We start from the raw sequence: 57,671 nt of genomic DNA, 5'->3' as shown, positions 1-57,671 counted from the left end.
ACCCCTACGCTTCGATGAACGCGGGCAACTTGTGGATGGTGTTCTCGGGCAACATGACTCCGCAATCGAGACCGATTTTTGAATGGGCGCCCTCGTTTATGAATCCGGGACTGCTCGGGAAAGTTTTCTTTGTGGTTGTCTCGGTCGCAATCATGGCGCAGACCTTCTTTAAGCGTTTGCCGGTGTCGCGCGTGATGACCTTGGCGGCATTGAATGCGTTAGCCTTCTTTATGATTTTGCCGTGCATGCATGAACGCTATGTGCTAGCAGCCGCTGTCGTTGCCATTGCAGGTGTTGCTTGCAAGAATCGTCCTGTTGTTATTTGGGCGGTGCTTTTATCGATGGTTGCTTTCTTGAACATTTCGATGATGACTTCAATTCGCGGAAGTGCTCTTTGGTTCTGGATTGCGATGGCGGGCATTGTGGTGATGTTTACGTATATGGCGCATTCCTTTGCTCCGGCGGCGCTCGACAAGGCCTTGCGGGTTTGTGGCAAGGTCAAGTTGCCCGCGCTTGTGCCTTATGCGCTGCTCGTGTTGATTTATACGATGGATGTGGGTGGCAGCTATTTGCAGCAGGCAAAGACGGCTTACCACCTCAAGAAGGGTGAAAGCTTTGTTTATGACTTGAAATTGCTGCACCAGTCTCAGGGCTACGGCAACACGAATATCGGCAAAACGGTCGACAATAATCCATTGCATTTGAACGGCACACTTTACCTTAACGGAATCGGATCGCATGCTCCGTCGAAACATGTTTACGCGCTTCCGGAAAACGCTTCTCGATTTACCGTAACTTGCGGCGTTGACGATGAATCGGGCAACGGTGTGGTAGAATTTATCGTGCGTGTCGACGACAAGGAAATCTGGCGTAGTGGACGCATGGAAGGCCGCCAGACGGCAACTGCCGACTTGGACATTCGCGGTGGTAAAAAAATTTCTCTTGAAACCGATGAACTGGGCTCCAAGAATTTTGACCACATTGACTGGGTGAATCCGGTTATTCACGTAGATTAATAAAGTCAAGCCATATCTTTACCTAATAGAGTGTCTGGCCGCGTGCCAGGCATTTTTGTATATTCTAGCTAACTTAATGTGAAGGCTTGAAAATGCGATTGTTTGTGATATTGTTGTGCATGCTGTCGGCGGCCCTGTGGGCACGCCCCATTAATGACGGCAATAAATTGTTTAAGAACGGCGACTATGCCGGTGCGCTCGAAAAGTACATGAAGGCCCGTGAAGCGGAGCCTGCAAACCCGCTTTTGTTCTACAATATCGGAACTTGCCAGTACAGGCTCGGCAACTACGACGAGGCCAAAAAGGAACTCGAAAGCGCCGTGCGCATGCCGGATAAGAAGATGGCTGCAAAGGCTGCCTATAATTTGGCGAATACGCATTTCCGCATGGGCGAAAAAGCGGCTGAAGGTAGCGAACGCATTGCCGCATGGCGCGAATCGGTCGCTTACTTGAAGAAGGCCATTGACCTCGACAATACTTTTGAAAATGCGAAGAAGAACGTGGAAATCGTTCAGCGCAAACTGAAAGAAGAACTCGACAAGCAAAAGCAGAATCAGGATCAAAACCAGGACCAGAATAACGACCAGAAGCAGCCGCCTTTGAGTGACAAGGCCAAGGAAGTTTTGGCTCGTGCCCTGCAGCTTTGCAAAGACGGCAAGTACGCCGAAGCAAAGGAAATGCTTGAGAACCTGATTGCCGAAGATGAAACCGCTGGCCAGCTCAGCGGTCATGTACAGCGCATTGATGACGTCATTGAAATCAAGGCGGGTCGCAAGCCCAAGGCAAAGATTGACGCCAGCAACACCGATAACGACTTGGAGGTAATCTAATGAAAAAGATTATGTCTATTGTCGCGGTCTTGTTCCTTGTGGTGGCTGCATTTGCGGCACCGAAGTCTGCTAGCGCTTATTACAGCGATGCGGCATTCCAGTATATCGAAAACCGCTTGCCCTCGGCAGAAATTACTTGTAACGAAGGTCTGCAATATTATCCGAATGACCAGAAACTGCAAATGCTCTTGGACCGTATTCACGAGGCCAAGGACGAGCAGAAGAACGAAAACAAGAAGAACGACAAGAATCAGGATAATAACCAGGATCAGAACCAAGACCAAAACAAGGACCAGAACCAGGATCAAAATCAGGACCAGCAAAACCAAGATCAGAACAAGGATCAGCAAGATCAAGATAAGGACCAACAGGACCAAAATCAAGACCAGCAGAATCAAGATCAAAATGGTGAAAATGGTCAGTCCAGCGATTCAAAGGCCGAAAGCTCTGACAGCAACGAAGGCGGTGCAGGCCAACAGCCCGAGCAGCAGCCTGAAGGTGAATCTAGCGACAGCAATGGCGGCGAAGAACCGCAGGAACAGCCGGTGCAGATGGGTGAAATGAGCCCTGAAGATGCGGCGCAGCTGTTGAAGGATTTCGACGAACAGAACGGCGAACGCAAACCCTGGAAACCTATCCGCGGCCAAGCCAGACCGGCAAAAGACTGGTAAGGGTATCAAGCGAGAACCCACTTGTGGGTTCGCATTTGATACCCGCAAGGTCTTGCGCTCAACGAGCGCAATGACTGGTAAGTTTCATGCATTTGTCCCCGACTATGCCGGGGACTCTTTGTATATTATCCTATATGAGAAATCTTGCCCTTGTTTTTTGTTTTAGCGCCCTGGTGAGTGCGGGCATTGTTGCCTGCGGTGACGATGCGTCGGCGAGTGCGGCTGATACACCTTTGAGCGAAAGCTCGCTCTTGTCTAGTTCTTCGGCGGATGATTCTGCCGGAGCAAAGTCTTCGAGTTCGGAAAAAACGTCTTCGGAATCAAAGCTTTCGTCTAGTACAGAACCGGGTTTTTCGGAGAATGTCGCAAAATCTTCTGAATCGGCTCCGGTGTCTTCTTCATCTGTGGCGTCGGAGGCTTCTTCGTCGAGTGTGGCACAGACCTCTTCTGGTTCTACACCCACATCTTCCGATGATGGCAAGTGCACGAATTGCGATAGCTTTACTGCGGCAGACCCCGAGCTCACCGAAAACGGCGGCAAAGGTTCCGTGACTACCTACGGAAGCATTACGGCGAAAGAAACGAGCTTGGGTGGTGCCTGCAATTACGGGCAGACCAACATTCAATACTATGCGGCAATCCATGTGAATGTTTCTCCGGGCGATGAAAAGGGCCCGTGGAATGGCGGTGCCGCTTGCGGTGGCTGCGTGCATGTGAAGGCGAGAACGCCGGACGGTTGGAAAGAAGTCACGGTGCGCATTACGGACCGTTGCCCCGATGCGAACTGCGGCGTGGATTTGGGCGGCGCTCCTGCCAGCGACATCATGGGAATTCAAGTGGGCCGTTATTCCGGCGAATGGGAATTCGTGAGCTGCGAAGGCGTTGAAGGCGTGTGGGGCGATTCCACCTCGATTTGGGTCAAGGAAGGCGCCAGCGAATTCTGGAGCATCATCCAGGTACGCAACCCGAAAGACATGGTCAAGTCCATCACGATTTACGGCGTTGACACTCGTGATGCCCATGAGCTTGAAATGGTCGTGGGCACTGAAAACTTTTGGACTGTTCCGAAAGCAGTGCTGCAGACCGACAACCGCTATCGTGTGGTGGTCAAGTACCGCACCGGAACCGATGACGAGTGGAAAATTAAAGGCTCCGACCTTGCGGAGCCTGAAGCGAATCTGTATTTGTACGAACACCGCGATTAACGGTATTCAAGTTTAGCGACAAACAGGTGCTTGCAATTGTTGTAGTCGTCGCCCCAGTGGCTTGATGAGCCTGCAAAGACTTGTATTCCGAGGTCGGCGGCGCCTGCGACCACGCGGTCCATGCCGGAGATTCTCCAGATACCGCGGAGAATATCGTCGCATTCTTCACGAGTGAGGTCTGCGCCGGTGATGGTTCCCTTGTGCATGTAAAGGCCGTCGTGAATAAACGGTGCGGAGTTGTAGACGTCGTTGCCCTTCTTGATGTCGGGGACGATCCATTGTGCGAATTTCGGGGCGGATGCGCCGTCAGTCATGAAACCCTTCTTGAAAAGGCATGTCAGCAAGAAGTCACGGGTTTTACCGTCGGCCTTGGTGTAGCGGGAACCCTTGACGTACACGTAGCGGTCAAGCTTGAAGAAATACATTTTGCCATTGCCTTCGAAGACGAGCGGGAAATCGATGGTCACATCGTCCACGGTAATGGAATTGCGGTCTTTTTGCAGGTATTTACGGCTCTGCAGCTTGTCGATATACTTTTTTAAGATTGACATAGACTCCTTTTGGTACATCGCTAGTGATGCACGCTTGTTAAAAGATAAGATAATATTTGCAGATTTAATTTATTGAGAATTATATGCTTGTTTGAAATCTTTTTAAATTATTTGTGAAAAGAGTAAAAGAATGCCGTTGGAGGGCAAACTTGTATGGATTTTGATAAGATTCTATCGCATTATAAGGCGAAAGCCTGCGTGATGTCCGTGGAACTGTACCCGGATGGATCTTATGGGAATATCCGCATTGTGGCTGGGAACATGGCTCATTGCGAAGAAATGGAGTCGACTCAGGGGCGTCCGTTTGTGCCAGATTCGCCGTATGAACTGTGCTTTCCGAAGAACCAAAATTTCGAAGACCACTGTTACCGCTGCGTGCAGTCGGGCAAGCCTCTCCATGCTTATGTGAACCTGTACATGATGGGCCTCTGGCTGAACATGTTCTTGATGCCGTTGGATTCCGACCGCGAAGACGTCGGTTACTGCATTTACTGCTACGATGTGGCGCCCAAGGCAGATTCTTCGGCTATGGCAGACCTTTCCGGAGACACCGCCTCGAACGTTCTCAACGCTTGTATCAAGCTGCGCGGTGCAGAAAATGTCAAGCAGACCTTCCAGGAAGTGGTCGAGGATATCCGTAAATCTTGCGAATCCGATCAATGCTGCATTTTGCTCACCGATGCTGAAAATCGCGAGTGCTCCATTTTTGCAGAATCGACTCGAGAAGGTCTGAAAGTACAACCGATGTCGCGATATGTCGAAGGCTTTTACGCGATTGCAGAAACATGGCCGGAAACGCTTGCCGGCAGTACATGCATTATTGTGAAAGACGAACGCGATATGGAAAAGCTGCGCTTGACGAACCCGATTTGGGGCTCGATGCTTGACCTTTCCGGCGTAAAGACGATTATACTTTTCCCGTTGCGCCATGGCGGCGAATTGCTTGGCTACTTGTGGACGGTTAATTTTAATGTCGACAATACGCTGATTATCAAGGAAACGCTTGAAGTTACAACGTTCCTTATCGCATCTGAAATTTCGAGTTACTTGCTTTTGAACAAGCTTCAAACGCTAAGTACAATCGATTCGCTGACGGGCGTGAAAAATCGTAATGTAATGAACAACCGCATTGACCAAATTGTGGCTGGGCGCAAGCTGACGCCTGATGCCGTTGTTTTTGCAGACTTGAACGGATTGAAGCGTACGAACGACGAACAGGGACATATCTCTGGCGATAAAGTGTTGCGTTCGGCGGCAGAAATTCTGCAATACGTTTTCCCTGAAGAAGACGTGTATCGCGCCGGTGGCGACGAATTTATAGTACTTGTCTCGAGCATCTCGGAAGACGAATTGAATACCCGCATTGCCAAAATACGCACGATGGCAAAACTGTCCGAAAACGTGTATTTCTCTATTGGCGTATGTTGTGGTGAACCTGATGTTCGCAGAGCAATGCATATTGCAGACGAGCGAATGTATGTCGACAAGAAGTCTTTTTACATCGAACACCCTGAATTAAAATACAGATAAGACCGTGAGGCTTCATGAACCAGCCTCGCGAATCTCGCACTTATGCGGCCATTGACCTCAAGTCGTTCTTTGCCTCGGTGGAATGCATTCTCCGGGGTCTTGACCCCTTGAAGGCGAAATTGGTGGTGGCCGACGAAAGCCGTACCGAAAAGACGATTTGCTTGGCGGTGACGCCGGCGCTCAAGGCTTACGGAATTCCGGGGCGTGCGCGGCTTTTTGAGGTGAACCAGAAGGTGCGTGAAGTGCAACGGCGCACGGGCGAAAAGATTGAATTCACCATCGCAAAACCGCAAATGGCGAAGTACGTGGAATATTCCACGAAGGTCTACAATGTTTACCTGAAGTATGTGAGCGCCGAAGATATTCATGCGTATTCGATTGACGAATGCTTTCTGGATTTGACGAAATACCTGAAGTTGTACAAGAAGACTGCACGGGAATTGGTGAAGACGATTATTCAAGATGTCTTTGCGACTACAGGAATTACGGCCACCGGTGGCATCGGCAGCAACTTGTACCTATGCAAGATTGCGATGGATGTGATGGCGAAGCATGTGGATGCGGATGCCGACGGCGTGCGCATTGCAGAACTTGACGAAATGAGTTACCGCAAGCAACTTTGGGCGCACAGGCCGCTCACGAGTTTTTGGCAGGTGGGCCGCGGGATTGCAGAGCGTCTGGAAAATTGTAGACTGAATGCAGGGCGCGGCATTTACACGATGGGTGACATAGCCCGCGTGAGTGTCAAGAATCCTGAAGCGCTTTATAAGCAGTTCGGCGTGAATGCAGAAATCCTGATTGACCACGCCTGGGGTTATGAGCCTTGCACGATTGCAGACATCAAGAAGGCAAAACCGCGAAACAGAAGCACGGGCGAAGGCCAGGTGTTGCAAGATCCGTATCCGTTTGACAAGGCGCGTCTTGTGGTGCGCGAAATGGTCGATACGGTTTCGATGACCTTGATTGCGCACGACCTTGTGACAAACGCGATGGTGCTCACGGTGGGTTACGACCGCGAAAACGTGGACAAGGGAATTTACCACGGCGTAACCGTAACGGACTTTTACGGACGTACGATTCCAAAGCCGGCACACGGCACGGCAAGTATCGGTTATTATACCAGCTCACAATCGGTGATGGCCGATGCGGTCATGAAGCTTTTTGACCGCATTGTAGACCCGAAATTAACAGTGCGTCGTTTGAATTTGGTGGCCGCCGATATTGTAGACGCTAGCCACGAACAGTACGACTTGTTTACCGACGTGAAAAAGCAGGAACGCGAAAAGAAACGCCTGAAGGCGGAGCTCCTCATCAAGAAGCGTTTTGGCAAGAACGCGATTGTGAAGGGAATGGACTTGCAAGAAGGTGCCACTACCATCGAGCGCAACGGACAAATCGGAGGACATCGTGCCTAATTTTGATTATTCTGACATCATCGATTTGCCGTACCCGCGGAACGATTGGAATTTCTTGATTAAACATCCGCGTATGAGCATGGAAGATCGCGCAAAGATTTTCCACCCGTTTGCGGCGTTGCGCGGGCATGCCGAGGCGCTTGATGCGACTGCCGAACGGAAGCTTGAGGCGGTCGCGAACGAGCTCACGCTAGACGAGAATTTTTAAATTAGTGGTATCATGTCACAGCCTGTTCGAAATATTGCAATCCTTGCCCACGTAGACGCCGGAAAGACGACTCTTTCGGAGCGTATTCTTTTTGCGGCGGGCGAGGTTCGCCGGCCGGGCAAGGTAGAAGAAGGCCTTGCCACCATGGATTATATGCCCGAAGAAAAAGAGCGCGGCATTACCATTGAAAGCGGCGTGGCGCATTTCGAATGGAAGAACACCTGGTTCAATTTTATCGATACCCCGGGGCATGTGGATTTTGGTGCCGAAGTCGACACGGCGCTGACTGCCGTCGAGGGCGCGGTGCTTGTGGTGAGTGCCGCGAGCGGAGTGGAAACGCAAACGGTGGCCGCCTTCCGTAAACTGCGTGAAGCGGGCGTGCGGACGATTTTGTTTGTCAATAAACTCGACAATCCCGATTATTCCCTTGACGAAACGCTGATCAATATCGAAGAAGTTCTGGGCGTGCGCCCGGTACTCATGACTCTCCCGGAATACAAGGGCGGACGCATGTCGGGCGTGCTCGATGTGCTCAGCAAGAGCCGCCTGATTCATTCGGATACAGGCGAAGAAATTGTGGATGATTCCTGGCCGCAATCGGGTGAGGTGAGTGATTCCACCGAGAAAATCAAGAAGCATTACGCCGAAGCGGTGGAATTCGCGAGCAACTTTGACGACGAAGTCTTGCAACTTGCGCTTGAAGGAAAGCCGGTTCCGCCCAAGACGCTTTTGCGCGGGCTCAAGGAACTGGCGAAGAATAAAGACTATGCTCTGTGCTATGCTGGCTCGGCTATCGAAGGCTTCGGGGTTCGCAGCCTGACAACGGCGCTATCGTTCTTCTTGCCCGATGTTCCTGAATTTGCGGACAATGAATTAGGCCAAGTCATTCGCTTGCGCCATTTCAAGGGAGTGGGCGAAATTTCGCTGTTCCGTAGTCACACGAATATGGAACGCAAGGAATGGCCTGCGGGTTTTGAATTTTCTCGATTGAAGGCGAACTTGTTGCAGCCTGTCGACGAAATCCGCTCCGGCGATATTTACGCCATGCGCAGCCCTTTTGAAACAGAACTTGGACAGACGATTTCTCTGGATGGCTCGATTCCTACTTGCGAAGAAGAGGAGGCGAAACCTTCGATTCGCGACAAGTACCAGCCGCTCTTGCAAACTCGCGTGGAATGCTTGGGCGCCGAAGATTATCATCATGTGGAAAAGAGCTTGAATGTCCTTGCCCGCATGGACCCGAGTTTCCGCGTACAAAAAGACGATGGCGGATTCTGGTACCTGCATACCGTGGGCGAAGTGCAGCTTGATGTATTGCTCGCCCGACTCAAGCGTGAATTCGGCTGCGAAGTCAAAGCCGGTAGCCCTGAGGTGCGTTGGCAGGAACGATTGTGCCGTAATGTGGGCCCGGTAGAAAATACATTCCAGCTTGGCCCCCACAAGATTTCGATTAAGCTTTCGGCGAGCCCGCTCGATGGCGATGCTCATGACATTCGTTTGTCGGCAGAATTCTTGGAAACGGCGCCGCGCGAAATTTTGGCGGGTGTACGTTCTGCACTTCTGGAATCAACCGAAATCGGTGTGCTCGGCAAGGGCCCCCTTGTAGGCGTTTGTTTTGAAGTCCATGAATTCACTTGGACCGAAGGTGCTTTGCCGCCTATGATCAAGAAGGCTTGCGCCGATGCGGTGACGAAACTCATCAAACCCGCCGATGTGCAACTTTACGAGCCCATTATGGAATTGTCGCTGGAATGCCCGGTGAATTTCGCGGGCCTCGTGACCGGTGATATCCAATCCCGCGACGGCAAGGTGAAAGAAATTGGTGGCGATGGCAAGACGCATTTCTTGAAGGCCGATGTCCCGCTACGCAAGATTTTCGGCTACGCCACAGGCGTTCGCAGCATCAGCAAGGGCACTGCGCTTTATAGCATGAAGTTGCTTGGCTACCGCCCTGCGACAATTTGATATATATTTAGGGTATGAGCGAAAAAATCCCTAATCCAAATACGATTCATCCGATTGCGGGCTACGACAAGGAAATCTACGTTAAGCCCACGATCAAGAACCCGAACATTATAGTCGGGGATTTTACCTACATCGCTGACTCGGAATTCGAAAGCCATGTGACGCACCATTACGACTTTATCGGCGACAAGCTCATCATCGGAAAATTCTGCCAGATTGCCGCGGGCGTAGAATTTGTAATGAACGGGGCGAACCACCAGATGAATGCGGTTTCCACATTCCCGTTCTATACGCTTGAAGGCTGGAACATGAAGCCGCCTGCTCAAAGCGATTTGCCGTACAAGGGCGATACCGTTATCGGAAACGATGTGTGGATTGGTCAAAATGCGACGATCTTGCCGGGCGTACATATTGGCGACGGAGCTATCATCGGCGCAAATAGCGTTGTCGGTAGCAATGTGGAGCCTTACACGGTTGTGGTCGGGAATCCTGCAGAAACAATCCGCTACCGCTTTGACGAAGAACTGACGGAACTTCTTCTGAAATTCAAGTGGTGGGATAAGCCTATTGAAGAAATCAATGAGTTGATTCCAATCCTCACGAACAGCGATTTGGAATTCGTAAAGAACAAAATTCGGGAATTAACAAAAAAGGTGGTTTAAACCACCTTTTTAATTTGCAATCTTTGGCGCGTTACATTCTTGCCGCACGGGCTCTGCGGCGGAAGTGCTCGATAAGCGGGGCCACCGTTTCCTTGAAATCGTCGTGTGTTTCGATGCGCACGAAGTCGATGGACATGCGCTGGAACAGTTCCTTGGTCGCCTTGCCCTGGCGCTTGGCTTCGCGGGCAAATGCTTCGCGGAAGGTAGCGTCGCCAGTATCGATCAAGAGCGTTTCGCCGGTTTCGGGGTCTTCGAGTTCTACGAGGCCTGCGGGCGGGAGTTCCATTTCACGCGGGTCTACGACAGAGACCGCAAGCACGTCGTGGCGCTTACGGAGAATCTTGAAGGCGTTTTCGAAACCTTCGTCGAGGAAGTCGCTCATCACCACGACGACGGCACGACGATTCAGAATCTTGCCGGCGTATTCCAGCGCTACCTGCGTGTTCGTGCCGTGGTGCTGCGGCTTGAAGTAAAGGATTTCGCGGATAAGACGCAGCACGTGCTTGCGGCCTTTTTCCGGCGGAATAAAGAGTTCCACTTGATCGGTGTAAATCAGCAGGCCGACCTTGTCGTTGTTCTTGATGGCGGCGAATGCGAGGAGTGCAGTCAAAGTCGCCATGACTTCGCCCTTCATCTGCTTGCCGGAACCGAATTCGGAACTGCTGGATGCGTCGACCATCAAAAGCATGGTCATTTCGCGTTCTTCGATAAACTTCTTCACATACGGCGTGCCCGTTCGTGCGGTCACGTTCCAGTCGATAGTACGCACATCGTCGCCCGGCATGTACTCGCGGACTTCGCTAAATTCCATACCGTTCCCCTTGAAGGAACTGTGGTATGCGCCGGTCATCACGGTGTCGAGCGTGCCGCGAACGCTAAGTTCAATGCGGCTGACGGTCTTTAAAACTTCTTTATCTAACATCTCAAAGTCTCTTTTTTACGCTAAGAATATACAAAAAATCCCTAAAAAAGGCTATGTACGCTGTTCGGGGGCGTTACGGGGGCCTCCCCACCCTGGTGGCCATGCGCACTAAGCGACAAGTCGCCAAGTGCTGTCCGCCCGTAGTGGGGGTAGGGAGCAACAGCGCCTGCGCGGTGCGAACGAGGGGGAGGCGTCCCCCTTTCATATACAAAAAATGGAAAAATAAGCAACTTGGAGCGGTCATTTGCAAAAAAAATGATTATTTTGTAAGGCGAAAGGCTGAATCACACAACCCTATTTACAGGTAGCTATGTCGGCAAAAGTAACGAGCAGCGACAAGATTGAAGATTTGTTCCCGGAAACCCCCATCCGCAAAATCATCACGCCGATGGAACGACTGATGAAGGTGGAGACGACCGGTGGCATCGTTTTGATTATCATGACGATTGCGGCCCTGATCTGGGCAAATGTCAGCCCTGAATCTTACCATCATGTTTGGCACATGCCTTTTGCGCTCACGATTGGCAGTTGGGTCGGTTCGGCCGATTTGCACTGGCTCATTAACGACGCCATGATGACGATTTTCTTCTTCAACATCGGGCTTGAAGTCAAGGGTGAAATGACCTATGGCGAACTCAGGAACCCGAAGGCGGCGAGCTTGCCGATTATTGCGGCGGCTGGCGGTATGCTTTTCCCGGCCTTGATTTATTTGCTGCTTTGCCCGCATGGCGCCAATAGTGCGGCCCACGGTTGGGGTGTTCCGACAGCGACTGATATTGCTTTTGTGGTGGGCTGCATGGCTATTCTCGGAAAGAAGGTTCCGCATGCTCTCCGCGTGATGATTTTGACGTTGGCTATTGCAGACGATATCGGTGCAATCTTGGTGATTGCAATCGGTTACCCCAGTGGCGACGGCGTGAACTTTATTGCGCTCGGTACGGGATTTGCCCTGCTCGCCTTGATTAACGTGATGTTCCGCATTGGCGTGCGTAACCTGCTGTTGCATGGCGTGATTGGTATTGCCGTGTGGGCGTTCTTTGTGAAGAGTGGCGTGCACCCGACTATTGCGGGCGTGCTGCTCGGACTCTCGGTGCCGGCAAAGCCTGTGCTGGCGAAGGGTAAGCTTGCCCATTTCGCTGGCAGCGTGGGTGGTGCTCTTTCGGGTGAAGCGAAGGACCGCAACGAACAGTACGAAGTGTTTACGCTTTTGAAGCGCGGTGCCCGCGAAAGTATCTCGATGCAGGAACGTTTCTTCAAGCCGCTCGTACCGTGGGTGAACTTCTTTATCATGCCGCTGTTCGCGCTCAGCAACGCGGGTGTCGAAATCAAGCTTGGTGGCGTGGAAGTGCCTGTGATGGGTGCGGTGGCTCTGGCCTTGATTTTGGGCAAGCCGATTGGTATTTTCCTGTTCAGCCTGCTCGCCGTAAAGGTGGGCGTGTCGGTGAAGCCGAGCTACAGCTGGAAGGTTTTGTGGGGTGGTGGTATGCTTGCCGGTATCGGCTTTACCATGGCCTTGTTTGTGGCTAACCTCGCCTTCGAGGTGGGCGACCGTCAGGATTCCGCGAAGCTCGGTATTCTGCTGGGTAGCTTCTGTGCCGCGATTCTTGGCACCATCTACATGAACCTGGTGTCGAAGGCGCATCACGAAGAATCGTAATGCCGCACTTTGTGTACATGCTCCGTTGTGCGGGTGACCGCATTTATACGGGGTATGCTGTGGATGTAGAAGCTCGTTTTGAACAACATAAATCCGGCAAGGGAGCCAAGTTTACCAAGGCGTTCCCGCCGCAGTGCATTCTGCGAAAATTCGAGCTTTCCTCCCACGAAGAGGCGCTCCGCCTAGAGGCGCGCATCAAGAAACTGCCCCGCCCGCAAAAGGAGCTGCTCGCCGCTGGCGACGAAGCCTTGGCTGCGCAATTGATTGAAGGCCTCGGCGAAACCCTTGAAGAAAGTCGCACACGCTTGCGCCGCGAAAAACGGAAAAACATTACCTCTCACGACGATTGATATTGTATATTTCTGCAAGAATGAATCTGTCAAAATAGGGGATGACATGTTTTTTACTGACAGAATAAATACGCTTGAAGCTCTGTTTCGTGTTCGAGCGGCCATCTTTGGGAAAAAGCTCCAGGTTTTTGAGGGGCGCGATGGCGTGATGAGTCTTTTGCAGGAATCGCTCGATGTGCAAACGAACGAAAGGGATTATCAAACTGCTTTGGATCTTGTCAAGCCTTTAATGAAGGTGGCCGAAGATCATCCATTTATTTCTGACGATTCCGTTGAATATATTTCGATTTCTAGCCGAATGGAGCGCGCGCTTTACCGGCATTATTTTGAATCCCAGTCAAATCGATTAGTAAAGAACGTTCATTCTTGTTGCCCGATGGAATTTATTTGGCGACAGGCGGGGCTTTTGGAATTGTATTTGGAAAACTATCCTGATGCAGAGAAGGGAATGTCCAATGCGGCAAAGTGGAATCCGGCCTCGGCAAAATACAGGCTGATGCTTGCAAGGATTCATAGTGATCAAGGCCGTTGGGATAATGTGTTGGAAGATACGGTGGCTGCACTGAAGGTGACCTACAGGGCGAGCGACTTGATTCTCTGTTTTAGATTCTTGCGCAACTACTTCCTTTATAAAAAGATGTATCTGGAAGCTGTATACTGCAGTTTTGCGAGATTGAATTATACGGATTCTGGTAGCGTTCTAGATGAAATCGTTGACGATATTTTGGGCTACGCCACAATGGTCGATGTCGAAAACGATCAATCGAATGACGATAACGTGACAGAGTCTTTAAAGAACTTCGGCATTACACTCGGATTCAATCTGGATGTTGTGGCAGTAGCGAAAAAGAATTGCGAAGAAGCTTTTTTGGCAGGCGATGCGGATTTGGCGAATTATTTTGCCGAGATTTTGTCGGGCCTGAAAACCGTACAAGAAAAAAAGAAAGCGTTCAACTTAAAGCAGCTAGTCGAACACTATAAGAACATCAAGAGTTGATTATTTCACAATCAAGTCCACAACAAGCGCAATTGCCATGCCGATGCTGCAAACGCTAATGAATCGCTGGATAAACTTGTTGCCCTTTTTACGCTGCAAGAAGCTGCCGAAATAGCCACCGACCCAGGCGCCGCCTGCCATGATGATGGCGATGGGCCAGTTGATTTTGCCAGTCACGCCGAGCGCAATGGTACTTACCACCAAGAACACGTTGGTGAGGGAATTTTTGAGAGCGTTAATTTGGATGGGCGCAAGTCCGGTGTAGCGCGTGAGCCCGAAAATCTGCACGAACCCGACGCCCACTTGCACGATGCAACCGTAAACGGCAATGACGAAAAAGCCGAGGGCTCCCTTGAGAGTCAACTTTTCAGGCGGATTTGCAGGCGGCTTTCCCAAGACATTCTTGTTCAGGTTGCTCATCACGACCACAAGGCAAATGACGACAGCGAGAATTGCCTGGAATAGCTTATCGCCAATGTGCACCAAAAAGCATGCGCCAAGAAGAGCACCAAGAATCGTAGGCGTAAGCAATTGCAAGAAAATACGCTTGTTCAGGTAGCCATGACGGGCTAGGTTGAATGCGCTACTGAAATTTCCGATGATGAGTCCGATACGGTTCGTGCCGTTTGCAACGGTTGCGGGCATCCCGAGGAAAATCATAATCGGAAGGCTCAGCGTAGAGCCACCGCCCGCGATGCTGTTGATGAGACTTACAACGGCGCCTAACACGAAGTAGGCGGCGTAAAGTGCAAGTGCTGTAGGCTCGAAATTCATCGCGCCCAAATATAGAATTATCCGAAGAAGGCGTCGGAGAGCTTGGCGCGGAAGGCGTGGATGCGGTCGGCGTTTGCTTCGCGGTGCGGGTAGGTGAAGTTGCTGAGCAGTACGACGGCGGCACCCTTGTCGGGGTCGGCCACAATGCTTGCGCCGGTGAATCCGGTTTTACCGAAGGTGTGCGGCGAAATCTTGGTGCCCATGAACTTGGTGCTGTTCAGTTCCCAGCCGAGGGCGGTGCATGCGTCTTTGGCGGTAGAATACTTGCTTGCAGAGTCAAGCGCAAAGGCGTTTTCACTGACCATTTTCAGAATGCCTGCAGGCATAACGCGTTTGCCATTGTCGGCGACGCCGTCATTTAAGATAGTTTGTACGAAATTCAGTAGGTCGGGTACGCAGCTGAACATGCCGGCGCTGCCCACGGGGAACAGCTTTCGCAGTACCCAGGCGCTTTCGTCGTGAATTTCGCCTTGGATTTCGCGACCCCTGAAACTGCAAATTTCGGTAGGCGAGATTTCTGCCTTCGGGATGGGATTCCAGTCGCGGTCAAGCGGGTCCCAGCCGGAACGTGTCATGCCGAGCGGAATAAAGAATCGCTCGCGACCTTGCTGCTGCAAATCTTTGCCGGTAAGGCGCTGTAATATAATCCCGAGTAACACGCTGGCAGGATTGCCGTAATTAAAGTCGGCTCCGGGAGCCTTTTTGAACTGGTAGGTGTAAAGGGCATCCAAGATGCCTTCGGCAGGCAGCGTGCGTAAAGTCTTCATGGGCACGCGGTAATCGAGGCTGTGCGTCAGCAAGTGGAATACGCGAATGTCTTCGCGGAAATTGGTCTGAAGTTCGGGAATGTAGTCGATAACCTTGGTGTCGACCGATAGCTTGCCTTCGAGAATGTAACTCAGGGCGAGCGTAGAGGTGGGGCATACCTTGGTAAGGCTTGCAATGTCAAAAACTGTATTTTTGGGCGTGTTGAGCGTCAAAACCTCACGGCTTCCGTCGGGCAAAATGAATCCGGCGACCGCTTTGTTGAAAATTCCCTCGGATTCTGCCGTCTTGAGCAGGCCTTCCAATGCTTCTTTTTCGAACTTCATGTGTAGAAATATAGCATAGTGAATTTTTATTCCGAAATATCTTATATTTTGATTGTGTTCTCTAGGACTATAGAAAACGAAAATCGCGTAAGAGCTCTTTACGGGATAATTCTTATTGTGGTGGGGCTTGCCTTTGCCGCAGTCGGCACGTATATCTTCAAAGGTCATATGGAAACCGTTGAGCAAGAAACCTTGCTTGCGGGCAAGATGTCTAATGCCAAAGATGCTGAAACGATTAATGGATTTTTGGCTCGAGGCGAATCGGTTCTGCGTGTGACCACCCGTATTGCCGAAAAAAGTTTGGATCACGGGGCCACGCTGGCGCAGATTGAATCGTTGCTGGTTTCCGAAGCGCAATATTATAAACACTCGAACGATATTGTCTTGTGCAATATGTTCGGATTGCTTCGCGATGAATTTCTGAGTGGCGGACGTTGGACTCCTGCCGTTGGTTATGTGCCCTCGAATAGGCCTTGGTACCAGAACGCTCCTATGGAAAAGGACAAGGTCGCCTTGATTCCGACTCACTTGAATCCGCACAGTGGCGAACAGGTGGTGACCATTAGCTTACGCCTTTCGGATAAGAAAAGTGTTCTTGCCGTTGACCTGTACTTGAGGGACTTGCTGGCAGAAGTCAAAAAAAGTGACTTGTCGAACATGCTTGTCATTATTGATAAGAAGGGCATGGTCATTTCGCATACGGATATCACCCAGAACGGAAAGAACTACCTGTCGTCTGATTTCTGGGGCACGGACGAAGAAAAACTGGCCCACGCGATTTCGTTTGCCGGTGAAGAACCTTTTGTCTTTAACTTAAGAGGCCGCGACTATCGTGTGTTCTCGACGCTGATTCAAGGCGAATGGTACGTGGTCCGCCTTGTTGAAGAACATGGTCTCTGGAAGGCTCTGAACATTGCGACTTTACGCAACGCGATATTCATCTTCTTGATTTATGTGCTGTTTGTGTTGTTGTTCACGGCGGTATTTGCCAAGTATATAAAGCTTATTCGTATGAACCGTTCCAAGACGGCGTTCCTTACGAGTATGAGTCGCGAAATTCGTTCTGCAGTGAATGGTATTCTCGGTATGAATTCCATTGTGCAAAAGGATTTGCAAGATGACAACATGAAGGAATATTCCAACAACATCGAAAGCGCCGGGCAAAGCATTATTTCGCTGGTGAGCGATGTCTTGGATGTCTCTAAAATTGAATCGGGTCGCTTGAGCATTGAGTCAATGGAATACGATGTGTTCACGGTTTTGCAGGAATGCTATAACGAAAACGAACCGAGGGCGAAGGCGAAAGGCTTGACCTTCCATATTGACTGCGATCCTGACATTCCGTCTTCTTTGTGGGGCGATCAAAATCGCATTATCCAGATTATCAACAACTTGCTTTCGAATGCAATCAAGTTTACCGAAGTGGGTGGAGTCTCGTTGTCCGTGGGCTTTGACAACTTGCCCCCGATTGGCTCGCTGCGTACAGATGACTATATCATGCTGAAGATTGCCGTCAAGGATACGGGCGTCGGCATTCGCAAAGAAGACCGCGATTCCATATTCAAAAGGTATATCCCCAAAAACCCAAGAGATGAAAGTGATATCGAGGGCATTGGCCTTGGACTTAGCCTTACGCAGGAGCTTTTGGCAAAGTGTGGCGGCCATATGACGACTAACAGTCGCTATGGCGAAGGTTCTTCGTTCTTGGTAGAAATTCCGCAGTTGGTGCTGAATACGGAACCCATGGGCGACTTCGCGATGCGTTACAGGAATGCCTCTCGCAAGAACAAGGAAGTTGCAGAAGTGTTCCTTGCGCCCGAAGCAAGAATCTTGATTGTCGATGACGTTGAATTGAATGTCAAGATGTTCCGCGGCTTCCTGAATAATTCGCAGGTAAAGATTGATGAAGCCTTGAGTGGTCACCAGTGCTTGCAGCTGGTTGAATCTAGACATTACGACTTGATTTTCTTGGACCACATGATGCCGGTGATGGATGGTGTGGATGTCTTTAGAAAAATGAGGATGATGGACAAGTATCCGAACAAGGATACGCCTGTAGTCGCCCTTGTGTCTGAAGGCGAATCGTTTACCAAGGATTCGTTCCTTGCCGAAGGCTTTGCCGATTACTTGCTCAAGCCGATTAAAGAACGCGACTTGCGCCGTGCCATGAAGTGGTACTTGCCCAAACAGTTGGTGTTGACTCCCGAAGACTTGACTGAACCCGTGGTTCCGGCGGTGAATTTGATGGGCGGAGTGGGCAATGCCTCTAGCAACAAGATTGAAACGACGTACGGAGACGATGAGCTCGAATTGCGCTCGATTACCGCACCGACGCCGCTTGACCGCTTCAAGGCATTTAGCGAATTCTTGGATGTAAAGGCCGGCTTGAACTACTGCGCCGATGACGAAGAAATTTATGTAGAAATGCTGCAGGAATACGTTGGCTCTCCGCTGTGCAGAAACGTGGATACCTGTTACAAGAATTCCGATTGGGACAACTACCGATTCTATATGCACGTGCTTTACGATTCGTCTGTTGCAATTGGCGCAATTTCGATGGCTGAAAAATTCCATAACCTGGAAAATGCTTGCCGCGAATCTCGAATGAAAGTGGTGCAAGATACTCATGAACTCGCGATGGCTCTGCATGCCGAACTGATCGAAAATATCCAGAGGGGGCTTGACGAACGATGAAATGGGTAGTCCTTACATCTATACTTGCGATTACGTTGATTGCGGGCGTCTTGTTCATGTTCGGCCCCGAAACGGGAAAGCAGGAAAATCCGGAAAAAGTTCGTGTCGCCATGATTATGGCGGGGCTCCGTAATGACCATAGCTGGAACGAATCGCATTACGAAGCAATCCAGAAAGCGGAAAGTCTTTTGGATTTGGATGTCGCCTATTACGAGAACGTTCCTCTCGATTCAACGGCGCAGGATGATATGGAAGAGGCCATCAGCAACGGCGCTAAAATTGTCATAGCCAATTCTTTTGGTTATGGCGCGGCAGAAATGGCTGTGGCGAGAAACCATCCGGAAGTCAAGTTCTTTTATGCGACCGGACTGAAGTCGATGACGAATTTGTCGAGCTTCTTTGGCCGCATGTACCAACTCCGTTATCTTACGGGGATTGTGGCCGGACTGAAGACGAAGACGAACGAAATCGGTTATGTGGCAGGCCTCAATATTTCTGAAGTGAATCGCGGAATCAATGCGTTTGCACTTGGTGTTCAGAAGGTTAATCCCGAAGCAAAAGTATTTGTAAGCTGGACTGGCTCGTGGACCGATGAATCTAGGGCGGCTGATTCAACCCGCTCGTTGCTTGAAAACCATAACATCGATGTCCTGACGACTCATTTGGATGCTTTGTCTCCGTATGATATTGCAGATGAAAAAGACGTCTGGATTATTGGCTACAATAGGGACAATTCCAAAAGGTTCCCGGATCGATTCCTGACGGCACCGGTTTGGCACTGGGAAAACTTCTATGTTCCAAAGATTCGTGAAGTTCTCCAGGATAAGTTTGAAGGTCGCTCTTATTGGCTTGGGCTAGAAAGCGGCATTATGGACTTGGCTGAAATGACTCGCAATGTTGACGCATCGATTCGCCAGGTTGTTGAAGATGAAAAGAATCGTCTGACCCGAGGAAAGTTCGATGTGTTCTATGGCCCGATCGAAGATAACCATGGTGTCATTCGCGTGGGCGAAGGCGAAAGCATGACCGATGATGAGATGTTGAATCGTTTTGACTGGTATGTCAAGGGGGTAGTCGATGGAATTAACCCCTAGAACAGCCAAGATTAACATCAAGATGGTGGTGTGGCTAGCCTCCGTCGTATTCGTGCTGTGCCTTGTTTGCGTATTGCTTCGTGTAAAACTCGATGCTCTTTTGAATGTCTATGTGACAAAGCAGGTGTCGCAGCAGGCGGTTTTGATTGCTAATCTTGTGAACGAGAAATTGCAAGTTCACCTGAACGCTCTTTCGATGATTTCGCGTAAGATTGAAGCTGATGGTTCCCGCGTGGAAGATTTTTTGGCTCTGTCGGATGTGAAGAATGAGAATTCCAGTTATGGTCTGATTACGCTTGATGGTACGGCTTACACAGGCTCTTCGCAGTTCGTTTTCCCCGATGAAAGTTATCGCTGTGTCATGGAATCGTTCCGTGGCAACAAATCGGTTTGCTACAGCGAAAAAATGGGAATTCTGCTTGGTGTCCCGGTGTTTAATCGTCATAACGTGCGTTTTGTACTGTACATGCAGTATGACGAAATACCGATAAACAACTTCTTCGATGTTGATTGCTTTGAAAAGAAATGCTTTGCGCAGGTGATTGATAACGATGGCCGAGTTCTGATTCAGAATAACACGGGAGCGTGGCGCCAGGATTCTGTGTGGAATGACGCCGATGTCGCTAAGATTTATAGCTGGCTTCGTCAGGATATGGACCGTGGCGGACTTGCCACGGCAAGAAGTGTCCAGATTGGAAACGAGACTTATTACTTCTACATGGCGAAGCTTTTGCAAGACGACTTTATGCTTGCAGGAATGGTTGCCGGTGAAGATGTGTCGGATGGCTTGGATCAATTGTCTTTCCTGGTGTTCTGGGTTGTCGGATTCTTGATGCTGTTGTTCTTGACGGGCCTTGGCATTCGATTCTTCTTGGTTCACAAGAATCGCGAACTTCACCTGAAGAGCCATTTGGTTAGCGATGAACTGGATCGCTTGCGCATGATGGAATCTGTTGGCCAGGATATTCGTAATCCGGCAATGAATGTCTTGAACATGGGGGCCATTGTTCTGAGAGAATCGGGGGATTCCTCGCTCAAGGAATACGTTTCGGAGATGCGCGCTTCTGGCCAGGAACTGCTCTTGCTTTCGAACGATATTTTGGACATGAACAAGATTCGCACGAACAGCCTTGAAATTACGATCAAGGAATACGACTTGTTCGCGGTTCTTTGCGATTGCTACAGCGCGGCGCGCAGTCGCAAAAAGTCGGCAGAGTTCGAACTGCTGGTGGATTCTTCGATTCCGGTTCAGCTTGAAGGCGACGAATCGCGCTTGTGGCAAGTGATAAGCAATATCTTGTTCAATGCGGAACGTTTGGTCGTCAACAGCGCAAACATCATTCAGATTGGTTACCGCTGGGCCGAAGACGAAAACGGTGTAGAAAGTACACAGAAGATTGACTTGATAATCGATGTGCCCGATGCTGGCGTGAGCTGGACAGGAGCTTCGCTTACGCTTGTCAAAATGTTGGTTGGGGCCCTCGGCGGTTCAATCAAGAGCAGCCATATTGCAGATGGTCTCCCGGTCGTTGAAATTGTAATTCCGCAGAAGGTTGTTAAAAACGAACTGATGGGCGATTTCAAGACGCGTTACAATGAATTCGTACATGCGTCCGAAAATAAGTCTATTCATTTCTATGCGCCGAATGCGTCGATTTTGGCTATTGACGATGTGCCCATGAATTTGCGCGTGATGAGCGGACTCATGAAAGAAACCTTTGCCCGCTTTGATCCAGTGTCGAACGGTATGGAAGCGATTGAAAAGTTCAGACGCAACCATTACGATCTTATTTTCCTTGACCACACGATGCCGATTGTCGATGGCTTGGATATTCTGACGATCATGAAGACGCTGGACGATCATCCGAATCAGCATACGCCGATTGTGATGCTTACGGCTGATGATGGCACTACGGCAAAGACGATTTGCGAGACGGCGGGCTTTGCCGATTTCTTGACGAAGCCGGTTCACGAAGATGCGCTGTTTACGATTCTTCTGAAGTTCTTGCCGAAAGAACTGATTAATCACTACGATGAACTGCCCAAGAAAGAAGAAATCGTGGAACCCGCGCCTGTAGAAGAAAAGCCTGCAAAGAAAGTGATGCTGATTCAGGAGCCGAAAAAGCCGAGCGAAAACTTGCCCAGCGATGTGTTGAATGTATCTGTAGGCCTGTTCTGTTGCGAAAGAAACGAAGCCCTTTATCGCAAGAAGATGATGGTTTACGTAGAAAAGCAATACGACGCGGTTTTGAGCAAGTTGTTCAAGGACGAGGACTTTGAAAGTTATCGCCTGATGGTGCAGATGCTGAAGAGCGCTTCGCTTTACATTGGTGCAGTTGAGATTGCAAGTATTGCAAAGGCGATGGAGTTTGCCTGCAATGAAGGCGACTATGACTATGTGCGTGTGCGTCATGCAGACTTGATGTGCGAATACAAGCGCATTGTCAAGGCAATTAAAGAACGAGTAATGGATGGAAGAGCAAATTGATATCTTGAATGCAGATGGATCCCCTGCCGGATATTCGTGCGGACGTACCGAGGTCCACGCCAAGGGATTGTGGCACCGCACGGTGCATATTTGGGCTTTCGATAACAAGGGCCGCATTCTTTTCCAATTGCGCAGCCGCGTAAAAGAAAACAATCCAGGACTTTTTGACACGAGTTGCGCGGGCCATATTTCGGCCGGAGATTCCAGCGTGAATGCCGCCGTGCGCGAACTGCGCGAAGAATTGGGCGTGCACAAGAGTTCGCGCGACCTCGAATATTTATTCGAGGCTAAGCACGAAAGCGTGCTTAACGGCGGCTCTTACCTCGACAACGAATACTACGATGTCTACAAGATTTCTCTCAGCGACAAGGAAGCGGATTCTCTTGTGCCGCAGCCGGGCGAAGTCGATAGCTTTACCTGGATGACCCGCGAAGAATTCTTTGCAAAGCACAAGTTGCATCCTGAAAAATTCGTGGAACATCCGAAAGATTATTTGTGGCTCATGGAGAATGCCTAATGGCGATGTATAAGGATATTGCGCTTGCTGTTGAAGGCGGCGGCATGCGCGGTGCGTATTCGGCCGGCGTATTGGACGTATTTTTAGATAACGGAATCAAGTTTGGAGCATGTGCCGGAACCTCGGCAGGTGCCACTCACCTTTGTAGCTATCTGTCGGAACAGCGTGAACGCAACAAGCGTCTCGACACCGTTCATTCGGCAAGCAAACGTTACATGAGCTGGGGCAACCTGATCCGCACCGGTGATTTTTTCGAGTTGGATTATTGCTACAATCAAATCCCGCGCGTGGTCGATCCGTTCGACTTTGAAAAGTTCCGCGAGAATACGGCCGAAACTAAATTCTATGCGGTCGCTACGAACCTGGAAACAGGCGGCCCCGAATATTTGCTCACACGCGATTTGGACAAGCCCGAAGACATGGACAAAATTCGCGCCTCGGCCTCGCTTCCGCTCATGAGCCATATCGTCGAAGTCGACGGCATGAAACTTCTGGACGGCGGTGTTGGCGACAGTATTCCGTTCGAAGTATTTACGGGCATGGGCTACAAAAAGCAGGTCGTTATCGTCACACAGCCCGAAGGCTTTGTCAAGAAGCCGAACTCCATGATTCCCCTGTTCAAGCTTTTCTACCGCAAGTACCCGAAGTTTATCGAAGCGGCAAGGAACCGCCACATTCGTTACAACCAGTGCTTGCGCACGCTAGAGGAACGTGTCGCTCAGGGCTCTGCGTTCATGATTCGTCCGAGCGCCGAATTCAAGATTTCGCGCCTCGAAAAGGACAAGTCAAAGCTTGTGGAACTTTATGACATGGGCGTAAAAGATGCGACCGCGCTCATGCCGAAACTAATGGAATTTCTAGAAAAATAAACGTCATTGTGAGTGGAACGAAGCAATCTATGTCAAAAGCAATTGCCGGTCACAAGTATCGTCACTACAAAAAAGAAACGATGATTTATACCGTCGTCACCGCCGACGCTCTTGACTGTGAATCGGTCAAACCGCTCGTGGTTTATCGCAGCGAATACGAAACGCCCGACCACCCGAAGGGGACCTTATGGGTGCGTGACCGCGAAGATTTTGAAAGCAAGGTGACGCTTGCCGACGGTACTATCGTAGACCGTTTTACTGAAATCTGAGTACAGAATTATTTTCGCTTGAATTCGGCTAGAATCATGCCTGCGACAATAGCCACTGCGCCCACGATGGCAATGGGCGTAATGCGTTCGCCAAGAGCAATTGCAGCCGTAATCATGGTAATCAAGGGCGCTACGTAGCCGTAGTTGCTCGCAAGAACTGTGCCGAGCTGTTTCAGCACGTTGTTCCAGATAAGGTATCCGAACAGGGAGCAACATACCGTAAGGCACAGAAAGTTAAAAGCGACGACGGGTTCCATAAAGTTCTGCCAAGGAATATCAAGCACTTTCGACACATCGCCTCGTGCTTCGATAAACAGGGCGGGGATAGACATCAGGGTTCCGTAGAAAAACATCTTGCGTGTAATGAACAGCGAATTGTACTTGCCGTTCAATTGCTTCACGACTAGCGAATAGATTGCCCACATGACTCCGGCGCTGCAGGCGAGCAGATCACCCACGGGCGAAAGCTTCAAGACGAATTTGCCGTTTAGAACCACCAATACCATGCCAACGAATGTGACAAGACAGCCTAGAACTTGTCGCTTGCCGAGGCGTTCGCTTTTATAGAAAATGCTTCCGAGAATCAGAATGAGTAACGGGTTCGCGCAAATAATGAGCGCCACGTTACTCGACGGCGAAAACGAAAGCGCCGTATTTTCGGTCCAAAAGTAAAGTGTACATCCGGTAATGCCACTGATGAACAGAATCAGTTCATGCTTCCAGTTCTGGCTGCGGAATTGCTTGTGACTTGCCGCCAAAAGGATCAAGTAGGTAATCGCAAAACGCAACGAGAAGATTTGCACTGCCGAAAAACCATGATTCAAGAGCACCTTCGTGCTTACGAAGCTCGTGCCCCAAAAGGTGATGGTAATAATGGCGAGCAAATGCCAAAAGGTGAGACTGTTGCGAGAGGGTATCATTGAACACAAAAGTAGCTTTTTATGGTGTTTTTTAGTGAAATTCTAGTTATAGTAAAAAACTATAGGTAGATATCGGAATTATATATGCAGATATTTGCATAAGTGCATTGCCAAGCGATAGTGTTTTTCTATATTTAACCATAAATGAAATATGTTAGTCGCCCCAAATGAGCTACTATCTATAGATAAGTTTTTAACAAGAGGCAAAAAAATGTCTAAAATCGAAACTCTTTGCATTCAGGGTGGCTGGCAGCCGAAAAACGGCGAACCGCGCGTCCTCCCCATCTACCAGAGCACCACGTTCAAGTACGAAACCACCAATGACATGGCTGACTTGTTCGACCTGAAGGCCAGTGGCTACTTCTACACCCGTCTGCAGAACCCGACCAACGACGCTGTCGCCAATAAGATTGCTGCTCTCGAAGGTGGTGTCGCTGCCATGCTCACGAGCTCCGGTCAGGCTGCAAACTTCTACGCCGTATTCAACATCTGCGAATCTGGCGACCACTTCATCAGCACTTCTGCCATTTATGGCGGTACGAGCAACCTCTTCAGCGTCACTATGAAGAAGCTCGGTATCGAATGCACATTCGTTGACCAGGATGCCTCTGACGAAGAAATCGAAAAGGCTTTCCGCCCGAACACCAAGTGCGTTTTCGGCGAAACGGTTGCCAACCCGGCTGGTAAGGTGCTTGACCTCAAGCGCTTTGCCGATCTCGCCCACAAGCACGGCGTTCCGATGATTGTGGACAACACTTTCCCGACCCCGATTCTCTGCCGCCCGATTGAATTCGGCGTTGACATCGTGACCCACTCCACGACCAAGTACATGGACGGCCACGCTATGGCTGTGGGTGGCTGCATTGTGGATAGCGGCAACTTCGACTGGGAAGCAAACCACGACCGTTTCAAGGGCCTCACCGAACCGGATCCGAGCTATCACGGTCTCGCCTACACGAAGGCTTTCGGCAAGGGAGCCTACATCACGAAGGCTACTGCACAGCTCATGCGCGACTTTGGTTCCATCCAGTCTCCGCAGAATGCGTTCCTCCTGAACGTGGGTCTTGAAACCTTGCACCTCCGCATGCCGCGCCACTGCGAAAACGCTCTCGTTTGCGCCAAGTTCCTCAAGAACCACCCGAAGGTCGCTTGGGTCAACTACGCTGGTCTTGAAGGCGACAAGTATTATGAACTCGCCCAGAAGCAGTTTAAGGGCGGTCTCCCGTGCGGCGTTCTCACGTTCGGCATCAAGGGCGGTCGTGAAAAGTCTATCCAGTTCATGGATAGCCTCAAGATGATTTGCATCGTGACTCACGTGGCCGATGCCCGTAGCTGCGTGCTGCACCCGGCAAGCCACACTCACCGTCAGCTTAGCGACGAACAGTTGATTGAAGCTGGTGTTGCTCCTGACCTGATCCGTTTCAGCGTCGGTATCGAAAATGTCGAAGACATTATTGCCGACTTGACTCAGGCTCTCGACAAAGTGTAATTGCTTTTAACTATAAAAAAATCCTTGGCTATGCCAGGGATTTTTTTTTTGCTCGGGTTTCTTATAAAATAACGTTTTTGAGCGAGTTCCGAAAGAAATGTGCAAAAATAAACACAAGAAGTGTTTTAATTTGTGTAAAAATTGTGGACAAAAAAAGCGAAATGGAGTGTAAGTTTTTTGTATAAAATAAATTCAGTTGCACCCCTTGTCAATGGATACCCTTTATTGTAACTTTGTTTACAATAATAGTGTTTTGAGGGTTAGGAGTCCATCAAACACCTCGGGAAGTCCTGCTACGCAAGTGGTGGGGCTTCCTTTTTTGTGCAATTTTGTGTGATTTCGTGTAAAAATTTAAGAAAAAAATCTTTTTGAAAATATGGACTTTATTAAAGTGCGTTTGCAATATTCTTTACAATACTATTGTAGGAGAACATGGTATGAAAAAGAACCTTGGTGTTTCGATGTCTGCGGCCGCCTTTACAAAAATGACTTTGATGTGATTCCGAGTAAGGGCGATACGGTATGGTATAATGATGTACCTTGGAATATTTTTGAGGAGACTCCAGGCAAAAAAGATACGGTATCGTACGAATGTCTCAATGGTGAATGGAGCAACTTTAAAATTACCGATTAAAATCTGGGTGATATATAGCTAGCCTCGCAATGCGGGGCTTTTTATTTTCCTAAATTTATGCCCGAAAAAATTAAAAGGATAGAACTATGGCTAAGTATAATCCGCAAGAGATCGAAACCAAGTGGCAGGCCTACTGGGAAGAACATCAGACTTTCAAGACGGGCACCGATAAGTCCAAGCCCAAGTATTACTGCCTGGACATGTTCCCGTACCCGAGTGGCGCAGGCCTCCATGTGGGCCACCCCGAAGGTTACACCGCTACCGACATTATTTGCCGCTACAAGCGCAGCCGCGGTTTCAATGTGCTCCACCCGATGGGTTGGGACGCATTTGGCCTTCCCGCTGAACAGTATGCCATCCAGACCGGTACGCACCCGGCCATTACCACCAAGAAGAACTGCGACAATTTCCGCCGCCAGATCAAGCGCCTTGGCTTGAGCTATGACTGGAACAAGGAAGTCAACACCACCGACCCGAAGTATTACAAGTGGACGCAGTGGATTTTCAAGCGCCTTTACGGCACCTGGTTCGATGAAGACCAGCAGAAGGGCCGCCCCATTGAAGAACTCCCGATTCCGGCTGACGTCGAAGCCAAGGGTGCTGCCGAAGTCCGCAAGTACAAGGACGGCAAGCGTCTCGCTTACTACGCCGATGCTCAGGTGTGGTGGTGCAAGCACTGCAAGATTGTGTGCGCTAACGAAGAAGTTTTGAACGATGGTTCTCACGAAAAGTGCGGCACCAAGGAAGTGGAACGCCGTAACCTCAAGCAGTGGCTCATGCGCATTCCGCTGTATGGCGACCGCTTGCTGAAGGGCCTCGACAAGCTCGACTGGCCGCAGGGCGTGAAGGACATGCAGAAGAACTGGATTGGCAAGAGCTTCGGTGCCGAAGTGGATTTTGCCATTGCCGACGCAAACGGCAAGCCGACCGAAAAGAAGCTCCGCGTCTACACGACCCGTTGCGATACGCTGTTCGGTGCAACCTACATGGTGGTGGCTCCTGAACACGCCATGGTGCCGGAACTCACGACTGCCGAACAGAAGGCCGCTGTGGAAGAATACGTGCACGCCGCCGCTTTGAAGAGCGACCTCGACCGTACGGAACTTGCTAAGGAAAAGACCGGTGTGTTCACTGGTTCTTATGCCGTGAACCCGCTTACCGGCACGAAGATTCCGGTGTGGGTCGCTGACTATGTTTTGACGGGCTATGGCACTGGCGCTATCATGGCTGTGCCTGCTCACGATACTCGCGACTTCGATTTCGCGAAGAAGTTCAACCTCCCGGTGATCTGCATTATGGAACCGGATGCAAGCTGCCCCGAAGATGTTCGCCCGAAGGTTCTCGCTGGCGAAGCTTGCTGGGCTGCCGACGGCACCTACATCAATAGCGAAAATGCAACGCTCTGCCTGAACGGTCTCAACAAGAAGCAGGGTATCGCGAAGGTCATCGAATGGCTCGAAGCGAACAAGATCGGTAAGGCCACCGTGAACTACAAGCTCCGCGACTGGCTCTTTAGCCGTCAGCGTTACTGGGGCGAACCGTTCCCGATTATCCATTGGGAAGATGGTGAAATCTCTACTGTTGATGATTCCGAACTGCCGGTGCTGTTGCCGGAACTCAAGGATTACAAGCCGGGTGACGGCGGACAGTCTCCGCTCGCCAACGCTACCGAATGGCTCCAGGTGACCGACAAGAACGGCCGCAAGGGTATCCGCGAAACGAATACCATGCCGCAGTGGGCTGGCTCTTGCTGGTATTACCTCCGCTACATCGACGCTTGCAACGGCGACGCATTTGTGGCAAAGGAACTTGAAAAGTACTGGATGCCGGTTGACCTCTATGTGGGTGGTGCCGAACACGCCGTGCTTCACTTGCTCTACAGCCGTTTCTGGCACAAGGTCTTGTTCGATCTCGGCCTCGTCTCTACCGACGAACCGTTCCAGAAGCTCTTCAACCAGGGCATGATTCTTGCCTTCGCTTACGAAGATGCCGCTGGCTCCAAGGTCCCGACCGACGAAGTGGAAGAAAAGAACGGCAAGTACTTCAAGAAGGGTACTGACATCGAACTCAAGCAGATTGTGGCTAAGATGAGTAAGTCCCTCAAGAACGTCGTGAATCCCGATGATGTTGTCCGCGACTACGGTGCTGACAGCCTTCGCTTGTACGAAATGTTCATGGGTCCGCTCGATGCAGTGAAGCCGTGGCAGACCAAGGGCATCGAAGGCATGAACCGCTTCCTCGGCCGCGCTTGGCGCTCCGTGGTGGGCGATTCTGATGAAGCCCCGGTCTTTGTGGACGAAACCGCTCCCGAAGCCATCGAAAAGGTGATGCACCAGACCGTCATCAAGGTCACGAGCGACATCGAGAACATGAGCTTCAACACCGCGATTAGCCAGCTGATGATCTTCAACAACGAAATGATGAAGATGGACAAGCGCTACCGCGAACCGTGCGAAACCTTCGTGAAGTTGCTGCACCCGTTTGCCCCGCACATCGCCGAAGAAATGTGGAGCATCCTCGGTCACAACGAATCGCTCACGAACGTCGCTTGGCCGGAAGCTGACCACTCCAAGGCTGTGGAAAACACCGTGGAAGTCGTGTTCCAGGTGAACGGCAAGGTCCGCGCGAAGGCATCTGTCGCGAAGGACATGGACAAGGCCGCCCTCGAAAAGCTCGCCATGGACAACGACAGAATGAAAGAGTTTATGGCTGGCAAGACCGTCGTGAAGTCCATCGTGGTCCCGGGCAAGCTCGTGAATATTGTGGTTAAGTAAACTCGGCCCCACCCTTAGTGTCATCCCCGACTTAGTCGGGGATTTTTTGTTGATATTTCTGGATTCTCCTGAAAAAACGATATGTATATTTATTCTAGAAATCTTCGTTAATGAAGGTTGGCTCCATGCGGAGCAAAGGGGAGTATGTATGAAAAGATTTATAGTTTCGTTTGGTCTTGCGATTCTTTTTGCGGCCTGTAGTGGAGATAACGTGTGTTCCGTTGACAAGCCTGAAGCAAGTGATTCTTCGTCAAGCGTTGCGCCGGTGTCCAGCAGCAAGACGGTTAAATCAAGCAGTAGCAACGATGTGGTTAAATCAAGCAGTAGCAACGATGTGGTTGAATCGAGTAGCAGTGCCGATGCTTTGCCAGATACGGTATTGGTGGACGAACGGGATGGTCAAACTTACAGAATCGTTAAAATCGGCGACCAGACCTGGATGGCAGAAAACCTGAATTATGAAACGGAAAATAGTTTTTGCTATAACGATTCGTCCGAGTACTGCGAAACGTACGGTCGCCTCTACACTTGGGCGGCGGCGGTCGGTAAATCAGAAAAGGAATGCGGCAGCAGTTTGTGTGGCTTGCCCAGAAGAAACGTGCAGGGGGTATGCCCTAGCGGTTGGCATCTGCCGTCGCATGAAGAAATGGACGACTTTGTTTATACAGTGGGTACATATCCACTTGTGACGGCTATAATCAAGTCGCGGACCGGGTGGGATGATGGGTCGAACGGTACGGACGATTATGGCTTTTCTGCACTTCCTGCAGGCTATCGCAATATTGTGGGGGGATATGCCGGCAAGAACAGTGCTTACTTTTGGATGGCTGAAGAGGACCGTCAAGAAACGGCTTATAAGATGGGCTTGATTGACGGCGATCCAACGGCTACTTGGGGAAGTGATAACAAGAAACTCGCGTTCTCTGTACGTTGCATCAAGGACAAGGAACTGACTTTGAAGGATTGGAGCTGGGATGTGCCGAAGGATGTCCGTCTGAATCCGGATGTTGCATACGACAGCGTTAAGGATTCTCGCGATGGCAATGTTTACAAGACTGTAAAAATAGGTGACCAAGTCTGGATGGCCGAAAATCTGAATTACGCCGACAGCGTGGCAACCCCCGGCTTGAAAGGCGCAAGTTGGTGCATTGACAATGATACTGCCAACTGTAATGTGGCTGGACGCCTCTACTATTGGGAGGCCGCCGTGCAGGGCGCTTGCCTTGACGGTTGGCATTTGCCGACAAAAGAGGAGTGGAGCACATTGATTGATACCCTTGGGGGCGCTGTGTCGGCGGGTAAACGTCTCAAGTCCATCACCGGCTGGGATAAAGACGGCAACGGCGTTGACGATTTCGGCTTCTCAGCTTTACCGGCAGGGAAGGCTTCTTCTGCGCCTTTTTATGGATTGTCATTTAGTAATGATGGTGTGGGAACTCTTTTCTGGAGTTCTACAGAAGGCGATGACGTCGGCGCATACGGTGTATCGTTGTGGAATTATTCTGATGTGGCTGATTTGGATTACTTTTTCAAAGATCTCGGGTCATCAGTCCGTTGCGTGAAAGATTCTGAATAAACGCGAAAGGTCCCTGAGCCTGCCGAAGGGCCTTTGCATCAAAGAGTCATCCTGGAGCGTCCGTAAGGACGCGATAGGATCCATAGAAATTCAGACCGTAGCAAAAACGCTGCGGTCTTTTTATATTTAAAGCATGTTTAAGGTAATCAAGGCATTTTGCCGTCTGCTTTCTAACTACGCTTCCCCCTTTGTCATCGCAAGCGCAATAGTCGCATTCTTCGTTCCGGTCGCTTTCGGCTGGGTTCACGGGAATGTATCCTCCATCATTCTCGGCGTCATCATGTTGAGTATGGGCCTTACCATTTCGACAGATGATATCCGCAATCTGCTAAAACAGCCGCTCCATATTTTGCTCGGTGCGGTTGCGCAGTACACGATCATGCCGTTTGTCGCTTTCGGGCTTTCGAAGGTGTTCGGGCTGGATCCGTATCTGGCTGTGGGTATTATTTTGGTAGGATGCTGCCCGGGCGGTGTTTCGAGTAACGTCATGAGTTTCTTGGCCCGCGGCGATGTGACTTATTCGGTGAGCATGACCATGGTCAGCACGCTTCTTGCTCCTATCATGACGCCGCTGCTTGTGCTGTGGCTTGCCGACACAAGCATTGACGTGAATGCGAAAGGGATGTTCCTGAATATTCTTTATGTGACGATTGCGCCGATTACCATCGGGTTCCTTTGCAACTACTTCTTGGGCAAGCGCGCCGTATTTAAAGAAATCCAGTCGAATATGCCTGCAGTGAGCGTGATTGGCCTGATGATGATTGTGGGCGGTGTCGTTGTGACAGTGCGTCCGCAGTTGTTCGCAAATGGCCTCGGCCTGATTTTCTTGGTGCTTGCAGTGGTGTTCTGCCACAATGCGCTGGGCTATGTGCTCGGCTACAGCGTGGGTAAACTCTTCAAGTTCAATACCGCCAAGAAGCGTACTATCGCAATTGAAGTCGGCGTGCAGAATGCCGGCATGGCGACCGTGCTTGCCATGGCTTTCTTTGCGGATCCCGAAAACGTGGCGAAGAACCCTGCTGCGGTTCTTTGCATGGTGCCCTGCGCCTTGAGTTGCGCCTACCATTCCATCAGCGGAACGGTGCTGGCCAATATTTTCGCCTGGCGCGACAAGAAAAAATCCTGCTAGTCTAAAACCAGCTAGTCTTTAACACAGCGGACGTTGCAGCTCAACGTCTGCTTTTGTTTTGCAGCCTTGAATTCCATGGAATTGTCGCGGCCTATCATGTAGACATACGAGAAGTCGTCTTCGCTGTCTTGGCTGCACATGAGCGTGCTGTAAAGCCAGCCGTTGTAGAAACCGTTCTGGTTTCTATAACCAATCAGATAGGCGGAAAAGCCGAGAAGATTGTCGCCGCGTTCAAGGCCGTCGGAGTATTCGAGAGACTTGCTAGCAGCGAAGATTTTAATAGCCGTCTTGTTCTTGAACCACTTTTTCGAGAAGTCAACCAGTTTTTCCCATTCCTTGTTCGTGGGGATATGGAATCCTGTCGGGCAAATATGTTCTTCTTGCGGAGCGGCTCCGAGAATTGAACTCCACTGGTAGAATCGTCCGTACTTATCGCTGTATTTGCTGCTGCTGTCGGCGGTCCAAACGGTGTCGGTTAAATAGCTTATGTAAGGCTTGGGACTCCAGCTGGAATCAATGGCGTAGTTCAAGTTCTGGGCCATCCAAACCTGATCGCCGATGCCGACGGTTTTGTATACGGCGCCGTCACGTTCGTCAGTAACGGAATCGATTACCAGGGAATCGCTAGCGTATTTCCAGATGAATCCGTTGCAGTTGTAAATGGAATTCTGGTACTTGAAATACCCTACGTTGTCGGCGTTGCAGCCGCGGCCCATGGCCAAGTCAAAATCGTCTGCTACGGACAAGTCTCCACGATAGCAGTGGTAGTAAATGGTGGTGTCGATTAATCCTTTGCGGAAGGATTCTTCTTCGCCGCAGGGGGCAAGCTCCGCTTCTTTGATCAACAGGTCTTCGCGCTGGTCAAGTGCGGTCGCGATTCTGAATACACCATTTGAGCAAGAGAGTTCAACCGTTGAGTCGATGAGGCTCTTTTGAATCTTTCCTGTGGAATCGCATTCGAGGCCTTCGGAATAGATTTCGGCATCGGTCGGCTTACGGAATGTTCCGTTGTCGCAAATGAGTTTTACGGTCGAGTCAACAAGCGTCCTTTGCAGTTTGCCTGTTGTGTCGCATTCAAGGCCCTGGGTGTAGTATTGAGATTCTGTGGCGGTATTCCAGAATGTCTGACCCATGTCCGAATAGGTGCAAATTTCGTACATCGGTGAAGCGAAGAATGGATCATTGCTCTTGATGACTTGTCCCAAGTTCGACGTGATGCAGGCGATTCCTTCGCGCGGAATTTCGGAGGTCCATTCGCCTAGAATGGAATCGTAGGCGTATTCAAAGGATTTGTAGAAGTTGCCTTTTCTGATCTCGCCGTCGTGACCCGGTTCCCAACCATAGATGTCTTGGAAGGTTAGGCTAGGAACGTACCATCCGTATTCCTTGCTACAGAGGAACGGACTCTTGTTGTAGCTGCTGCGTTCGTCTTTCAGTATTGTCACGGAATCGATGTTCTTGTCGCTGCATTCGCCAAATCCGTAAATGCGCGCGTAAATGCCGGTGGCGATTTTTCTTTCGGGTTTGGGGTTTTCGTCATCGTTGACGAACATATAGCGGTTGGCTATGTCGTCGGCGAGTTTGATTTTTAGGGAATCGGTTTCCCACTTGCCCGTTTCTTCAAAAGCTTTTTCGTAGCCATCGTAGAAAAGCATGTTGCCGAAAGGGAATAATGTATTGATTGTCTTGGTGGTGGAATCTTTTTCGGTACCAGAAATCTGGTTCGAAAGTTTTAATTTAGGAGTGTCCCCTAACAGGTCTTTAAGCACTTCTTGCTGGGCCTGTTTTTCGGCTTCTTCAGGCTTTGCTCCCTCTTTGATGAGCTTGATGATTCGGTTGCATTCTAGCAAGGTAAGCGCGTTTACGTAGGCGGTATCTGCGCGGCTCAGGTCTACAAAGGTGTAAGAGGAATTGGCGCGCGATGCCCTGTTCTGGGTGGTAAAGAGAACATAGGGCGTCTGCAATTTCAGATTCTTGAAAACGAACGGGCAAGAGTCGCAATCGGCTTTTGCCGTGAATTCATGGCCAGTCAGTTCCATGGAAGGACTTATCTCAAGTAAGGCGCCTTCTGTCCATTTAGTGTGCTTGTAGACCCCTACAAACTGGTCGAGTTTGAACGTGTCCAACACATCGGTAGAATCGCCCAGTTCTTCTTTTGAATCCTTTCCGTCGGTTTCTTTTCCGTTGTCTTTGTCGGCTTCTTTGTCAATGTCTTTTTCGTCAGAGATTTCTTCTTGCGGCTTGCTAGAAGTATCGTCGCCGCAGCCGATAACAATGCTGCCTGCAACGAGTGTGCTTGCCATAAAGGCTAAGAATGTACGACTGCTTTTGCCCAAAAAAGTGTTTCGCATGTTTCCCCCTTATTCTTCGTCCTTTGCCTTTTCTTTTTCGACGGCGGCAAGCCATGCATCGCACGGTTCCATTTCGTCTTCTTCTTTCCAGCGGTTGCCATTGCAAGAATAACATTTCTTGCCGCTCTTGCCGTAGGTGCCTGCGGTTTGCGGCACGCAGGCTAGCTTGAGGCCTCTCGAGACATTGTCGGCTTCAGTCCAGCTGGAATCTTTCCAGTAGTAATAAGTGTCTGTGCAATACGGCCCGGGAATGACTTTCCCTGGAGTCGTGTCGATGATAGCGGGCAAAGTGATTTTGTCTAAGGTCTTGCAAGATCCATAGGACCACATTGAAGAATCGCAATACATGAGGTAGGTCGAATCGTAGGCGACGCTCTTGATTTCGTTGTAGTTCGCGGCGGTGCATTCTCCGAGCTTGGCCTTCGCTTCCCAAATATTCTTGAGGTATGTCCTGGCGTATCCGCGGGCGACTCTGTAATGGAACTTTTGGGTGTTTTCCGAGAACTTGAAACAATCGGTTTCGTTAGCTACGTTGTATGCGTTTTTCCAGGCCGAGCCCAACAAGCCATCGTCCCAGGAATCCCTTTCCAAGAAATTCTCGAAGTTGGAGGTTGGGTAAAAGCCTTCGATAAGAACGGTGACGCCCAATAGGTAATAGTTGTCGCTTTGGGAGGTTCCCATGTTCAATTTGTTGAAGTCTTCTTGCAGGGTGTCCAGCATGAAAAGTTTTGAAATTTCGGCCTGCGATGCGGCCATGGCTGAATCAAACGAAAGACCGCGATCCATGTAGCGGGTGACTCTCGTCGCTTGCATGAGCGTTAGAAGGTTCACGTCGATGGAATCGCCCTTGCGGATGTCGGCGTAAGCCTCTACAGGGCCGAAGTATTCGCCTGAATTCCTGACGATTTCGTGGCAAACGGTGTTGAATTTGCCGAGGGCTTCGACATGAACGTAAGGCTGGGTGAGCTTTACGTCTGGAATGGAATAGTAACCGAGGGAGTCGAGTATGGCTCCGCGGTAGACGACGCCTGTTTGGTTCAAGTTGCTGTCGAGTTCGCGCAGAACGACTGTGGTTCCGATTTCCATTTGCCCGCGGTTGATGTACCCGCTAATCGTGTGCGTGATATCGTCTTCAGTAGAAAGGCTGTCGGCCGTTGAATCCTTAGTGGAATCTTTGGCAGCATCTTTGGTCGAGTCGGCGGGAATCGAGGTGTTCTCGGTAGAATCTGCCGGAACGGGGTCTGCCGGGTTTGAACTTCCGGACTTGTCGTCGCCACATGCGCACAAGAAGAAACTTGTCAACGTAAGCGTGACAAAGGCAGAAATAATTTTGTCCGTAAAAATATTGCTTGCTCTCATAGCAGGCATTCTCCTTTCTTAGATAACCCAATGTAAAAATTATAACAAATTACGCGAGAAATGCTAGGGTCGAACGCATAAAAAAGACCGCGACATTTAAGTCGCGGCCTTTTAAATTTGGGGAGCGTTTGGCCCGCCCTTCAGATTACTTCTGGTGAGCCTTGAACCAGCGGATAAGACCGTTGGTGGAGCTGTCGTGATTGAGTTCAGCGTCAGCCTTGGCGAGTTCCGGAAGGATCTTCTTGGCGAGCTGCTTGCCGAGTTCAACACCCCACTGGTCGTAGCTGTTGATGTTCCAGATCACGCCCTGCGTGAAGATCTTGTGTTCGTACATGGCGATGAGGGCGCCGAGGGTTTCCGGAGAAACGTAGTCCATCATGATGGAGTTGGTCGGCTTGTTGCCTTCGAACACCTTGTGCGGGGCGAGGAATGCGATTTCTTCTTCGGACTTACCATCCTTGCGGAGTTCTTCCTGAGCCTGGGCGAGGGTCTTGCCGTTCATCAAGGCTTCGGGCTGTGCAAAGAAGTTAGAGAGGAGCTTCTGGTGATGGTCGCCGACCTTGTTGTGGCTGTTGGCCGGGGCGATGAAGTCGCAAGGAATCATCTTGGTGCCCTGATGGATCAGCTGGTAGAAGGCGTGCTGGCCGTTCGTACCCGGTTCGCCCCAAAGGATCGGACCAGTCTGGTAGTTCACGCGCTTGGAATCGCGGTCAACGGTCTTGCCGTTGGATTCCATGTCGGCCTGCTGGAAATAGGCGGCAAGGCGGTGCAGATACTGGTCGTACGGGAGCATGGCATAGCTGGAAGCGCCGAAGAAGTTGTTGTACCACACGCCGATGAGGGCGAGGATAACCGGGAGGTTCTTGTCGACCGGAGCAGTCTTGAAATGCTGATCCATTTCGTAGGCGCCCTGGTGGAGCTTCATGTAGTTGTCGAAACCGATGCGGAGAGCAATGGAAAGACCGATTGCAGACCACAGGGAGTAACGGCCACCCACCCAGTTCCAGAATTCGAACATGTTGGCGGTGTCGATACCGAAGGCAGACACGGCTTCGGTGTTGGTGGACAGAGCCACGAAGTGCTTGGCGATGGACTTTTCGTCGCCATTGAAAGCCTTGAGAACTGCAGCCTTAGCAGTTTCGGCGTTGGTCATGGTTTCAAGAGTGGTGAAGGTCTTGGAAGCAACGATGAAGAGCGTTTCTTCGATGTTCACCTTCTTGAGGGTTTCGGCCATGTGGGTGCCGTCGATGTTAGAAACGAAGTAGACTTCCGGAGAGTATTCGCCAGCAGCCGGCTTGTCGGCATACGGCTTCAAAGCTTCGGTCACCATCACCGGACCGAGGTCGGAACCGCCGATACCGATGTTCACCACGTACTTGATGGACTTGCCGGTGTGGCCCTTCCACTTGCCGGTACGCACGAGCTTGGTGAATTCTTCCATGTGCTTGAGCACGGCGCGAACTTCGGGCATCACGTCCTTGCCGTCGACGCAGATCGGATCGTTACCCTTGTAGCGGAGCGCGGTGTGGAGCACGGCGCGCTTTTCGGTGGTGTTAATCTTTTCGCCGGCAAAGTACTTACGGCGCATGTCTTCGAAACCGGCGGACTTCAGGAGGTCCTGGAGCTTGGCCATGGTTTCGTCGGTGATGATGTTCTTGGAGTAGTCCAGGAAGAGGCCGCAGGCTTCGGCGCTGAACTTTTCGGCGCGAGCCGGGTCCTTTGCGAAGAGTTCCTTCATGTGCCAGGTCTTTGCGACTTCGGCGTGGGCCTCAAGGGCCTTCCATTCCTGAGAATCAGTCAGTTTCGACATAGATTAATCCTTTCCGCTGCGCGGTTATTTGTTGCGAGGGTAAAAATAGAAAAATTTTTATATACATTTAGTGGCATGGATACATCAATTCTCGACAAAGCGATTGTTTTTGCGGTCAAGGCGCACCAGGGGGCAGAACGTAAGGGGAAGGGTTTCCCGTATATAGTTCACCCGATGGAGGCTGTCTCGATTGCTGCCACCATGACTAGCGACCAGGAACTTCTGGCCGCCGCGGCATTGCACGATACGGTAGAAGATACCGCTGTGACGCTCAAGGACGTAGAACGCGAATTCGGCAAGCGCATTGCTGAGCTTGTCGAGGCCGAATCCGACATTGAATTTGAAGGCAAAAGCCGCCAAGAAAGTTGGCGCCTTCGCAAAGAAGAAGCAATTGAACGTTTATCTTCGGCGACTAACGAAGTCAAAATCGTAGCGATTGCAGATAAATTAAGTAATATCCGCGCCATCTACCGTGATTACCAGGCGATTGGCGACAAGGTGTGGGACTTGTTCTGTGTCAAGGACAAGGCTTCGCACGAATGGCATTTCCGCGGGCTTGCACGTGCACTTGCTAGCCTCAAGGGCACTTTCGCTTACGACGAATTCGTCGATACCATCGAAAAGGTTTTCAAGAAGTAAGGTGAGCATGGACGAAGAGAAGAAGGACTATCGCCTGCCGCCTAAAGAAGCGCTGATACTGGAAGAGTATCGCGAACAACGTATTGTTTTTGAAAAGTTGCTGAGGGTTGTCAAGCGAATTCTTCGCGACAGCTTCAAAGAAAATAAAATCTATATCAACGCCATCGAAGGCCGTGTCAAGGCAGAAGATAGCCTTGCGGGCAAACTCGAACGCAAGTCGGGCAAGTACAATTCCCTTTCCGACTTGACCGATATTTTGGGCGTTCGCGTCATTACATTCTATAATGACGAAGTGGATAAAGTCGCAGCCCTTGTGGGCCGCCTTTTTGAAATCGACTGGGATAACAGTATCGACAAGCGCAAAATGCACGAAATTCACAGCTTCGGCTATAATTCGCTGCATTTTATTTGTCGCTTGCCCAAAGAAAGATATTTTGATCCTGCTTACCCGCAAATGAACGAAATCCGTTTCGAAGTGCAGATGCGCACGGCCTTGCAGCATGTGTGGGCGGTACTGGACCACGATACGGGTTACAAGTCGGGCTTCGAAGTTCCCAAGGAATACCTGCGCAACTTGAATCGCTTGGCGGGAATGCTGGAATTGATCGACGAACAATTCTGCTTGATTCGTTCAGGCATCAACGATTACCGCCGCCATGTGCAATCTCTGGTGAGTTCGGGTTGTTTTGACGAAGTGGAGTTGAACGGAGATTCGTTCGGCAATTACTTGGAACTACGCCCGTTTGATTCGCTGAACAAACGCATTGCTTCTATTAACCAGGCCGAAATTAACGAGACATCGCTTTCGCGCTTCTTGGCCGTATTCGTGTCTTTTGGATTTACGACTCTCGGCGATATTGACAAAATGATCAAAGTGAATACGGAAGACGCTTACCAGCTGGCGGCATTCCAGCTTGCCAATACCGACTTGGATATCATCAATTCTTCGCTCGGCGTAATTGCCCTTTGTTCCGTGCATGTGCTCAAGCAGGGCGGCGGCGTGCTGGAACTGACTCGGTTCCTGGAGAATCTCAACGGAGAATCGGCCAGCAATAAGCACCGCGCCGAGGGAATTTTCCGTGTGGCGCAGAACCTGTCGTTCATGAAGAAATGACACGAACGTGTCATCCTGAGCTATACGAAACTAAGAACTTTAGTTCTCAAGTTGAGTTATCCTCTTTGGGGAGAGTGTAACGAGTCGATATATGAAACTTGGCTCTTTAGAGCCATAGTTGAATTAGGTTCGTAGGAGCAGGATCTATAGCTGAAATAAAGAAAAGTCCTCGACAGCGATGCCGAGGACTTTTTGCTTTTTGAGGGAGTCAAATCTTAGTTAGCCGGAGGCGGAGGAGGCGGGTTGCCGTGCGGACCATCGTGATGGTGTTCGCTATGCGGGCCTTTTCTATGCTCGCGGAACTTCTTCATCTGTTCCTTGTGGAAGGCGTTGAACTTTTCAAGCTGTTCGGCGGTCAAGATCTTGCCGAGAGCAGCCATTCCGTTAATGCGGTGTTCAAGCAAAGCCTTGTCTGCTTCAAGAACCTTTGCCTTGGCGGCTTCGATGTTTGCTTCATCTTTGCTTTCCAGGGCGGCGCCCAGGGCCTTTTCGGCTTCGTGCTTTTGCTTGCGGAGTTCCTTGAAAATGGAATCGCCTTTCACGCGGCTGGCTTCGATGGCGGCCTTCTGTTCCGGCGTCACCTGCAGCAAGGAATCGATTACTTCAAAGTTCGGGCCTTTGAATTTCGGACCGGGACCCTTGTCAAAGTCGCCATGCGGACCCTTGTGGCCATGCTTGGCGCAGTTCGGGCAATGGCAAGGTTGACCGTTCTTTTCGCAAGAACAGGGGAGACCCTTGGTGCAGTCGCAGGGGGCGTTCATCGAGCTGTGTTCACAAGGGGCGCCTTTTTTGCAGCAGGACATGCCCATGCCGTTACAGCAACAGCCGCCTTTAAGTGTTCCCAGGAAAAATCCCAGGGCGAGGGCAAGGATTGCGATACTTGCCGCGAAGAGTTTGTTTCCGTTCATAGAGTTACTCCTTGATTAAATAATTAAAGCCGACAGTTTCTTCCAAAGTTTCGAATTCGTCGCTGGCGGAATTCCCGAGGCTTTCGTACCAGCTCAGGACTTCGGACGGTGCAGAATTGCTGATCGAAACGTATTCGGTCGAAACAGAATTTTCCTGTTCGATATCGCTGGTAAAAGACGGCAAAATCGCGGTCAGGCTCACAAGCACAAAGCTTGCGGCCAGCGGAATCGCGCTGTACCAGCTCTTGATAGGGATAATCTTGCTCTTCGCGTTTTCGGCGTCAAGGCGGGCGCAGACTTTGTCCCACGAGTCAGCCCGAGGAGTGAGCCGCTCCATTTTCGAGAAGTCAATTTTATTAGACATGGTTAAGCTCCTTTTTTAACAAATTCCTTGCGCGACTGAGGCGTGCCTTGATGGTTCCTTCGGGCATCCTGTAGATTTCCGCCAGGTCTTTCACGTCCAAGTCTTCGGCGTCTTTAAGCCAGAGCATGCTTCGCGTTTCGGCGTTGAGCGTGTTCAGGGCCTTTTCTAAAAGTTCCGGATCGAAATTGCTCGTGTCAAAGTCCTCGTTTTTGCCGAGAGCCTCTTCCACGATGGTGTCTAAGTGTTCTTCTTCGAGTTCGCGGTGGCGCTTTTGCGCCCGAAGTTTCATAAGACATTCATTGACGGTGAGCCTGTAGAGCCACGTTGCCAGTGCCGATTGCCCCTGAAAACCCTGGATTTTCTTCGGAATCTGCACAAAAATGTCCATCAGAACGTCTTCGGCCTCGTCGCGGTCCTTGAGCATACGGAATGCCAAGTTCAGCACGTTCGCGCTGTGCGCCTGCCAAAGCAGGCTTAACGCTTCGCGGCTACCGTCCTTAAGGTGTTGAAGAATCACTTTTTCGTCCATTGTACCCTTTAGATGCCCTAAAAGTTGCATCGGTTGCATTTTTATGAAAAATAATTATAAAAATGTGCATTTTCTTGCGTTTTTCTATATTTCCCGCAAATGTTTAAGATTTTGCTGGACAAGTTGAAAGAGGCGTTTGGCTCGGTCTTGCCGGTCACGCTGATTGTGCTTGCGGTGTCTTGTACGCCGCTGGTGACATTGTCCTTTAAGCAGCTTGTTGTTTTTTCTATTTGTGCGATTTTCTTGATTGTGGGCATCGGGCTTTTTAACCTGGGCGCCGACCTTGCCATGACCCCGATGGGCGAACATGTGGGTTCGGGCCTTACCAAATCCAGACGCCTGCAGTTGCTTGTTTCGGTGTGCTTTGTAATGGGCGTGCTCATTACGGTTGCGGAACCCGATTTATCGGTGCTTGCCGAGCAGGTGCGTGCGGCGGTGGAACCGACGCTTTTGATTGCGACAATTGGTGTTGGCGTGGGTTGCTTCTTGGCGCTTTCGATTATCAAGATCGTGTTCAAGAAAGACCTTTCGACAATCATCATCTTTTTCTACCTCGTGTTGTTCATGCTCGGCATGGTCATGGTCACCTTCGGAAAAGATGTCTTTGTTCCGCTGGCTTTTGATTCGGGTGGCGTGACTACGGGCCCGATTACGGTTCCCTTTATCATGGCCCTCGGTGTGGGTGTGGCCGGTGCCATTGGCGGTAAAAACGCAAACGAGAACAGCTTCGGTCTGATTGCGCTTTGCTCGGTGGGCCCGATTATTGCGCTCATGGGGCTCGTGATCTTTTCGAAGGGTGATTTGACGTATCAGCTTTCGGAATCGGCCTATTCGATTGATGCAAGTCTCGGCATGAACTTCTTGCCGGTCATTTTGGGCGTTGCAAAAGAAGTGCTTGTAGCACTTGGCTTGATTGTGATATTCTTTATGCTGCTCCAGATTACGGTGCTTCGCCTTTCTTGGTCCAAGCTGATTCCGATGGCGTTTGGCATTGTGTACACGTTTGTGGGACTGGTGGTGTTCTTAACGGCAGTTGCGGTCGGGTTCATGCCGATCGGATTTGAACTGGGCAAGCAGCTGGGCGCCATGCCGCGTGCGCTTGTGGTAGCTGGTTTTGTGCTTGGTTTGGTGGTGGTGCTTGCAGAACCTGCGGTGCACGTGCTGAACAAGCAGGTCGAAGAAGTCACTGGTGGCCTGGTGACCAAGCGTTCCATGCTGATTGCGCTTTCGGTGGGCGTGGGCATTTCGATCGGACTTTCGATGATCCGCATTATTGTCGGGTTCCCGATTATTTATTACCTGATTCCGGGTTACTTTATTTCGCTCGGGCTTTCGTTCTTTGTGCCTAAGCTTTATACCGCGATTGCGTTTGACTCGGGTGGCGTGGCGAGCGGTCCATTGACCTCTAGCTTTATTCTGCCCTTGGCGATTGGTGCATGCGCGGGCCTGCGTGACGGTGGCGATTCGATTTTGAATTATGCTTTCGGTATTGTCGCGATGGTCGCGATGACGCCCTTGATTACGATACAGGTGCTCGGTTTCAGGGCGACCGTTTCGACGGCGCTCCGTAACCGCATGATGATGCGTCGCATTCAAGATGCCGACGACGAACAGATTATCGACTTTATGTAGGGGGCGCCATGGATGTAGAAAAGAAAATAAGAAACAGGGTGTTGCGCGGGAGCACGCGTGCCAAGGTTTCGATGAATCGCCTCAAGATTTTAATTACGGTGGTGAGCCGTGCCAAGGCGGACTTTTACATGGACCACATTCAGTCTTTTGGCGTGAACATGCAGATGGTGCTGTTCGGCCAAGGAACTGCCCCGCGTGAAATTGCGACAGCCATGGGCCTTGCCGATTCGGACCGCGCCGTGATTATTAGCATTATTGGCGAAAACAATTTGCGTGCAGCCCTCGATAGCCTTGCCGAAAAGTTCAATACGATTGTGGGCGGCAAGGGTATTGCCTATACCATTCCGATGACAAGCATTATCGGCAAGTCCATCTTCAACTTTTTAAGCGACAACCGCGATGCGGTACGGAGAAACGAAAAATGAGCGGATTCAATCACGAAGTCATCTTTTGTATTGTGAATACCGGATTCTCTGAAACCGTGATGGAAGCGGCGAAGGATGCCGGTGCCCGCGGCGGTACGATTCTGAATGCCCGCGGTACGGCGAACAAGGAAGCCGAGTCGTTTTTCCATATCGCGATTCAGCCCGAAAAAGAAATCGTCATGATTCTGGTGGACGCCAAGATCAAGGATGCCGTTTTGCATGCCCTTTACCAGAAGGCGGGACTTGACACCATGGGTCAGGGAATCGCGTTTTCGCTCCCGGTGGACAACGTGGTTGGCCTTACCCCGTGGAAGGCCGAAATCAAGGCTGCTGAGGTTGCTGCCGAAAAAGCGGCTGAAAAAGCCGAAGTCGCCGTCGAAACCGCAGAAAAACAGAAGTAAAAAAACTAAGAGGAGAAACATGAGAAAATCAATTATAACGGTATTTGCCGCTAGCGCTTTTTTAATGACTGCATGCGGAGACGACAGCTCGTCTAATGCAGGGAGCACTATTTCTGCAACGGCCTCGCTGGTTGTAGACGAAGCGAATAAAATGCTGGTAATGACACCGGATAAATATTATGCGGATCAGTGCGTAGTCGAAAATGAAAGCCCTGTGTGGAAGTCTGTTTTGCAGGCACCAAGCTCCGATACTTTCAGATATGAATTTCATGGTGATTCGCTGTACCTTTATGAAGTTGATGGAGACGAAGAATATAGCGCGAACATCTATGTGGGTGGATCTGCCGGCAATCTTTATGGCACATGGAAATACACTGCGTGCCGCTACAATGATGAAGACGGACTCTATTGTTCCGATAAAAAGCGCCAGTACTATGACATGGAATACAGATTCTCTCCGGGAAAGGTGTCTGCATCTGCAGTCTATCACTATGACCGGTATTTGGCTGAACTGAATGCCCAACATTATATGGACAGTTATTTTATGTATCAGCTTTACAATAAGCTTACAGGACGTGGTTACGACAATGTGTATATAAATGAAATTACCTATAGCGAACCGGAAGAAGTTCAAGAAGTGGCTGAACGTAATGGTGTTCAGGTCATTGAAAGATCAAAGAATGGTGGAAAGTTTATGATCGGCGAAAAGACCTTCACGCTTACGGTAAACAAGGTTGATGAAAAGCTTATCATAAAAGAACCTGAGCTGTATGAGCAGGAGGAAATTGACCTTGTGGTTTCTGATGGCGTTACAAGTTGCCATGGTTATTACTTAAGGACGCGTCCCGAAAAATCTCATTGCAATATGGAATATGCTGATTACTTAAAGTTTGAACAAGAAACGGACGGCAATGGAAATGAATATGTGTATGCTTACAGACTGAGAAAAGATAACGAGAGTGAATTCAACGAATGCCTTAGAGGAATCTCTGTCGTGTCGCAAGACATGAATGTCCTTTATAAGAAAGCGGCAAAGTCAAGGAGTAATGTCGAAAAAGATATTGACAGGACCATCCGTAAGATGCTGAAATACGCAGAAAACTAATTGACAGACCAAGATTTTGACGAAATCCCGGCAAAAACCGGGATTTTCTTGTTATAGGGAGCAAACTGGAGTTGACAAGTTGTTTGCGGCAATTCATTTGTTATAATTGAAGTATGAACTTCCTCGTCTATTTCCTGTTTGCCCTGTCCGGGTTTGCGGGCCTGATTTACGAAGGCTCGTGGGCGCGTTACCTTAAACTCTTCTTGGGGCATTCTAGCTACGGCCAGGTGCTCACGCTCTGCATTTACATGGGCGGCCTTGCCATAGGCAGCTTTATTGCAGGCAGGATGGTCGAGAAAACCAAGCGCCCGCTCTTGGGGTACGGCTTGGTGGAACTGGCTATCGGTATTGGCGGGGTAGCGTACCACCCGTTGTACATTTGGCTTACCGGAATATTCTACGATTCTGCATGGACCGCTTCGCTGACGCCGCGCGGTGCTGAAATCGCGAAGGTCGCACTTGCCACGGGCTCGACGCTCCCGATTGCGATTGCGGTCGGTATGACATTCCCCTTTATTGCCGCGGGACTTATGCGCAAGAGTGGCGCCGAAGTTTCGCTCCCGATGCTTTACTTTACCAACAGCTTGGGCTCTGCCATCGGTATCTTGGCGACAAGCTACCTGTTGATTCCTGAAATCGGTAACCATGCGACCTTGTGCGTGGCTGCCTCTATCAACTTCTTGCTCGCGGCGGTATTCAGCTTTATCGGTATTGCGACTTCGCCGGTGCCGCCTAAAGATGACGATGCGCCCGAAGTTCATGACGAAGACTACGTGGCCGAACATAAACTTGCCATGCCGCCGAAGAACACCTGGTTCTGGATTGCGGCGATTACGGGTCTTACTTCGTTCGTCTATGAAATTGTCTGGATTCGTTTGCTGTCGCTGTTGCTGGGGTCTTCGAGCCATAGCTTTGACCAGATGCTTTCGGCCTTTATCTTGGGACTTGCGCTGGGTTCTGCGGTAAGCGGCAAGTTGCTTAAGAAAGACAGCTTGATTGTGCTTTCGATGGCACAGATTTTCATGGCGTTCTTTGCACTTTGCACGCTGTACTTCCATCAGCCCTTCTGGGGCATGATGAACGAGGCGAACCAGATTTTCAATCCGACCTCTGACGGTTACGTTTGCTGGAGCCTGTTCAAGTATGCGCTTTCGATGCTGTGGATGATTCCTACGAGTTTCTTTGCAGGCATGACGCTCCCGCTGATTACGTTGATTTTGACTCGCGCCTTCAAAAGCGAAGCCCCGATTGGCAAGGTCTACGGCTGGAATACGCTGGGCTCTATCATCGGTTCTGCAGGCGGTGGCCTTGTGCTGTTGCCGCTTTTGCAGCTCAAGGGCGCCCTTGTGACGGCTGCCTTGCTTGACTTTGCAATTGGTTTCTTGCTGCTGGTGATTTACCGCAAGCGTTTCCGCTACAGTGTGATGTTCTATATCATGGTGTGCGTGATGATTATGCCGGCCATCTTTGTGAAGTTTGATCCGTCGCTCATTACGTCTGGCGTGTTCCGCAGTTACAAGAACATGCACCCGAATGAAAAGATTCAGGTGATTGATGGAAAGACGGCAACAATCAGCTTCCACGAATCGCCGGTGCATTACTATGTGAAGACGAACGGTAAGGCCGACGCGAGCATGAGCAAGGATCGCGAATCTCCGATTTCAAGCGATGAACTGACGCAGGCTGCCACTGCCTTCATGCCGATGGCCGTGAAGACAGAACCGTACGACGCCGCCATGGTGGGCTTCGGTAGCGGCATGGGCGCGCATTACTTGCTCGCTGACCCGTTGCTCAAGGATTTCGATTGTGTGGAAATCGAGCAGGCCATGATGGATTTGGCGAAGGGATTCTATCCGTGGAATTACCGCGGCTACGATGACCCGCGCATTCACATCTTTATTGATGACGCGACCACGTTCTTCCATACGAACCGCCGTCAGTACGACATGATTATCAGCGTGCCCAGTAACCCGTGGGTGAGCGGTGTGGCAGGCCTCTTCGCGCATGAATTCTACGCCAAGATGCGCCGTTACATGAAACCGGGTGCCCTTTGGGTGCAGTGGATTCAGACTTATGAATTCAACGACTTGATGTTCCTGAATATTCTGAAGGCGCTCGATACAGTATTCCCGTACGTGAGCTTGTACAAGTCGACCGATGAACCCGACATCATCATGATTGCGAGCGACCAGCCGGTATTCCAGAAGGGCATTGGGCGTTTCTCCACCGATACCGCACTTGTGGCCGAATTCAAACGCATTCACCGCGATCCGGAATTCTTTGGCGAAAGGAATTTCCTGTTCACGAATAAGATGCTTAAATCTCTGCTTGAAGGCGTGAAGCCGAATAGCCTGTTTATTCCGATGGTCGACAACAAGGCTGAAGAAGCCCGCTTCGTTCACTCCGAAGCGCACATCGTGAATGTGTTCGATAGCTGCGAAGTTTGCTGGCAGCAGTACCTTGACCCTGAAGACTACAAGATGCGCCGTCCTGCCCGCGTGAAGGCGATGCTCGAAGAGCCGAAGGATGAATTCAAGAAGACGGCCTTGCTTTCTTACATGCAAGAACTTGAAGCGGCTGCCGCGAAGGATTCGTTCTCTCGCGTGCTGGTGAAGGTTGATACGATTGCCCAGGGCGACAGCATTATCTTGGATAGCGTCGTGTCCGAAAATCCGCGCCTAGTCGAACTTGAAGCGTCTATAGGTTATCAGAAGTTCCGCGAAAACTTTGTGGAATGGATTCGCAAGGTTCCGATTGAATGTCGCGATTCCGACGAGGTTTACATGAAGGCTATGGACCTTGTTTCCATGAATGCATTCCCGCGGGCCTTTGCCGATGAATTCGGTATTCTCGAGGCTGCCCGTCAGGGTGTTTACAAGCAGGCGGCTCTCTTGATTGCGAACTTCTTTGACCGCTACGAGATGAACGACATGGGCGACATCTTCTTGCGCAACTGCATCGTGCTGTCGCTTTTGGCAGGGGAGCCGGAACTTGCCGATGCTATTTACAAGAATGCAATCCAGAAGAACGAAGACTTCTTCGCGGTTGAAAAGCGCCTAATTGAGCGTGAAATCCAGCAACTCAGAAGAAAACTCCAGTAGCAATCGAATAATACCAAATTAATGTAAACAAAATGAAACTCGGGCCTTGCCGGGTTTCTTTTGTTGTTTTATCTTTGTAAAAAGAAGACTTTGTTAGAAGGAGGAATCGTGAAACGATTGTTTTTGGTGGCGGCCCTCAGTTTTGCGGCGGTATCGTTTGCAATGAACTATACGGGCAATGTGTATGTGAAAAAATCTGTCCGTGCCTCGGAATATTTGTACCTGTCTGTTGGCTGTACGGCAAAAAATGATAGCGGTGTAGTCAAGGCTATCGGTACAAGTGATATCCCTATTTCGAGCAGGGATGAGTATGGGTGGTTTTTTGGACCGGTCAAATCGCTCCTTCAGGGTGACACAATTGCCCCGTTCTGTTTTTACAGAAGCATTCTCGATAGCACGGCAAAGAGAGTTGTCGACGATGAGGGCTATGCGAGCTACGTTTACGAAAAATCCTACCAGTCCTCAAGAATCTTCACTGCAAAGGATTTTGATAATCACGAAGACCTCTATATCGACTTTGACAAAGGCGACCTGATGTATAGGGATCTCTCTGCTCCGACGGTATTCTTCAAGGCGCCGGATTATTGGGGAACAAGTTACGTCATTGCTAATAACGAGTCGGTCAAACTCCAGAAAAAGACAAGTGATGGGTGGTTCGTTGCCCATGACGAACTGAAGGTCCCGTATATCAGGGCGAATGTCAAGTTGGATACAGTCGTTAGCTATACTGTGCCTGATTCAGTACCATATAGGGAAACGGTTTACGATACTCTTTCTGCGGATACGCTTTATAGAGCTCTTAATGGAAAGATTGCGTTTACCAATGGTGCAGTGCGCTATGTTTATGCAGAAGAATTCAGTGTGAGCGATGGTAGCTATGGCTACTACGTCTCCAAGCTTGGTATAGACCTTTCTTTGTACGATAGCGATTCTATTTATGTTTTCGAAAATCCCAAGAAGGAACATTCCACACTGGTGCGCACAAAGGCTCCGGAACAAGTGTATAGTGTGCATGTGCTTCCGCCCCAAACCGCAGATTGGTTTGGTGAAATTCCGGTGATCGTGAATGGAACTTCTGGCGTAAAGTCTACGGTGAAAGTCTATGACAGAAATTGCGGTTGGTTTACATCGGTCTTCTTTGAAGAATCCATTCCGACGAATGCTTCTTTTGTCGGAAAAGAAAACTCTGCGCTTTCGTTTGCCAAAGGCTTGAATCTTGATTCGTTGTTTAAGGCTCAGAAGACGACAGAACTCTTTTATGTTGCAAACGATTTGACCAAGACATTCTGGTATAATAAAAATCCTGAAGTAAATGGAATCTGCTCGGTGGAACTGCAGGGAATTGTCTATGATACCGATGCTAGTCTTCATCCGGCGTTCTCCTGCTATTCTCAGGGCGGCGAAGGTTGCCAGGCTCTCTCGGGTACTGCCGCTCAGGATGTCGATAAGACTGTTGCCATGGAGGCAATCAATGCTTGTATTGGTGTGACGCCTGGGATTGTAGACAGTGTCCTTGGCGCAGACAATAAGCCGGTCCTTTCTAAAACGGGTGAAAAGTGCTTTATCAAGTCGGAATACTTTAACCAGTTGTTTAATCCGACCGAAGGCGTGAACGAAACGACTTGCTCGGCAATTCCGTTTATGCTCAATAATGAGGGCAAGTGGGAATTCTTGTCGGATGCATACACATCTCCTGGTGCACCTGTGATTGGCGGCTATTATCCTGTTGAACAAACTGAGGATGCCGATGTTGTCGTGGGGAGCCCGGTTGCTGCTGCAAGAACTAAGCGCACCGCAGAAGGTCCCGTGTTCATTGGCTCGAAACTTCGAGCACTTGACTCGGTCGAAAATGTGTCGAAGATGAACGTGCTTTGCAAAGGCCCTGCGTGGGATAAGGGTATTGATTGCTCTGGACTTTTTGCCGATGGTGAAGACCTTACGGCGCCTCTTACAAAGTACTTGGGCGCACCGGAAACTGGAAGCGAACTTTGCGTATGGGGTTGGTCTTGCCCCATGGATGCTCCCGATGGTTGGCCGCTGTTCAAGGACTATGAAACGCTTGTTGGTGGTGCTGGAATAAATGCGTCCGCGATGTCTTTTGAAACGAGATGGTTCTCTCCGAAAGTTGGGCGTAACCAACATTTCTGTTTCGAAAGCCATGCCAAGTTTACTTACAAGAACGGTCAAAAGTTCGGTGTCCGTGGCGATGACGATATCTGGATCTTTATCGATGGAAAACTTGTAATCGACTTGGGTGGTACGCATTTGGCTGCCCCTGGTTATGCAGACCTTTCACGCGTGAAGGGTAAGAACGGGGAACCTTTGGTTGTCGGAAAATCCTACGACATCGATATCTTCTTCTGTGACCGTCGCACTACGATGAGCAACATGAACATCTTCAGTAATTTCTACCTGGACCAGTCCGAGTCGATTGAAAAGATGAAGCCTTGCAAGGTGGATGTGAAGAATATCTTTGATAACGATTCTCTTTCGGGTCAGACGGTTGCTCAGCGCAGTAGTGCTCTGCCAGCAAAGATTGGCGTTGCCGTTGAAGGTCGTGTGGCCTCCGTCTCTGGTGTAAAGCCCGGTTCGGAAGTGACCTTGATGGATATGCAGGGCCGTGTGATTGGCCGTTACCAAGCATCGACTGCGAACGTGAAAATCGAAATCCGCAATGCTGGCCGCTATATCTTGAAGACGGCCTCGGGCCTTCAGACAATCAGCGTTCGCTAAATCAGCGAATATCGAAAAAAAAACGGAGCTTTTGGAGCTCCGTTTTTTTTGTATAAGTCAAAAAGAATTAGAACATGAAGTTTATACCGAGAGTGGTATAGAACGTGTTCAGCGAAGAATCATAGAAGGCTTCTTCGGCAACCAGCGTCTTGTTCAGGAGGCTGGTGAAGCACTGCACCACGCGGATATCCACGCTGACCCAGCGGGTGAGCATGTAACCGATGTCGAGGGCGCCGCCCACTTCCATACCGGAGGTAGCGACCGTATTTTCGCGCTTGCCACCGCTAGTCTTGAATTCAGACGAACCGTTCAACTTGAGGCCCATATTGATACCCAAGCCCACGTAGAAGTCGTAGTCTTCGAAGGTATAGCGGAAGATAATCGGGATTTCGAACATGAGGAGATCGATGCTAGCTTCGTTGGTGTAAGCATCCATGTCCTGTTCGTAGGTGTAATGTCTGTAGTTGAAGGTCAGTTCGGGCACGAGGCTCAGGTTCTTGACCATGAAGTTCATCTTGAGCAAAAGACCGCCACCGCCCTGGTAGCCGACCTTCCAGCCGTCAGAGTTTTCGCCAAAGAAGGTGTTGATGCCGCCCTGGGCGCGAATACCGAGCAAAACGGCGCGCTGGAAACCTTCGTTACGCATGCGGTTGATTTCGGATTTCTTGGTCGTTTCTGCTTTATAACGGGCGTATGCGCTAGCATATTCTTCGTCGTTTGCAAATTCGCTGTCGGTAGATCCGTCGTATGACTGGTCGTCGCCAGAAGAACTTTGGGCAGAAGGGGCAGTTGCCCAACCTTCATCATCATCATCTTGAGCCATGGCAGGCATCGAAAATGCCAAGGCCATGGCGACCGCTACACTCAATCTCTTCAAATCCATAGTCTAATTATAATAAAAGGGCACGTAAAGTCCGCCTATAAAATAAATTCTAGTGCCTAAAATAGTGCGGAAATTTTTGTTTACCTATAAAGGGGCGTAACGAAAGGCCCCGATTTTAGAGCAGGAACGTTGCGCCGAAGCCCACATGCATGGTGTAGAGCTTGGAATGCATCAGGGCGGATTCTGCAATCAGGTCAAGATCCAACAGGTTTGTAAAGTTTTGGATAACTCGGAGGTCCAAAACGAGCCAACGGTTGATGGCGCAGCCCACGTCAAGAAGGGCGCCGATTTCTACGCCCACGGTCGGAACCGTGTTGGAGCGCTTGTCCTTGGTCTTTGTGCCTTCGAAGTCTATTGTCTGGTTGAATTCGGAGTCGCCGCTCATCTTTAGGCCGAGGTTTGGTCCCAGGCCGATAAAGAATCCGTCTTCATCGAAAATGAACTGGGCGATGACCGGAATTTCAAAAAGCATTTCGTCGATAGAGGCTTCGTTCTTGCCGTAGTCGGACTTGCCGTCGTAGCTGTAATGGCGGTAGCTGAAGTTGAGTTCGGTAGACACTGCGAAGGAGCGGCCCAGCGGGAGCTTTGCCATAATGCCTGCGCCGAGTTCGGGGCCGATGTTCCAGTCGCTGGCCTTGCTGCCGAGGTTGTTGTTGATGCCGACCTGGGCGCGGACGCCGAACTGCATACCCTTGGAAAAGCCTTCTTTGCGGGCGCGGTAGTCAGATGCGTTTTCTTCGATGTAGTGCTGGGTGTCTTCGTCTTCTTCGTCGATATTGGTTGTCGCGACTGCCGGGGCTTCGTCTTCTTCTTCTTCGTCGCTACCGGTGTTGGCGGCGGCGGTTGTGTCGGTCGTAGATTCTTCTGTGGAAGTGGGCCAGGGTTCTTCTTCGCTGGCGGAGCCGTTGTCGCTGTAAGAATAGTTCGAGTTGTCTTCACTTTCGCTTTGGACCGCTTGGTCGGCTTGATCGGCAGATACGTACCCGCATCCGTCGCCTACGCAGTTCGGGTCGGGCACCTCGCCGGAGCCTTCGAAATCGCCCTGCGCGAATGCGTTAGCGATTGCCAGAGATCCTGCGAAAATTGCAATAGCGAAGCGGTTAGACAGCGAAAATGTTTTCATGCTTTTAATTATAACAAAATTTTTTTGAGAAAGCGCAAAACTTTTTATTTTTGGGAAAGTATGCCGATTCTTTCTGCCCAGAACCTTCTTTTACGCATTGGGGCGAATGCGCCCCTGCTCGATAACGTGAGTTTTGACATCGAGGCCGGCGACCGGATTTGTCTGGTCGGCCGCAATGGTTGCGGCAAGAGCACCTTGCTCAAGGTGCTCTCGGGCGAGGCCGAGGCCCAGTCGGGCGATATCGTCAAGAAGTCTGGCCTCAAGATTTCGCGCATGATTCAGGAAATTCCGGCCCATATTGAGGGGACGGTCCGCGACGTGGTGATGCAGGGCGTTTTGCAGGACGGCACCCACGATACTCACGCCGAGGCGATTTTGGGCAAAACGGGGATAGATCCCGAGGCTCTTTACGACAGTTTGAGCGGTGGCCAGAAACGCCGTACCCTTTTTGCGCAGGCACTGGCCCAAGACCCGGACCTGTTGCTTCTGGACGAACCGACCAACCATTTGGACATTCCGGCCATCCAGTGGCTCGAAGGAATCGTGACGCGCCTGAATTGTGCGTTACTGTTTGTGAGCCATGACCGCACCTTTGTGCGCCGTGTGGCTACCCGTATTTTTGACTTGGACCGCGGTCGCGTGCGCAGCTGGGATTTCCCCTACGACAAGTTCGTGCAGTTCCGCGACCAGGCCTTGGCCGAAGAAGACAAGGCGAATGCGCTTTTCGACAAGCGCCTGGCCGAAGAAGAAGTTTGGATTCGCAAGGGAATCCAGGCGAGGCGGACCCGTAACGAGGGCCGCGTGCGCGCGCTGATCAAGATGCGCGAAGAACGTGCAGCGCGCCGCACCCGAGCGGGCAATGTGAACATGCAGATTACCGAGGCGGACCGTTCGGGGCGCCTGGTGGCACGCCTTACTGACGTGAGCTATTCCTACGATGGCGCTCCGTTAATCAGCGGGCTTTCGACCGAAGTTTCCCGCGGAGACCGCATTGGTATTGTGGGCCCGAATGGTTCGGGCAAGACGACTCTCTTGCGTCTTATTTTGGGCGAACTCAAGCCCGATACCGGCGACATTCGTCTGGGTACCAACTTGCAGGTGGCCTACTTTGACCAGATGCGTACCCGCCTTCGCGAAGACAAGTCGCTCGTTGAAAACATTGCCGATGGCCAGCAGTACGTGATGCTGAACGGCGTCAAGCGCCATGTGTTAAGTTATCTGCAAGACTTCCTTTTCTCGGCAGATCGCGCCCGTGGCCCGATCAGTGCTTTGAGCGGCGGTGAACGCAACCGCCTGCTGCTCGCATGCCTCTTTAGTCACCCGAGTAACGTGCTGGTGCTCGACGAGCCGACCAACGACTTGGACATGGAAACCTTGGACCTGCTCGCAGAACTCTTGGCTGACTACAAGGGAACCGTGCTTACCGTAAGCCACGACCGCGCCTTTTTGGATTCTGTCGCGACAAGCATTTTGGCGATTGAAGACGGCGGAAATGTGTTTGAATCCGTAGGCGGTTACAGCGATTACGAAGCCAAGAAAAAGATTCGCGACAAAGAAGCTGCAAACGCGGCCCGCATCGCTGCCGAAAAAGAAGCCGAAAAGCAGGCTCGGGCCGCGCAGAATTCTGGCGCACCGTCACAGAGTGCAGGGGCGTCGGCCGCGAAAAAGAAAAAGCGCAGCTACAACGAAGAGCGCGAATACGCCGCCTTGCCCGACAAGATCGAAAAGCTTGAAGCCGAAATCGCTGAACGTCAGACGGAACTTTCTAAGCCCGAGGTGTTTACCAACGCCACCCGAATCGTGGAACTTCAGAAAGAAATCGCCGACCGCGAAGCCGAACTTGAAAAGGCTTACGAGCGCTACGAAGAACTTGATGCGCTGGGATAGCGTGGGCGAGACCGGACTAGCGGTTCTGGTCTGTTTCAAAAAGTTTACATTTATGGATAAAAAAGCACTATAATCACAACATTCCAAGTTGCATTATATGCTAATAGAATATAGATTTGGAATGATGGTAATTTGGGAAATCATAAGAGGTCAACTATGATGAAAAAAATGATTTCGTGGTTGGGCGCTGTGGGCGCCTTGGTAAGTTCCGCCTACGCTGCGTCGGCGACTGTTTGGACAGAAGAGGGCGAGGGCACAATGGCCCCTGCCTATTGGTATACATTTAAGTACGGTACGGGTGCATCGATTGACACCTCTACCACGGCAGCCAACGTGAAGGTTGGCGATATGACTGCTACCGAAAGCAAAACTGCAAATGGTGCGGGCTTTGGCCTTACCTGGAAGCAGAATGCCGATTACGAGGACACTCCCGTTTCTCTTTCGGCGTACAAGGGCGTATGCTTGACTTACAAGGCGACAGCTCCGTTCCGTATTGATTTCAAGCAGTCTACCATTACCGATGACAACTACTATGGTGCCGAAATGCCTGCCACGGCTGGCGCCAAGGTGTTCCTTGCTTTTGCTGACCTCAAGCAAGGATGGAAATCCAAGACGACGGTGAATTGGAATGCTGGCAAGCAGATGGGCATTCAGTTTAGCTACAAGAGCAACTATGTGACTGCAACCCAGAACTCCAACACGCTTCAGATTGTAAGCCTCATTCTTGACGATGAATGCGTTACGTTCCCGCCTGAAGTGGTCGCACCTTATACGACCATTACCGAAATGGAATTGGAGGAAGGCGATACCTTGGCTCTGGATATGAGCAAGATGTTTACCGACCCCGATGGCGATGCCCTGACTTATACGGTAAAGGTGCTTGGCGATGCCAAGGTTGCCGATACGTTGTACAACAAGACGGGCATTGTTAATATCATTACGAAGGAAAATCCGAAAGACGGCGCCTCTGTCACGATTACGGCAACCGATCCCAACAAGAAGTCGGCTACCTATTCGTTTGACCTAGCTACGACCGATAGGGAAAATCCCCCTGTTGCCGTCAACGATTCCTACGAAACGAAGGAAGAAACGGCTCTCAAGGTGACTCTGAAGAACAACGTTTTGCTTAACGACTACGATCCGGATGGCGACACCTATACGGCAGCGCTCGTGACGGCGCCTGCTCACGGTACCTTGACTTTTGACGGAGAAGCAGGAACCTTCACCTACACCCCGGAAAAAGACTTCTTCGGTACGGATGCCTTTACCTACATGTTGACCGAAGATCCCCGTGCTGATGCGACTTACGATGTGCAATCCAGTGGTGAAGCTACGGTGACTATCAAGGTGACCAACGTGGACGACCCGATTCAGGTTGTTGTTGTGGATTCCGCTTTGACCCTTGAAGACAAGGCTTACCAGCTGGGTGATACGCTGGAACTCAACGAAGACTTTGAAACAGCGATGGTGAAGATTCCTATGGAAAACCTCGTGTTCAGCGATCCGGATGTCGATGGCGCTGACCTTGAAGTCAAGGTGAAGACGAGCGGTATTGTGACGGCCGAATACGGCACAATCAAGACCAACCATGTGGTGGAACTTTCCTCTATCGCCAATGCAAATGGTGTTGCCAAGGTGACCCTGTTTGCTGTCGATGGCAAGGATACCGCTGCAGTGTCCTTCTATGTGAATGTGCTCCCGGTGGCTGATCCTCCGGTTACTGTGGCTGACGCCTACAAAATGGTGCAAGATTCCGTGAACAAGGTTGACGCAAAGAAGGGCTTGCTTGCAAACGACAAGAACCCCGATGGTAAAACGACTTTGAAGGCTTACCTGTACGAAAATGCCACCGAAGGCAAGGTCACTGTTGCCGAAGATGGTTCGTTCACTTATGAAGCTGGCCATTACCAAGGTGAAGATACCTTCATGTATTACATTGTCAATGCCGAAGGCGATACTTCGGAACCGGCTGAGGTTACCTTGACGGTTGAATACAAGAACCTTGCTCCGCAGATTCTGCCTGGTGTTGCCGATACGGTGGGCAAGCGCCTTGCTAATCTGGTCGAAGACTTTACCACTGTCGTGAAGTTCACCAAGGTTGAGATCCAGAGCTGGTTTGAAGACGATGGCGGTGTCGCTAACCTGACCTTTACGGCTCGCAGCGACGACAGCTTGCTTGTCGCCAATTACAATCAGACTGCTTTGTTTATCGGCCGTGTCATGAATGCTTGCGGTGATGCAACCGTGATTCTGGTGGCAACCGATTCTGTGGGCGCCTCTACGGAACTTCCGATTCCGGCAAAGATTGCTTGCACCAACGACAAGCCCGTGCCTGTTAAGGTCCAGGATACGCTTTATATCGGTTTCGCTGACTGGTCCGATACCCTTAACTTGTACGACTTTGTGAAGGATCCGGATGGCGATTCGCTCACCTTTACCGTGACCTCTAACAAACTGATTGAATCTAAGTTTGATTGGGAATTGAAGGACTACAACTTGATTATTTCGACTAAGGACAGCAGCTATCTTGATAAGGGCGCTTCTGTAAGCTTCTCTGTGAAGGCTTCTGATTCCCTTACCTACGCAACCTTCAATTTGGTGCTGGTTGCTAAGCCTGATCCGAAGTCCTCTATCAAGCCGGCATTTGCTGCCGCTCCGAAGGCTACCTGGCAGAACGCAATCCTTGCAAGCCGCGGTGCTGTGGCTCTGTTCGATATGCAGGGCCGCGTGATGTGGAAGGCCAAGCTCCCGGTCAGCGAAGCAGACGTGCGTAACGCTGCCGCCCAGGTGCAGGGCAGAAAGATCCTGCAAGTGAACAAGCAGACCTGGACGATTAAGTGACACGCTTCGCGTGTCATCCCCGCGAAGGCGGGTATCTCCTATAAAATTTAAAAGCCCCGCTTCTGCGGGGCTTTTTTTGTATACAGAAAACCACCCGCTAGGCGGGTGGTTCCGTAAAAGCCTTCTGGCGGTCATGAGAAAAAATCCTTTGACTAATATTGAAATGCGG

At 50.5% G+C, this 57,671-nt stretch carries 46 protein-coding genes (1 of these 46 running past the window's edge); 33 read left to right on the top strand and 13 right to left on the bottom strand.

The annotated features are described in order from the left end of the window. From QZN53_RS05825 to QZN53_RS05810, 4 genes are all read left to right on the top strand, one after another. Positions 1-1,016, top strand: partial view of an NPCBM/NEW2 domain-containing protein gene (locus QZN53_RS05825; RefSeq protein WP_163437935.1) — the 3' portion only. 718 nt of this gene lie to the left of the window's left edge; 1,016 of the gene's 1,734 nt are visible here — the last part of the coding sequence; its start codon lies off the left edge, out of view; its stop codon occupies positions 1,014-1,016. Positions 1,017-1,135: 119 nt separating this feature from the next. Next, positions 1,136-1,846, top strand: coding sequence for a tetratricopeptide repeat protein (locus tag QZN53_RS05820; RefSeq protein WP_294652047.1), 711 nt, complete (start codon positions 1,136-1,138; stop codon positions 1,844-1,846). Next, the gene (locus tag QZN53_RS05815; RefSeq protein WP_163437933.1) at positions 1,846-2,517 is read left to right on the top strand and encodes a hypothetical protein; all 672 of its coding nucleotides are present in this window, start codon (positions 1,846-1,848) and stop codon (positions 2,515-2,517) included. The genes QZN53_RS05820 and QZN53_RS05815 overlap by 1 nt, the downstream gene beginning before the upstream one ends. A 134-nt stretch (positions 2,518-2,651) precedes the next feature. After that, positions 2,652-3,722: a hypothetical protein gene (locus tag QZN53_RS05810; protein ID WP_294652045.1), complete on the top strand. Its 1,071-nt coding sequence runs from the start codon at positions 2,652-2,654 to the stop codon at positions 3,720-3,722. On the opposite strand, the gene QZN53_RS05805 is transcribed toward QZN53_RS05810, so the two are convergent. After that, positions 3,719-4,273, bottom strand: coding sequence for a DUF1353 domain-containing protein (locus QZN53_RS05805; protein WP_163437932.1), 555 nt, complete (start codon positions 4,271-4,273; stop codon positions 3,719-3,721). The two genes, QZN53_RS05810 and QZN53_RS05805, sit on opposite strands and share 4 nt — an antisense overlap. 153 nt (positions 4,274-4,426) lie before the next feature. Between QZN53_RS05805 and QZN53_RS05800 the strand changes: the two genes are divergently transcribed. Genes QZN53_RS05800 through QZN53_RS05780 form a run of 5 tightly spaced genes read left to right on the top strand, consistent with a single transcriptional unit; the run spans position 4,427 to position 10,053 of the window. Then, positions 4,427-5,803, top strand: a complete 1,377-nt coding sequence (locus QZN53_RS05800) for a sensor domain-containing diguanylate cyclase (RefSeq protein WP_163437931.1) — start codon at positions 4,427-4,429, stop codon at positions 5,801-5,803. A 14-nt stretch (positions 5,804-5,817) separates the two neighbouring features. Beyond that, the gene (locus tag QZN53_RS05795; RefSeq protein WP_163437930.1) at positions 5,818-7,218 is read left to right on the top strand and encodes a DNA methylase; all 1,401 of its coding nucleotides are present in this window, start codon (positions 5,818-5,820) and stop codon (positions 7,216-7,218) included. Further along, a complete protein-coding gene (locus tag QZN53_RS05790; protein WP_294652041.1) occupies positions 7,211-7,426 on the top strand; it encodes a hypothetical protein in 216 nt (71 codons plus the stop codon). The genes QZN53_RS05795 and QZN53_RS05790 overlap by 8 nt, the downstream gene beginning before the upstream one ends. A gap of 12 nt (positions 7,427-7,438) precedes the next feature. After that, complete coding sequence (locus QZN53_RS05785) at positions 7,439-9,391, top strand: TetM/TetW/TetO/TetS family tetracycline resistance ribosomal protection protein (protein WP_163437929.1); 1,953 nt, start codon at positions 7,439-7,441, stop codon at positions 9,389-9,391. A 14-nt stretch (positions 9,392-9,405) separates the two neighbouring features. Continuing rightward, a complete protein-coding gene (locus tag QZN53_RS05780) occupies positions 9,406-10,053 on the top strand; it encodes a CatB-related O-acetyltransferase (protein WP_163437928.1) in 648 nt (215 codons plus the stop codon). A 31-nt stretch (positions 10,054-10,084) separates the two neighbouring features. Here QZN53_RS05780 and QZN53_RS05775 read toward each other — a convergent pair whose 3' ends face one another. After that, a complete protein-coding gene (locus QZN53_RS05775) occupies positions 10,085-10,975 on the bottom strand; it encodes a DUF58 domain-containing protein (RefSeq protein ID WP_073057186.1) in 891 nt (296 codons plus the stop codon). A 310-nt stretch (positions 10,976-11,285) separates the two neighbouring features. On the opposite strand from QZN53_RS05775, the gene nhaA reads away from it, so the two are divergent. The 3 genes from nhaA to QZN53_RS05760 are packed head-to-tail and all read left to right on the top strand — an operon-like array spanning position 11,286 to position 13,979. Further along, a complete protein-coding gene (gene nhaA / locus QZN53_RS05770; protein WP_163437927.1) occupies positions 11,286-12,632 on the top strand; it encodes a Na+/H+ antiporter NhaA in 1,347 nt (448 codons plus the stop codon). Next, the gene (locus QZN53_RS05765; protein WP_163437926.1) at positions 12,632-12,982 is read left to right on the top strand and encodes a GIY-YIG nuclease family protein; all 351 of its coding nucleotides are present in this window, start codon (positions 12,632-12,634) and stop codon (positions 12,980-12,982) included. Before nhaA ends, QZN53_RS05765 begins: the two co-directional genes overlap by 1 nt. A gap of 46 nt (positions 12,983-13,028) precedes the next feature. Further along, positions 13,029-13,979: a hypothetical protein gene (locus QZN53_RS05760; RefSeq protein WP_163437925.1), complete on the top strand. Its 951-nt coding sequence runs from the start codon at positions 13,029-13,031 to the stop codon at positions 13,977-13,979. On the opposite strand, the gene QZN53_RS05755 is transcribed toward QZN53_RS05760, so the two are convergent. Both QZN53_RS05755 and QZN53_RS05750 read right to left on the bottom strand, forming a co-directional pair. Then, entirely contained in the window at positions 13,980-14,753 is a 774-nt protein-coding gene (locus QZN53_RS05755) for a sulfite exporter TauE/SafE family protein (RefSeq protein WP_163437924.1), read from the bottom strand. Positions 14,754-14,770: 17 nt separating this feature from the next. Next, on the bottom strand, positions 14,771-15,844 hold the full coding sequence (locus QZN53_RS05750; protein ID WP_163437923.1) for a serine hydrolase: 1,074 nt from the start codon (positions 15,842-15,844) through the stop codon (positions 14,771-14,773). Positions 15,845-16,012: 168 nt separating this feature from the next. Here QZN53_RS05750 and QZN53_RS05745 point away from each other — a divergent pair, with 168 nt between their 5' ends. From QZN53_RS05745 to QZN53_RS05720, 6 genes are read left to right on the top strand one after another with little or no spacing between them, the layout of a single operon-like run. Next, positions 16,013-18,538 (top strand): hybrid sensor histidine kinase/response regulator, encoded by a 2,526-nt coding sequence (locus QZN53_RS05745; protein WP_163437922.1) that lies wholly within the window; start codon positions 16,013-16,015, stop codon positions 18,536-18,538. Continuing rightward, a complete protein-coding gene (locus tag QZN53_RS05740) occupies positions 18,535-19,632 on the top strand; it encodes a BMP family ABC transporter substrate-binding protein (protein WP_163437921.1) in 1,098 nt (365 codons plus the stop codon). The genes QZN53_RS05745 and QZN53_RS05740 overlap by 4 nt, the downstream gene beginning before the upstream one ends. Beyond that, the gene (locus tag QZN53_RS05735; RefSeq protein ID WP_163437920.1) at positions 19,616-22,120 is read left to right on the top strand and encodes a response regulator; all 2,505 of its coding nucleotides are present in this window, start codon (positions 19,616-19,618) and stop codon (positions 22,118-22,120) included. The genes QZN53_RS05740 and QZN53_RS05735 overlap by 17 nt, the downstream gene beginning before the upstream one ends. Next, positions 22,104-22,637: an NUDIX domain-containing protein gene (locus tag QZN53_RS05730; protein ID WP_163437919.1), complete on the top strand. Its 534-nt coding sequence runs from the start codon at positions 22,104-22,106 to the stop codon at positions 22,635-22,637. Before QZN53_RS05735 ends, QZN53_RS05730 begins: the two co-directional genes overlap by 17 nt. Next, positions 22,637-23,506, top strand: a complete 870-nt coding sequence (locus QZN53_RS05725; protein ID WP_294652031.1) for a patatin family protein — start codon at positions 22,637-22,639, stop codon at positions 23,504-23,506. Before QZN53_RS05730 ends, QZN53_RS05725 begins: the two co-directional genes overlap by 1 nt. A 29-nt stretch (positions 23,507-23,535) precedes the next feature. Next, complete coding sequence (locus tag QZN53_RS05720) at positions 23,536-23,775, top strand: DUF1653 domain-containing protein (protein WP_163437918.1); 240 nt, start codon at positions 23,536-23,538, stop codon at positions 23,773-23,775. Between the two features lie 8 nt (positions 23,776-23,783). On the opposite strand, the gene QZN53_RS05715 is transcribed toward QZN53_RS05720, so the two are convergent. Continuing rightward, positions 23,784-24,695 carry a DMT family transporter gene (locus tag QZN53_RS05715; RefSeq protein WP_163437917.1) on the bottom strand — a complete coding sequence of 304 codons (912 nt, stop codon included), beginning with the start codon at positions 24,693-24,695 and terminating at the stop codon, positions 23,784-23,786. Between the two features lie 211 nt (positions 24,696-24,906). Here QZN53_RS05715 and QZN53_RS05710 point away from each other — a divergent pair, with 211 nt between their 5' ends. The 5 genes from QZN53_RS05710 to QZN53_RS05690 all read left to right on the top strand — a co-directional run bounded on the left by QZN53_RS05710 (position 24,907) and on the right by QZN53_RS05690 (position 32,297). Then, positions 24,907-26,184 carry an O-acetylhomoserine aminocarboxypropyltransferase/cysteine synthase family protein gene (locus QZN53_RS05710; protein ID WP_163437916.1) on the top strand — a complete coding sequence of 426 codons (1,278 nt, stop codon included), beginning with the start codon at positions 24,907-24,909 and terminating at the stop codon, positions 26,182-26,184. A 376-nt stretch (positions 26,185-26,560) separates the two neighbouring features. Further along, entirely contained in the window at positions 26,561-26,818 is a 258-nt protein-coding gene (locus QZN53_RS05705; protein ID WP_163437915.1) for a hypothetical protein, read from the top strand. An 86-nt stretch (positions 26,819-26,904) separates the two neighbouring features. Then, a complete protein-coding gene (leuS, locus tag QZN53_RS05700) occupies positions 26,905-29,592 on the top strand; it encodes a leucine--tRNA ligase (protein WP_163437914.1) in 2,688 nt (895 codons plus the stop codon). Positions 29,593-29,740: 148 nt separating this feature from the next. Then, complete coding sequence (locus tag QZN53_RS05695; RefSeq protein WP_163437913.1) at positions 29,741-31,168, top strand: fibrobacter succinogenes major paralogous domain-containing protein; 1,428 nt, start codon at positions 29,741-29,743, stop codon at positions 31,166-31,168. Between the two features lie 133 nt (positions 31,169-31,301). Further along, the gene (locus tag QZN53_RS05690) at positions 31,302-32,297 is read left to right on the top strand and encodes a bile acid:sodium symporter family protein (protein ID WP_163437912.1); all 996 of its coding nucleotides are present in this window, start codon (positions 31,302-31,304) and stop codon (positions 32,295-32,297) included. Between the two features lie 11 nt (positions 32,298-32,308). Here QZN53_RS05690 and QZN53_RS05685 read toward each other — a convergent pair whose 3' ends face one another. The 3 genes from QZN53_RS05685 to pgi form a co-directional block, all read right to left on the bottom strand. After that, positions 32,309-34,600 carry an FISUMP domain-containing protein gene (locus QZN53_RS05685; RefSeq protein WP_163437911.1) on the bottom strand — a complete coding sequence of 764 codons (2,292 nt, stop codon included), beginning with the start codon at positions 34,598-34,600 and terminating at the stop codon, positions 32,309-32,311. Positions 34,601-34,657: 57 nt separating this feature from the next. Next, positions 34,658-36,007, bottom strand: a complete 1,350-nt coding sequence (locus QZN53_RS05680) for a hypothetical protein (protein WP_163437910.1) — start codon at positions 36,005-36,007, stop codon at positions 34,658-34,660. 145 nt (positions 36,008-36,152) lie between these two features. Then, complete coding sequence (gene pgi / locus QZN53_RS05675; protein WP_072979880.1) at positions 36,153-37,817, bottom strand: glucose-6-phosphate isomerase; 1,665 nt, start codon at positions 37,815-37,817, stop codon at positions 36,153-36,155. A 75-nt stretch (positions 37,818-37,892) separates the two neighbouring features. Here pgi and QZN53_RS05670 point away from each other — a divergent pair, with 75 nt between their 5' ends. Both QZN53_RS05670 and QZN53_RS05665 read left to right on the top strand, forming a co-directional pair. After that, positions 37,893-38,456, top strand: coding sequence for an HD domain-containing protein (locus QZN53_RS05670; RefSeq protein WP_163437909.1), 564 nt, complete (start codon positions 37,893-37,895; stop codon positions 38,454-38,456). 7 nt (positions 38,457-38,463) lie between these two features. Next, on the top strand, positions 38,464-39,570 hold the full coding sequence (locus tag QZN53_RS05665) for a (p)ppGpp synthetase (protein ID WP_294652024.1): 1,107 nt from the start codon (positions 38,464-38,466) through the stop codon (positions 39,568-39,570). 215 nt (positions 39,571-39,785) lie between these two features. On the opposite strand, the gene QZN53_RS05660 is transcribed toward QZN53_RS05665, so the two are convergent. Genes QZN53_RS05660 through QZN53_RS05650 form a run of 3 tightly spaced genes read right to left on the bottom strand, consistent with a single transcriptional unit; the run spans position 39,786 to position 41,371 of the window. Next, positions 39,786-40,478 carry a Spy/CpxP family protein refolding chaperone gene (locus QZN53_RS05660; protein WP_205428128.1) on the bottom strand — a complete coding sequence of 231 codons (693 nt, stop codon included), beginning with the start codon at positions 40,476-40,478 and terminating at the stop codon, positions 39,786-39,788. 4 nt (positions 40,479-40,482) lie between these two features. Beyond that, the gene (locus QZN53_RS05655) at positions 40,483-40,842 is read right to left on the bottom strand and encodes a hypothetical protein (RefSeq protein ID WP_088626747.1); all 360 of its coding nucleotides are present in this window, start codon (positions 40,840-40,842) and stop codon (positions 40,483-40,485) included. Next, on the bottom strand, positions 40,835-41,371 hold the full coding sequence (locus QZN53_RS05650) for a sigma-70 family RNA polymerase sigma factor (protein ID WP_163437907.1): 537 nt from the start codon (positions 41,369-41,371) through the stop codon (positions 40,835-40,837). The genes QZN53_RS05655 and QZN53_RS05650 overlap by 8 nt, the downstream gene beginning before the upstream one ends. Before the next feature lie 99 nt (positions 41,372-41,470). On the opposite strand from QZN53_RS05650, the gene QZN53_RS05645 reads away from it, so the two are divergent. The 6 genes from QZN53_RS05645 (at position 41,471) to QZN53_RS05620 (ending at position 50,768) form a co-directional block, all read left to right on the top strand. Continuing rightward, positions 41,471-43,003: a DUF1538 domain-containing protein gene (locus tag QZN53_RS05645; protein ID WP_163437906.1), complete on the top strand. Its 1,533-nt coding sequence runs from the start codon at positions 41,471-41,473 to the stop codon at positions 43,001-43,003. 8 nt (positions 43,004-43,011) lie between these two features. Beyond that, complete coding sequence (locus tag QZN53_RS05640) at positions 43,012-43,428, top strand: hypothetical protein (RefSeq protein ID WP_163437905.1); 417 nt, start codon at positions 43,012-43,014, stop codon at positions 43,426-43,428. Next, complete coding sequence (locus QZN53_RS05635; RefSeq protein ID WP_205428127.1) at positions 43,425-43,829, top strand: P-II family nitrogen regulator; 405 nt, start codon at positions 43,425-43,427, stop codon at positions 43,827-43,829. The genes QZN53_RS05640 and QZN53_RS05635 overlap by 4 nt, the downstream gene beginning before the upstream one ends. A gap of 19 nt (positions 43,830-43,848) precedes the next feature. Continuing rightward, positions 43,849-44,934: a hypothetical protein gene (locus tag QZN53_RS05630; RefSeq protein ID WP_163437904.1), complete on the top strand. Its 1,086-nt coding sequence runs from the start codon at positions 43,849-43,851 to the stop codon at positions 44,932-44,934. A 113-nt stretch (positions 44,935-45,047) separates the two neighbouring features. Beyond that, the gene (locus tag QZN53_RS05625) at positions 45,048-48,035 is read left to right on the top strand and encodes a spermine synthase (protein WP_163437903.1); all 2,988 of its coding nucleotides are present in this window, start codon (positions 45,048-45,050) and stop codon (positions 48,033-48,035) included. Positions 48,036-48,143: 108 nt separating this feature from the next. Continuing rightward, complete coding sequence (locus QZN53_RS05620; RefSeq protein ID WP_163437902.1) at positions 48,144-50,768, top strand: fibro-slime domain-containing protein; 2,625 nt, start codon at positions 48,144-48,146, stop codon at positions 50,766-50,768. A 67-nt stretch (positions 50,769-50,835) separates the two neighbouring features. Here QZN53_RS05620 and QZN53_RS05615 read toward each other — a convergent pair whose 3' ends face one another. Beyond that, positions 50,836-51,651, bottom strand: a complete 816-nt coding sequence (locus tag QZN53_RS05615; protein WP_163437901.1) for an outer membrane beta-barrel protein — start codon at positions 51,649-51,651, stop codon at positions 50,836-50,838. Positions 51,652-51,766: 115 nt separating this feature from the next. Further along, entirely contained in the window at positions 51,767-52,774 is a 1,008-nt protein-coding gene (locus QZN53_RS05610) for a porin family protein (protein WP_163437900.1), read from the bottom strand. A 60-nt stretch (positions 52,775-52,834) separates the two neighbouring features. On the opposite strand from QZN53_RS05610, the gene QZN53_RS05605 reads away from it, so the two are divergent. Then, complete coding sequence (locus tag QZN53_RS05605) at positions 52,835-54,661, top strand: ATP-binding cassette domain-containing protein (protein ID WP_163437899.1); 1,827 nt, start codon at positions 52,835-52,837, stop codon at positions 54,659-54,661. Positions 54,662-54,817: 156 nt separating this feature from the next. Then, complete coding sequence (locus QZN53_RS05600; protein WP_163437898.1) at positions 54,818-57,502, top strand: Ig-like domain-containing protein; 2,685 nt, start codon at positions 54,818-54,820, stop codon at positions 57,500-57,502. Positions 57,503-57,671: the final 169 nt, after the last annotated feature.

It is taken from the genome of uncultured Fibrobacter sp. (assembly GCF_900316465.1).
In the GTDB taxonomy this organism is placed as follows: Bacteria; Fibrobacterota; Fibrobacteria; order Fibrobacterales; family Fibrobacteraceae; genus Fibrobacter.
Note: the sequence above shows the minus strand (reverse complement) of the source record. Positions and strands in the feature narration are given on the sequence as shown.

Coding starts and splice junctions, on each gene's coding strand:
- QZN53_RS05820 (WP_294652047.1), top strand. CDS start 1,136: ATGCTGTCGGCGGCCCTGTGGGCACGCCCCATTAATGACGGCAATAAA.
- QZN53_RS05815 (WP_163437933.1), top strand. CDS start 1,846: ATGAAAAAGATTATGTCTATTGTCGCGGTCTTGTTCCTTGTGGTGGCT.
- QZN53_RS05810 (WP_294652045.1), top strand. CDS start 2,652: ATGAGAAATCTTGCCCTTGTTTTTTGTTTTAGCGCCCTGGTGAGTGCG.
- QZN53_RS05805 (WP_163437932.1), bottom strand. CDS start 4,273: ATGTCAATCTTAAAAAAGTATATCGACAAGCTGCAGAGCCGTAAATAC.
- QZN53_RS05800 (WP_163437931.1), top strand. CDS start 4,427: ATGGATTTTGATAAGATTCTATCGCATTATAAGGCGAAAGCCTGCGTG.
- QZN53_RS05795 (WP_163437930.1), top strand. CDS start 5,818: ATGAACCAGCCTCGCGAATCTCGCACTTATGCGGCCATTGACCTCAAG.
- QZN53_RS05785 (WP_163437929.1), top strand. CDS start 7,439: ATGTCACAGCCTGTTCGAAATATTGCAATCCTTGCCCACGTAGACGCC.
- QZN53_RS05780 (WP_163437928.1), top strand. CDS start 9,406: ATGAGCGAAAAAATCCCTAATCCAAATACGATTCATCCGATTGCGGGC.
- QZN53_RS05775 (WP_073057186.1), bottom strand. CDS start 10,975: ATGTTAGATAAAGAAGTTTTAAAGACCGTCAGCCGCATTGAACTTAGC.
- nhaA (WP_163437927.1), top strand. CDS start 11,286: ATGTCGGCAAAAGTAACGAGCAGCGACAAGATTGAAGATTTGTTCCCG.
- QZN53_RS05765 (WP_163437926.1), top strand. CDS start 12,632: ATGCCGCACTTTGTGTACATGCTCCGTTGTGCGGGTGACCGCATTTAT.
- QZN53_RS05760 (WP_163437925.1), top strand. CDS start 13,029: ATGTTTTTTACTGACAGAATAAATACGCTTGAAGCTCTGTTTCGTGTT.
- QZN53_RS05755 (WP_163437924.1), bottom strand. CDS start 14,753: ATGAATTTCGAGCCTACAGCACTTGCACTTTACGCCGCCTACTTCGTG.
- QZN53_RS05750 (WP_163437923.1), bottom strand. CDS start 15,844: ATGAAGTTCGAAAAAGAAGCATTGGAAGGCCTGCTCAAGACGGCAGAA.
- QZN53_RS05745 (WP_163437922.1), top strand. CDS start 16,013: ATGGAAACCGTTGAGCAAGAAACCTTGCTTGCGGGCAAGATGTCTAAT.
- QZN53_RS05740 (WP_163437921.1), top strand. CDS start 18,535: ATGAAATGGGTAGTCCTTACATCTATACTTGCGATTACGTTGATTGCG.
- QZN53_RS05735 (WP_163437920.1), top strand. CDS start 19,616: ATGGAATTAACCCCTAGAACAGCCAAGATTAACATCAAGATGGTGGTG.
- QZN53_RS05730 (WP_163437919.1), top strand. CDS start 22,104: ATGGAAGAGCAAATTGATATCTTGAATGCAGATGGATCCCCTGCCGGA.
- QZN53_RS05725 (WP_294652031.1), top strand. CDS start 22,637: ATGGCGATGTATAAGGATATTGCGCTTGCTGTTGAAGGCGGCGGCATG.
- QZN53_RS05720 (WP_163437918.1), top strand. CDS start 23,536: ATGTCAAAAGCAATTGCCGGTCACAAGTATCGTCACTACAAAAAAGAA.
- QZN53_RS05715 (WP_163437917.1), bottom strand. CDS start 24,695: ATGATACCCTCTCGCAACAGTCTCACCTTTTGGCATTTGCTCGCCATT.
- QZN53_RS05710 (WP_163437916.1), top strand. CDS start 24,907: ATGTCTAAAATCGAAACTCTTTGCATTCAGGGTGGCTGGCAGCCGAAA.
- QZN53_RS05705 (WP_163437915.1), top strand. CDS start 26,561: ATGGACTTTATTAAAGTGCGTTTGCAATATTCTTTACAATACTATTGT.
- leuS (WP_163437914.1), top strand. CDS start 26,905: ATGGCTAAGTATAATCCGCAAGAGATCGAAACCAAGTGGCAGGCCTAC.
- QZN53_RS05695 (WP_163437913.1), top strand. CDS start 29,741: ATGAAAAGATTTATAGTTTCGTTTGGTCTTGCGATTCTTTTTGCGGCC.
- QZN53_RS05690 (WP_163437912.1), top strand. CDS start 31,302: ATGTTTAAGGTAATCAAGGCATTTTGCCGTCTGCTTTCTAACTACGCT.
- QZN53_RS05685 (WP_163437911.1), bottom strand. CDS start 34,600: ATGGCAAGCACACTCGTTGCAGGCAGCATTGTTATCGGCTGCGGCGAC.
- QZN53_RS05680 (WP_163437910.1), bottom strand. CDS start 36,007: ATGAGAGCAAGCAATATTTTTACGGACAAAATTATTTCTGCCTTTGTC.
- pgi (WP_072979880.1), bottom strand. CDS start 37,817: ATGTCGAAACTGACTGATTCTCAGGAATGGAAGGCCCTTGAGGCCCAC.
- QZN53_RS05670 (WP_163437909.1), top strand. CDS start 37,893: ATGGATACATCAATTCTCGACAAAGCGATTGTTTTTGCGGTCAAGGCG.
- QZN53_RS05665 (WP_294652024.1), top strand. CDS start 38,464: ATGGACGAAGAGAAGAAGGACTATCGCCTGCCGCCTAAAGAAGCGCTG.
- QZN53_RS05660 (WP_205428128.1), bottom strand. CDS start 40,478: ATGAACGGAAACAAACTCTTCGCGGCAAGTATCGCAATCCTTGCCCTC.
- QZN53_RS05655 (WP_088626747.1), bottom strand. CDS start 40,842: ATGTCTAATAAAATTGACTTCTCGAAAATGGAGCGGCTCACTCCTCGG.
- QZN53_RS05650 (WP_163437907.1), bottom strand. CDS start 41,371: ATGGACGAAAAAGTGATTCTTCAACACCTTAAGGACGGTAGCCGCGAA.
- QZN53_RS05645 (WP_163437906.1), top strand. CDS start 41,471: ATGTTTAAGATTTTGCTGGACAAGTTGAAAGAGGCGTTTGGCTCGGTC.
- QZN53_RS05640 (WP_163437905.1), top strand. CDS start 43,012: ATGGATGTAGAAAAGAAAATAAGAAACAGGGTGTTGCGCGGGAGCACG.
- QZN53_RS05635 (WP_205428127.1), top strand. CDS start 43,425: ATGAGCGGATTCAATCACGAAGTCATCTTTTGTATTGTGAATACCGGA.
- QZN53_RS05630 (WP_163437904.1), top strand. CDS start 43,849: ATGAGAAAATCAATTATAACGGTATTTGCCGCTAGCGCTTTTTTAATG.
- QZN53_RS05625 (WP_163437903.1), top strand. CDS start 45,048: ATGAACTTCCTCGTCTATTTCCTGTTTGCCCTGTCCGGGTTTGCGGGC.
- QZN53_RS05615 (WP_163437901.1), bottom strand. CDS start 51,651: ATGGATTTGAAGAGATTGAGTGTAGCGGTCGCCATGGCCTTGGCATTT.
- QZN53_RS05610 (WP_163437900.1), bottom strand. CDS start 52,774: ATGAAAACATTTTCGCTGTCTAACCGCTTCGCTATTGCAATTTTCGCA.
- QZN53_RS05605 (WP_163437899.1), top strand. CDS start 52,835: ATGCCGATTCTTTCTGCCCAGAACCTTCTTTTACGCATTGGGGCGAAT.
- QZN53_RS05600 (WP_163437898.1), top strand. CDS start 54,818: ATGATGAAAAAAATGATTTCGTGGTTGGGCGCTGTGGGCGCCTTGGTA.